50 protein-coding genes and 1 tRNA gene (1 of these 51 only partly in view) are annotated in these 56601 nt (G+C 65.5%); 25 read left to right on the top strand and 26 right to left on the bottom strand.

All coding sequences use genetic code 11. The features are described 5' to 3' along the window. Positions 1-256 precede the first annotated feature (256 nt). The 6 genes from AB4Y40_RS39385 to nagE all read left to right on the top strand — a co-directional run bounded on the left by AB4Y40_RS39385 (position 257) and on the right by nagE (position 8933). A complete protein-coding gene (locus tag AB4Y40_RS39385; RefSeq protein ID WP_368692460.1) occupies positions 257-1069 on the top strand; it encodes a MetQ/NlpA family ABC transporter substrate-binding protein in 813 nt (270 codons plus the stop codon). 461 nt (positions 1070-1530) lie between these two features. Then, complete coding sequence (locus AB4Y40_RS39390) at positions 1531-2265, top strand: GntR family transcriptional regulator (RefSeq protein ID WP_324148451.1); 735 nt, start codon at positions 1531-1533, stop codon at positions 2263-2265. Between the two features lie 76 nt (positions 2266-2341). Next, entirely contained in the window at positions 2342-3445 is a 1104-nt protein-coding gene (nagA, locus tag AB4Y40_RS39395) for an N-acetylglucosamine-6-phosphate deacetylase (RefSeq protein ID WP_368692461.1), read from the top strand. Next, positions 3438-4445, top strand: coding sequence for an SIS domain-containing protein (locus tag AB4Y40_RS39400; protein WP_368692507.1), 1008 nt, complete (start codon positions 3438-3440; stop codon positions 4443-4445). Before nagA ends, AB4Y40_RS39400 begins: the two co-directional genes overlap by 8 nt. 12 nt (positions 4446-4457) lie before the next feature. Further along, positions 4458-7052, top strand: a complete 2595-nt coding sequence (ptsP, locus tag AB4Y40_RS39405) for a phosphoenolpyruvate--protein phosphotransferase (RefSeq protein ID WP_368692462.1) — start codon at positions 4458-4460, stop codon at positions 7050-7052. Positions 7053-7172: 120 nt separating this feature from the next. Then, the gene (gene nagE, locus AB4Y40_RS39410) at positions 7173-8933 is read left to right on the top strand and encodes an N-acetylglucosamine-specific PTS transporter subunit IIBC (protein ID WP_368692463.1); all 1761 of its coding nucleotides are present in this window, start codon (positions 7173-7175) and stop codon (positions 8931-8933) included. 83 nt (positions 8934-9016) lie between these two features. On the opposite strand, the gene cydB is transcribed toward nagE, so the two are convergent. The 4 genes from cydB to rpoH all read right to left on the bottom strand — a co-directional run bounded on the left by cydB (position 9017) and on the right by rpoH (position 13190). Beyond that, positions 9017-10153 (bottom strand): cytochrome d ubiquinol oxidase subunit II, encoded by a 1137-nt coding sequence (gene cydB, locus AB4Y40_RS39415; RefSeq protein ID WP_368692464.1) that lies wholly within the window; start codon positions 10151-10153, stop codon positions 9017-9019. Between the two features lie 37 nt (positions 10154-10190). Continuing rightward, positions 10191-11777: a cytochrome ubiquinol oxidase subunit I gene (locus tag AB4Y40_RS39420; RefSeq protein ID WP_368692465.1), complete on the bottom strand. Its 1587-nt coding sequence runs from the start codon at positions 11775-11777 to the stop codon at positions 10191-10193. After that, the gene (gene cydP, locus AB4Y40_RS39425) at positions 11764-12066 is read right to left on the bottom strand and encodes a cytochrome oxidase putative small subunit CydP (RefSeq protein ID WP_368692466.1); all 303 of its coding nucleotides are present in this window, start codon (positions 12064-12066) and stop codon (positions 11764-11766) included. The genes AB4Y40_RS39420 and cydP overlap by 14 nt, the downstream gene beginning before the upstream one ends. Positions 12067-12254: 188 nt before the next feature. Further along, the gene (gene rpoH, locus AB4Y40_RS39430) at positions 12255-13190 is read right to left on the bottom strand and encodes an RNA polymerase sigma factor RpoH (protein ID WP_069264904.1); all 936 of its coding nucleotides are present in this window, start codon (positions 13188-13190) and stop codon (positions 12255-12257) included. 576 nt (positions 13191-13766) lie between these two features. Between rpoH and AB4Y40_RS39435 the strand changes: the two genes are divergently transcribed. Continuing rightward, positions 13767-14150 carry a nuclear transport factor 2 family protein gene (locus AB4Y40_RS39435; RefSeq protein ID WP_042270104.1) on the top strand — a complete coding sequence of 128 codons (384 nt, stop codon included), beginning with the start codon at positions 13767-13769 and terminating at the stop codon, positions 14148-14150. A 141-nt stretch (positions 14151-14291) separates the two neighbouring features. Here the strand turns inward: AB4Y40_RS39435 and leuA are convergent, their stop codons facing one another. Both leuA and ybiB read right to left on the bottom strand, forming a co-directional pair. Continuing rightward, the gene (gene leuA, locus AB4Y40_RS39440) at positions 14292-15938 is read right to left on the bottom strand and encodes a 2-isopropylmalate synthase (protein ID WP_368692467.1); all 1647 of its coding nucleotides are present in this window, start codon (positions 15936-15938) and stop codon (positions 14292-14294) included. Positions 15939-16523: 585 nt separating this feature from the next. Continuing rightward, entirely contained in the window at positions 16524-17486 is a 963-nt protein-coding gene (gene ybiB, locus AB4Y40_RS39445) for a DNA-binding protein YbiB (protein ID WP_368692468.1), read from the bottom strand. 271 nt (positions 17487-17757) lie between these two features. Between ybiB and AB4Y40_RS39450 the strand changes: the two genes are divergently transcribed. Both AB4Y40_RS39450 and maiA read left to right on the top strand, forming a co-directional pair. Then, positions 17758-18456 (top strand): fumarylacetoacetate hydrolase family protein, encoded by a 699-nt coding sequence (locus AB4Y40_RS39450; RefSeq protein ID WP_368692469.1) that lies wholly within the window; start codon positions 17758-17760, stop codon positions 18454-18456. Between the two features lie 42 nt (positions 18457-18498). Then, positions 18499-19146: a maleylacetoacetate isomerase gene (gene maiA, locus AB4Y40_RS39455; RefSeq protein ID WP_368692470.1), complete on the top strand. Its 648-nt coding sequence runs from the start codon at positions 18499-18501 to the stop codon at positions 19144-19146. Between the two features lie 96 nt (positions 19147-19242). Here the strand turns inward: maiA and ftsY are convergent, their stop codons facing one another. Continuing rightward, entirely contained in the window at positions 19243-20397 is a 1155-nt protein-coding gene (ftsY, locus tag AB4Y40_RS39460; protein ID WP_368692471.1) for a signal recognition particle-docking protein FtsY, read from the bottom strand. A 284-nt stretch (positions 20398-20681) separates the two neighbouring features. Between ftsY and rsmD the strand changes: the two genes are divergently transcribed. The 3 genes from rsmD to AB4Y40_RS39475 all read left to right on the top strand — a co-directional run bounded on the left by rsmD (position 20682) and on the right by AB4Y40_RS39475 (position 22276). Continuing rightward, positions 20682-21323 (top strand): 16S rRNA (guanine(966)-N(2))-methyltransferase RsmD, encoded by a 642-nt coding sequence (gene rsmD, locus AB4Y40_RS39465; protein WP_368692472.1) that lies wholly within the window; start codon positions 20682-20684, stop codon positions 21321-21323. A gap of 108 nt (positions 21324-21431) precedes the next feature. Next, positions 21432-21926 (top strand): pantetheine-phosphate adenylyltransferase, encoded by a 495-nt coding sequence (coaD, locus tag AB4Y40_RS39470; RefSeq protein WP_133185293.1) that lies wholly within the window; start codon positions 21432-21434, stop codon positions 21924-21926. An 89-nt stretch (positions 21927-22015) separates the two neighbouring features. After that, complete coding sequence (locus AB4Y40_RS39475; RefSeq protein WP_069264882.1) at positions 22016-22276, top strand: YfhL family 4Fe-4S dicluster ferredoxin; 261 nt, start codon at positions 22016-22018, stop codon at positions 22274-22276. A 68-nt stretch (positions 22277-22344) separates the two neighbouring features. On the opposite strand, the gene hisC is transcribed toward AB4Y40_RS39475, so the two are convergent. From hisC to AB4Y40_RS39515, 8 genes are all read right to left on the bottom strand, one after another. Beyond that, positions 22345-23412 (bottom strand): histidinol-phosphate transaminase, encoded by a 1068-nt coding sequence (gene hisC / locus AB4Y40_RS39480; protein ID WP_368692473.1) that lies wholly within the window; start codon positions 23410-23412, stop codon positions 22345-22347. 15 nt (positions 23413-23427) lie between these two features. Then, the gene (gene pth, locus AB4Y40_RS39485; protein WP_069264878.1) at positions 23428-24030 is read right to left on the bottom strand and encodes an aminoacyl-tRNA hydrolase; all 603 of its coding nucleotides are present in this window, start codon (positions 24028-24030) and stop codon (positions 23428-23430) included. A 149-nt stretch (positions 24031-24179) separates the two neighbouring features. After that, positions 24180-24788 (bottom strand): 50S ribosomal protein L25/general stress protein Ctc, encoded by a 609-nt coding sequence (locus tag AB4Y40_RS39490; RefSeq protein ID WP_368692474.1) that lies wholly within the window; start codon positions 24786-24788, stop codon positions 24180-24182. 170 nt (positions 24789-24958) lie between these two features. Next, the gene (locus AB4Y40_RS39495) at positions 24959-25915 is read right to left on the bottom strand and encodes a ribose-phosphate pyrophosphokinase (RefSeq protein ID WP_069265235.1); all 957 of its coding nucleotides are present in this window, start codon (positions 25913-25915) and stop codon (positions 24959-24961) included. A gap of 90 nt (positions 25916-26005) precedes the next feature. After that, positions 26006-26082: transfer RNA gene (locus tag AB4Y40_RS39500), tRNA-Gln, on the bottom strand. Between the two features lie 50 nt (positions 26083-26132). Further along, the gene (ispE, locus tag AB4Y40_RS39505; RefSeq protein WP_368692475.1) at positions 26133-27035 is read right to left on the bottom strand and encodes a 4-(cytidine 5'-diphospho)-2-C-methyl-D-erythritol kinase; all 903 of its coding nucleotides are present in this window, start codon (positions 27033-27035) and stop codon (positions 26133-26135) included. Positions 27036-27115: 80 nt separating this feature from the next. Next, positions 27116-27778 (bottom strand): lipoprotein insertase outer membrane protein LolB, encoded by a 663-nt coding sequence (lolB, locus tag AB4Y40_RS39510; RefSeq protein WP_368692476.1) that lies wholly within the window; start codon positions 27776-27778, stop codon positions 27116-27118. Next, positions 27778-29613, bottom strand: coding sequence for a tetratricopeptide repeat protein (locus AB4Y40_RS39515; RefSeq protein WP_368692477.1), 1836 nt, complete (start codon positions 29611-29613; stop codon positions 27778-27780). The genes lolB and AB4Y40_RS39515 overlap by 1 nt, the downstream gene beginning before the upstream one ends. Positions 29614-29735: 122 nt before the next feature. Here AB4Y40_RS39515 and mutM point away from each other — a divergent pair, with 122 nt between their 5' ends. Then, positions 29736-30566: a bifunctional DNA-formamidopyrimidine glycosylase/DNA-(apurinic or apyrimidinic site) lyase gene (gene mutM / locus AB4Y40_RS39520; RefSeq protein ID WP_368692478.1), complete on the top strand. Its 831-nt coding sequence runs from the start codon at positions 29736-29738 to the stop codon at positions 30564-30566. 15 nt (positions 30567-30581) lie between these two features. After that, positions 30582-31715: an A/G-specific adenine glycosylase gene (gene mutY / locus AB4Y40_RS39525; RefSeq protein ID WP_368692479.1), complete on the top strand. Its 1134-nt coding sequence runs from the start codon at positions 30582-30584 to the stop codon at positions 31713-31715. Positions 31716-31741: 26 nt separating this feature from the next. On the opposite strand, the gene AB4Y40_RS39530 is transcribed toward mutY, so the two are convergent. From AB4Y40_RS39530 to kdsD, 11 genes are all read right to left on the bottom strand, one after another. Next, complete coding sequence (locus tag AB4Y40_RS39530) at positions 31742-32380, bottom strand: LON peptidase substrate-binding domain-containing protein (protein ID WP_368692480.1); 639 nt, start codon at positions 32378-32380, stop codon at positions 31742-31744. Between the two features lie 42 nt (positions 32381-32422). Then, positions 32423-33316, bottom strand: coding sequence for an RNase adapter RapZ (rapZ, locus tag AB4Y40_RS39535; protein WP_368692481.1), 894 nt, complete (start codon positions 33314-33316; stop codon positions 32423-32425). Positions 33317-33452: 136 nt separating this feature from the next. After that, on the bottom strand, positions 33453-34421 hold the full coding sequence (hprK, locus tag AB4Y40_RS39540; RefSeq protein ID WP_028201859.1) for an HPr(Ser) kinase/phosphatase: 969 nt from the start codon (positions 34419-34421) through the stop codon (positions 33453-33455). A 196-nt stretch (positions 34422-34617) separates the two neighbouring features. After that, a complete protein-coding gene (gene ptsN / locus AB4Y40_RS39545; protein WP_028201860.1) occupies positions 34618-35073 on the bottom strand; it encodes a PTS IIA-like nitrogen regulatory protein PtsN in 456 nt (151 codons plus the stop codon). Between the two features lie 353 nt (positions 35074-35426). Continuing rightward, complete coding sequence (gene raiA, locus AB4Y40_RS39550) at positions 35427-35783, bottom strand: ribosome-associated translation inhibitor RaiA (RefSeq protein ID WP_028201861.1); 357 nt, start codon at positions 35781-35783, stop codon at positions 35427-35429. Positions 35784-35956: 173 nt separating this feature from the next. Further along, the gene (locus AB4Y40_RS39555) at positions 35957-37474 is read right to left on the bottom strand and encodes an RNA polymerase factor sigma-54 (RefSeq protein ID WP_368692482.1); all 1518 of its coding nucleotides are present in this window, start codon (positions 37472-37474) and stop codon (positions 35957-35959) included. Positions 37475-37755: 281 nt separating this feature from the next. Then, positions 37756-38547: an LPS export ABC transporter ATP-binding protein gene (gene lptB, locus AB4Y40_RS39560; protein WP_324153760.1), complete on the bottom strand. Its 792-nt coding sequence runs from the start codon at positions 38545-38547 to the stop codon at positions 37756-37758. Beyond that, entirely contained in the window at positions 38544-39236 is a 693-nt protein-coding gene (lptA, locus tag AB4Y40_RS39565) for a lipopolysaccharide transport periplasmic protein LptA (RefSeq protein WP_368692483.1), read from the bottom strand. Before lptA ends, lptB begins: the two co-directional genes overlap by 4 nt. A gap of 31 nt (positions 39237-39267) precedes the next feature. Further along, complete coding sequence (gene lptC, locus AB4Y40_RS39570) at positions 39268-39867, bottom strand: LPS export ABC transporter periplasmic protein LptC (protein ID WP_324153764.1); 600 nt, start codon at positions 39865-39867, stop codon at positions 39268-39270. After that, a complete protein-coding gene (locus AB4Y40_RS39575) occupies positions 39864-40418 on the bottom strand; it encodes a KdsC family phosphatase (RefSeq protein WP_368692484.1) in 555 nt (184 codons plus the stop codon). Before AB4Y40_RS39575 ends, lptC begins: the two co-directional genes overlap by 4 nt. Beyond that, the gene (kdsD, locus tag AB4Y40_RS39580) at positions 40418-41404 is read right to left on the bottom strand and encodes an arabinose 5-phosphate isomerase KdsD (protein WP_254314581.1); all 987 of its coding nucleotides are present in this window, start codon (positions 41402-41404) and stop codon (positions 40418-40420) included. Before kdsD ends, AB4Y40_RS39575 begins: the two co-directional genes overlap by 1 nt. Before the next feature lie 225 nt (positions 41405-41629). On the opposite strand from kdsD, the gene AB4Y40_RS39585 reads away from it, so the two are divergent. The 11 genes from AB4Y40_RS39585 to narI all read left to right on the top strand — a co-directional run. Further along, the gene (locus tag AB4Y40_RS39585; RefSeq protein ID WP_368692485.1) at positions 41630-43645 is read left to right on the top strand and encodes a cation:proton antiporter; all 2016 of its coding nucleotides are present in this window, start codon (positions 41630-41632) and stop codon (positions 43643-43645) included. A gap of 97 nt (positions 43646-43742) precedes the next feature. Next, a complete protein-coding gene (locus tag AB4Y40_RS39590; protein ID WP_368692486.1) occupies positions 43743-44309 on the top strand; it encodes an adenine phosphoribosyltransferase in 567 nt (188 codons plus the stop codon). A gap of 35 nt (positions 44310-44344) precedes the next feature. Next, positions 44345-44959 (top strand): LysE family translocator, encoded by a 615-nt coding sequence (locus AB4Y40_RS39595; protein ID WP_368692487.1) that lies wholly within the window; start codon positions 44345-44347, stop codon positions 44957-44959. Positions 44960-44977: 18 nt separating this feature from the next. Next, positions 44978-45862 (top strand): DUF4743 domain-containing protein, encoded by an 885-nt coding sequence (locus AB4Y40_RS39600; RefSeq protein ID WP_368692488.1) that lies wholly within the window; start codon positions 44978-44980, stop codon positions 45860-45862. A gap of 75 nt (positions 45863-45937) precedes the next feature. Next, positions 45938-46807 (top strand): formyltetrahydrofolate deformylase, encoded by an 870-nt coding sequence (gene purU / locus AB4Y40_RS39605; protein WP_368692489.1) that lies wholly within the window; start codon positions 45938-45940, stop codon positions 46805-46807. Positions 46808-47054: 247 nt separating this feature from the next. Next, positions 47055-48380, top strand: coding sequence for a nitrate/nitrite transporter (locus AB4Y40_RS39610; RefSeq protein WP_368692490.1), 1326 nt, complete (start codon positions 47055-47057; stop codon positions 48378-48380). Between the two features lie 45 nt (positions 48381-48425). Beyond that, positions 48426-49820 (top strand): NarK family nitrate/nitrite MFS transporter, encoded by a 1395-nt coding sequence (locus AB4Y40_RS39615; protein WP_368692491.1) that lies wholly within the window; start codon positions 48426-48428, stop codon positions 49818-49820. Between the two features lie 169 nt (positions 49821-49989). Further along, positions 49990-53715: a nitrate reductase subunit alpha gene (locus AB4Y40_RS39620; protein ID WP_368692492.1), complete on the top strand. Its 3726-nt coding sequence runs from the start codon at positions 49990-49992 to the stop codon at positions 53713-53715. Further along, positions 53712-55265: a nitrate reductase subunit beta gene (narH, locus tag AB4Y40_RS39625; RefSeq protein ID WP_368692493.1), complete on the top strand. Its 1554-nt coding sequence runs from the start codon at positions 53712-53714 to the stop codon at positions 55263-55265. The genes AB4Y40_RS39620 and narH overlap by 4 nt, the downstream gene beginning before the upstream one ends. A 16-nt stretch (positions 55266-55281) precedes the next feature. Continuing rightward, positions 55282-55983, top strand: coding sequence for a nitrate reductase molybdenum cofactor assembly chaperone (narJ, locus tag AB4Y40_RS39630; protein WP_368692494.1), 702 nt, complete (start codon positions 55282-55284; stop codon positions 55981-55983). After that, a protein-coding gene (gene narI, locus AB4Y40_RS39635) for a respiratory nitrate reductase subunit gamma (RefSeq protein WP_368692495.1) crosses the window boundary here: on the top strand, positions 55980-56601 show its 5' portion. The gene runs 62 nt beyond the window's last position; the window shows 622 of its 684 coding nt (coding positions 1-622); the start codon lies at positions 55980-55982; the stop codon falls past the right edge of the window. The genes narJ and narI overlap by 4 nt, the downstream gene beginning before the upstream one ends.

Below are 56601 nucleotides of genomic sequence, written 5' to 3' on the forward strand. Positions count from 1 at the left end.
GCGCAGGCGCGCCTGCAGCGTCTTCGGCGTGCACGAGCGCGGGCAGCGCCGTCCACGGCAGCGTCGGATGCAGATGATGCTGGCGATGCAGATGGTGGTTCATCAGCAGCACGCCCAAAGCGCGCGGGCATACCAGTATGCGAATTCATTATTTCCCGCAACCGGTTCCATATGAGACGATTTATATCGTCCGGCAGATGGCGCACAACGCCGCGGAACCGGAGCAATACCAAAACCACGCAGGAACATCATATCCATGCAGCGCAGAAATCTGATTAAAGCACTCCTCGCCGGCGTCGCCGCCACCACGCTCGCAGCCAGCTTCGGCGCACGCGCCGACGACCAGGTCATCAAGGTCGGCACCGTTTCGGGTCCGGACGCGCAAGTCTGGGCCGTCGTCCAGAAGGTCGCCAAGCGCGAAGGCCTGAACGTCAAGGTCGTCGAATTCAACGACTACGTGCAGCCGAACGCCGCGCTCGACGCCGGCGACCTCGACGCCAACAGTTTCCAGACCGGCCCGTATCTCGACAGCCAGATCAAGCAGCGCGGCTACAAGCTCGTGAACGCCGGCCTCACGTACATCTCGCCCATCGGCGTGTACTCGAAGAAGCTCAAATCGCTGAACGATCTGCCGCAAGGCGCGAAGGTCGCCGTGCCGAATGACCCGTCGAACGAAAACCGCGCGCTGCTGCTCCTGCAAAGCAAGGGCCTGATCAAGCTGCGCGCTGGCGCGGGCGTCAACGGCAACAACGCGACGCCGCTCGACCTCGCCGAAAACTCGAAGAAGATCAAGCTCGTCGAACTCGACGCTGCGCAGCTTCCGCGCGCGCTCGGCGACGTGGACGCCGCCGTGATCAACACGAACTACGCACTCGCAGCCGGCCTGCAGCCGACCAAAGACGCGATCGCCATCGAGGACATCCATAGCCCGTACGCGAACCTGATCGCCGTTCGCACCCAGGACAAGGACAAGCCGTGGGTGAAGAAGCTGGTGGCCGCCTACCAGTCGGAAGACGTGCGCCAGTTCATCAAGAACGAGTTCAAGGGCTCGATGGTTCCGTCGTTCTAAGGGACCTTCGAGAAGCGGCTGTCTGCGTCCAATTGACGCGGGAGCCCGGCAGGACCCGAACGCCGTGGCGATCGCCACGGCGTTTTTTTATTGCGCGTGCACTCTCGGAGCCGCGCGCTCTTCCTGCCGAAGTCGCGAGCTGGTCCTACGGCGGTACTACGGTGGGCTATGTCAGATAACCTGTTGATGCCACTCTGGTCCCATTGTGGGGCCCCCGGATACCGCGCCAGGGTAAATCCTGATGCCAGGCTGCGCCCCGTTTGAGCCTTATGTGTTTGTGCAATGCATTGATTTTTAACGATAATTTTCGATGTGCCGGGGCGAGGCTGCATCTGTTGACTGGTCTTATTGTGGTTATATAATGGGCTCGCTTTCGCACCGGACCAGTCTGCACCACCGGCACTGCCACGCAGCATGCCCGTCCGGCCCCCCACGATCGTCCAACCGCTGGCGCCAAGTCCATGGAAACCCGTTGGTCTGCCCTGATGCCCGATGCGCGCAATGTGACGCCGCTCTATCTGCAGCTGGCGCGCAACCTTGCCACGGCCATCCACTGCGGCGTGTGGTCGGCCGGCGAGGCGCTGCCTTCGGAGCGCACGCTGTCGGACGCCATCGGCGTGTCGCGCATCACCGCGCGCAAGGCGATCGAGCTGCTCGTGGAGCAGGGGCTGATCCGGCGCGCACGCGGCGCGGGCAGCTTCATCACGCCGCGCGTGGAAGATCCGCTTTCGCGCCTCACGGGTTTCACGAAGAAAATGGAGCAGCGCGGCTTCACGCCCGACTCGGTGTGGCTCGCGCGCGAGGTCCGGCCGGCGCACCGCGAGGAGATCGTGCAGCTCGGCCTGTCGCCGGGCGCCTCGGTCGCGAGCCTGCGCCGCCTGCGCCGCGCCGACGGTACCGTGATGGCCGTCGAGCATTCGGCGCTGCCCGTGTCGATCGTGCCGGACCCGGAAGCCATCGAGGGCTCGTTGTATGCGTATCTGGAGCAGCACCGCGTGCCTGTGGTACGCGCCCTGCAGCACTTTCGCGCGGTCAACGCGACGGGCGAGATCGCCGCGCTGATGGGCGTCGAGCCGCGCGCGGCGCTGCTCGTCATCACGCGGGTGGGCTTTTCCGCCGATCAGCGCGCCATCGAGCTGACCGACACCTATTGCCGCGACGGCTATTACGACTTCGTTGCGGAGCTGCGCCAGTGAACGCCGCCGCAGTCTCTCTCATGCACGTCACCGAAACGTCCTACCGCGCTTCGATGCGCCTCATCGGAAAACTCTCATGCTGAGCGGAAACATACTCACCCCTGAAGGCTGGATCCACGGCACGCTGTCGTTCGAGAACGGACGCATCACCGCGATCACGGGCGAGGCCACCGATCCGGCGAACAACGACGCGCCCTACATCCTGCCGGGCTTCATCGACCTGCACGTGCACGGCGGCGGCGGCGCCGACGTGATGGAAGCCGGCGACGCGATCGAAACCATCGCGCGCACCCACGCCCGCTACGGCACCACGAGCCTGCTGGCCACCACCATGACCGCCCCGCGCGAGGAGCTGATGAACGTCGTCGCGGGCCTCGGCAACGTCACGCGCAATCGCACGGCGGGCGGCGCGCGCGTGCTGGGCGTGCACCTCGAAGGCCCGTACATCAACCCGGGCAAGCTCGGCGCGCAGCCCGACGCCGCCGTTTCGGCCGTGCTCGACGAAGTGCTCAAGTACCTCTCGATCGCGCCGATTCGCGTGGTGACGGTGGCGCCCGAGATCGCGGGCCATATCGAGATCATCGGCGAGATGGCGGCGCGCGGCGTGCGCGTGCAGATCGGCCACTCGCTCGCGACCTACGACGACGCCGTGGCCGCGCTCAAGCACGGCGCCTGCGGCTTCACGCACCTCTTCAACGCGATGTCGCCGCTGCATCATCGCAACCCGGGCGTGGTCGGCGCGGCGCTCGCGCATGCCGAGTACGCGGAGATCATTCCCGACCTGCTGCACGTGCATCCCGGCGCGATCCGCGCCGCGCTGCGCGCCATTCCGCGCCTCTATGTGGTGACCGACAGCACCTCGGCCACCGGCATGCCCGACGGCGAATACCGCCTCGGCAGCCAGCACGTGACGAAGTGCCTTGGCGGCGTGCGTCTCGCCGACGGCACGCTCGCGGGCAGTACCCTCACCATGGACCAGGCGCTGCGCAACCTCGTCTCGATCGGCCTGCCGATCGCGGACGTGTCCGCGCGCCTGTCGCGCTATGCCGCCGATTACCTCGGCATCGAAGACCGTGGCCGCCTCGCGCGCGGCGCATGGGCCGATGTCAACGTGTTCGATCGCGAGCTGGCGCTCACCGCGACCTACGTCGAAGGAGAATCGATTGTCGAATATGCTTAAGGAAGCGCTGGCCTCGGCCAGCGTCGTCGCCGCGCAGCTCGCGGACACCTCGCGCGTCGAGGTGCTCGCCCGCGCGCTGGAGGCCGAACCGCGCCACGTCGCGCTCACCGTCGCGCGCGGCAGTTCGGACCACGCGGCGAGCTACTTCGCTGCGCTCACCATGAGCCGCATCGGCATCCCGGTGGCCACGCTGCCGATGTCGATCGCGACGCTCCAGCAGGCGCCCTTACGTGTACGTGGCCAGTTTGCCCTTGCTTTCTCCCAATCGGGTAGGAGTCCTGATCTGGTCGCGACGATCAAGGCGCTGCGCGAAGCCGGCGCGCTGACGGCGGCGATGGTCAACGTCGCGGGCTCGCCGCTCGCCGAGGCCGCCGGCACGGAGCTGCCGCTCCTCGCCGGTCCCGAGTTGAGCGTGGCGGCCACCAAGAGCTATATCGCGATGCTCGCGATGTCGGCGCAGCTCGTCGGCTTCTGGCAGCGCGACGCCGCGTTCCTCGACGCCGTGCGCGCGCTACCCGACGCGCTCGATCGCGCAGGCACGCTCGACTGGTCGAAGGCCGTCGAAGAATTGCGCGACGTGAAACAGATGATTGTGATCGGCCGCGGTCCGGGCCTCGCCGTTGCGCAGGAGGCCGCGCTCAAGCTCAAGGAAACCTCGGGCATTCAGGCCGAAGCGTTTTCGAGCGCCGAAGTGCGCCATGGCCCGATGGAGCTGATCGACCGCGATTACCCGCTGCTCGTGTTCGCCCCGCGCGGGCCGGAGCAGGCAGGCCTGATCGAGTTCGCCCGCGACATGGAAAAGCGCGGTGCGCGCGTGCTGCTCGCGGCGCCCGCCGACGTGGCCGGCGCGGCGCTGCCGCTCGAAACGGCTGCCGATGCGGCACTCGATCCCATCGCGGCCATTTTGTCGTTCTACGTGATGGCGGCGGGCCTTGCCGCCGCGCGCGGCCGCAATCCTGACGAGCCGCGTTACCTGAACAAAGTCACCGAAACCCACTAGATTGGAAAGCGAATGGAACGCATCGAGGAGTCTCGCCTGATGGATCCGCATACTCGCGTCGAGGGGCACATCGTACTGGTCTCTCCGCTCACCGGGCCGGTCGTGCCGCTCGCGTCGGTGCCCGATCCGGTGTTCTCGGAAGGGTTGTTCGGCGACGGCATCGGCGTCGATCCGCTCGTCGGCCGCGTCGTCGCGCCGTGCGACGGCATCGTCGTGCATCTCGCGCGCACCGGCCACGCGGTCACGCTGCAATCGGCCGAAGGCGCACAGGTGCTCGTGCACGTCGGCATCGACACCGTCGAGCTCAACGGCAAGGGCTTCACGCCGAAGGTTGCGCAGGGCGCCCAGGTGCGGCTCGGCGAGACGTTGATCGAGTTCGATCTCGACGTGGTGGCGTGCAATGCACCGAGCCTCGTTTCGGTCGTCGCGATCGCCAATTCGGATGCCTTCGAAGTGATCGAGCGCGCGGGCGCGGGTCACGTCGAAGCGGGCAAGTCCGCGCTGCTCGTGCTGCGCGTGCGCGACGGCGCGGAGATCGCGGCCGCCCACGAATTGATTGCGAACGAAGTGCGCCGCAACGTCACGCTCACGCATGCGGGCGGTCTGCATGCGCGGCCCGCGGCGCGGGCGCGCGAAGCGGTGCGCGGCGTCGACGCGCGCGTCGAGGTCCGCTTTGGCGAGCGCAAGTCCGCCATCGAGAGCGTCGTCGGCCTGCTCGCCCTCGGCGCGGGCGAGGGCGCGACCATCGAACTCGTCGGCATCGGCCTTGAGGCGCAGCGCGCCGTGGACGCCGTCGCGAACGAGCTCCTGCGCGAAGCGCCCGGCGAGGGCGGCGAAGCGCCGGCGCGGCAGCAATCGCCCGCGCCCGTGATGCAGGAAGCCGCAGCCGCCGTGGCGTCGTCCGCCGAGCCGGGCGTGCTCGCGGGCGTGTGCGCGGCGCCGGGCGTCGCGGTCGGCAAGCTGGTGCGCTGGGACGAAGCCGAACTGACGCCGCCAGAACTCGCGAGCGGCCCGTCGGCCGCGGAAAGCCGCGCGCTCGACAAGGCGATCGCCGCTGTCGACGCCGAGCTGAACCAGAGCGTGCGCACGGCTTCGCAGCGCGGCGCGATCGGCGAGGCGGGCATCTTCACGATGCACCGCGTGCTGCTCGAAGACCCGACGCTCGTCGACGCCGCGCGCGACGCGATCAGCCTCGGCAAGAGCGCGGGCTACGCGTGGCGCGAAGCGATCCGCGCGCAGATCGTGGTGCTCGGCAAGGTGGACGATCCGCTGCTCGCGGAGCGCGCCGCCGACCTGCGCGACCTCGAAAAGCGCGTGCTGCGCGCGCTCGGTCTGTCGAACGCGGCCGCGCGCACGCTGCCCGAAGAAGCCGTGCTCGCCGCCGACGAATTCACGCCTTCCGATCTCGCCTCGCTCGACCGCAAGCGCGTGATGGCGCTCGTGATGGCGCGCGGCGGTGCGACCTCGCACGCTTCGATCATCGCGCGCCAGGCCGGCATTCCCGCGCTCGTCGCGCTCGGCGACGCGCTGCATGCGGTGCCGGAGGGCACCGAAGTCGTCATCGATGCGAGCGCCGGCCGCTTTGCGTACACGCCGAGCGCGCTCGACATCGAACGCGCGCGCAGCGAAAAGCAGCGCCAGGCCGGCGTGCGCGAAGCGAACCGCCGCACCTCGCACGAAGCTGCAGCCACGCGCGACGGCCACGCGGTGGAAGTCGCCGCGAACATCGCGACGCTGGAGGACGCCAACACGGCCGTGGATAACGGCGCGGACGCCGTGGGCCTGCTGCGCACGGAGCTGCTCTTCATCCATCGCCAGGCCGCGCCGACGGTGGAAGAACATCTTCAGAGCTACCAGGCCATCACGGACGCCCTCGCGGGCCGCACGGCGATTATCCGCACGCTCGACGTCGGCGCGGACAAGGAAGTCGACTATCTCACGCTGCCGCCCGAGCCGAATCCGGCGCTGGGTCTGCGCGGCATCCGCCTCGCGCAGGTGCGGCCCGATCTGCTGGACGACCAGCTGCGCGGACTCGTTGCCGTGAAGCCGGCGGGCAAGGTGCGCATTCTGCTGCCGATGGTGACCGACGTGGGCGAACTCGTGCGTCTGCGCGAGCGCATCGACACGTTCGCACGCGAAGCGGGCCGCACGGAGCCGATCGAGGTGGGCGTGATGATCGAGGTGCCCTCGGCGGCGCTGCTCGCGGACCAGCTCGCGCGCCACGCCGATTTCCTCTCGATCGGCACCAACGACCTCACGCAGTACACGCTCGCAATGGACCGTTGCCAGCCCGACCTCGCGGCGCAGGCCGACGGTCTGCACCCGGCCGTGCTGCGTCTCGTGGCGGCGACGGTCGAGGGCGCGAACAAGCACGGCAAGTGGGTCGGCGTGTGTGGCGCGCTGGCGGGCGATCCGCTCGCGGTGCCGCTGCTCGTCGGCCTCGGCGTGACGGAGCTTTCCGTCGATCCGGTTTCGGTGCCGTCGATCAAGGCGCGCGTGCGCAAGCTCGATTACAACGACTGTTGCCAGCGCGCGCAGAACGCCCTCGCACTCGAATCGGCGCAAGCCGTGCGTGCGGCGAGCCGCGAAAGCTGGCCACTCGATTGATGATTTCTGTTTCACCCACCCTGAGTAATCCTTAGAAACACGCCGGCGTGCGCAGCGATCGCGCGCCGGCTTCTCTCACCCACACACGTCAAGCAAGAGATAGAGACTGGAGGCAGTTCAATGGATGGCAATCCGTTTCTCAAGATTCAAAGCCTCGGCCGCGCGCTGATGCTTCCCATCGCAGTGCTGCCGGTCGCCGGCATCCTGCTTCGTTTCGGCCAGGCCGACATGCTCAACATCAAGATCATCGCCGACGCGGGCGGCGCGATCTTCGATAACCTGCCGTTGCTGTTCGCGATCGGCATTGCGGTGGGCTTCGCGAAAGACAACAACGGCGTCGCCGGCCTCGCGGGCGCGCTGGGCTATCTGGTCCAGATCGCCGTGATGAAGGACATCAACGACAAGCTCAACATGGGCGTGCTGTCGGGCGTGGTGGCCGGTGTCGTCGCGGGCATGCTGTACAACCGCTTCAAGGACATCAAGCTGCCCGAGTTCCTCGCTTTCTTCGGCGGCAAACGCTTCGTGCCGATCGTCACGGGGCTCACGTGTCTCGTGCTGGGCATCGTATTCGGCTACGTCTGGGGGCCGGTGCAGGGCGTGATCGACACCGCCGGCCACTGGCTCACCACGGCGGGCGCGATCGGCACCTTCGTGTACGGCTTGCTCAACCGGCTCCTGCTCGTCACGGGTCTGCACCACATCCTCAACTCGCTCGTGTGGTTCGTGTTCGGCTCGTTCACGCCGGCAGCCGGCGGCGCGGCCGTCACGGGCGACCTGCACCGCTTCTTCGCGGGCGACCCCACGGCAGGCAGCTTCATGGCCGGCTTCTTCCCGGTGATGATGTTCGGCCTGCCGGCAGCGTGTCTCGCGATGCTGCACGAAGCCCCGAAGGACAAGCGCGCGATGGTGGGCGGCCTGCTGTTTTCGATGGCGCTCACCTCGTTCCTCACGGGCGTGACCGAGCCGATCGAGTTCACGTTCATGTTCCTCGCGCCCGTGCTCTACGCGATCCACGCGGTGCTCACGGGGCTGTCGCTCGCGATCTGCTCGCTGCTCGGCATCAAGCTCGGCTTCACCTTCTCGGCGGGCGCGATCGACTACGTGCTGAACTACGGGCTCTCCACGCACGGCTGGTATGCGATTCCGCTCGGCGCGGTCTATGCGGTCGTGTACTACGGGCTGTTCCGCTTCTTCATCCGCCGTTTCAATCTGCCCACGCCGGGCCGTGAAGCCTCGGCGGGCGATACGGCAATCGCCTCGTCGATGTCGGGCGTTGCGGTGGCGGCCGGCGGCGCGGCCGCGGCATCGCTCTCGCGTGCTGCGCGTTACATCGATGCACTGGGCGGCGCGGCCAACCTCAAGGTGGTCGATGCCTGCACGACGCGTCTGCGTCTCACGGTGGCCGACCCGGCGCATGTTTCCGAGCCGGCCTTGAAGGCGATCGGCGCGCGCGGCGTGCTCAAGCGCGGCGGCGAAAGCGTGCAGGTGGTCATCGGGCCGGAGGCGGACATCATCGCCGATGAGATTCGCGGTGAGATCGCACGCGGCGGCGCGGCGGCTGGCAAGGCGACACCCGCGGCGCAGCCTGCGGTTCAGGCCGTCCAGGCTGCTCAGGCGAGCGCGAGCGCGGATGTCGCGCAGGGCCCGCTCGATCCGAATCCGTCGCGCTGGCTCGCGGTGTTCGGCGGCGTTGCCAACATCGTCTCGCTCGACGCGGTGGCGGCCACGCGCCTGCGCGTGATCGTGCGCGACCCGGCGGCCGTTGATCGCGAGAAGCTCGGCGCGCTCGACGTGGTGTGGACTTCGGCGGATACGCTGCACATCGTGGTCGGCGACGCCGCGCCGCGCTATGCACGCGAGCTGGCGCTCCAGCCGGCCTAACCGATTCGCTTTATGCCTGTGAAAAACGCCGCGGCATTTGCCGCGGTGTTTTTGTTTCCAGCGCCGCTAAATCGCCTGGGCGCTCAGTACAGCGTATGGTGGTTGTCCTGTATCGCGCTGGCGGTGATCTTGCCGCGCATCACGCGATAGACCCACGCGGTGTAGCCGAGCACGATCGGCAGAAAAATGATGACGGCCACCAGCATGATCTCGAGCGTCATCTTGCTCGAGGTCGCGTCCCAGACCGTGAGGCTCGAACGCGGGTCGAGCGAGGAGGGCATGATGAATGGGAACATCGAAAAGCCCGCAGTCAGAATCACGCCGACGATCTGCAGCCCCGTGCTCAAGAACGCGAGCCGCTCGAAGCGCGAGCCCGCAAGTGCGAACGCGAGCACGCCGCCGAGCACGCCCAGGGCGGGGGCGAGCGCCATCCACGGATACAGCCCGTAATTCGCGAGCCAGAGCCCGGGCCCCGAATCGACGCTTTTCAGGAGTGGATTGGCCACCGTGTCCAAAGGCGCCGGCGACGTGATCGTATAGCCGCCGATGAGTGTCGCCACGAGCGCGCCCGCCACGAGGAACAACACGATCGTGAGCGCCGAGAAAAGCCGTAGCGCCTTCGAAGCGCGCATGGCGACGACGCCATCGGTCTTCCTCTTCAGGAACGCCGCGCCGTGGGCGGTGAGCATGCACAGGCTCACCAGTCCGCAGATCAGCGCGAACGGATTGAGGAGTGCGAAGAAGCTGCCGTGATACGTCACGCGCAGATCCGTGTCGTAGGCGAACGGCACGCCCTGGAGCAGATTGCCGAACGCCACGCCGAACACGAGCGCGGGCACGAAGCCGCCGATGAAAAGACCGCAGTCCCACCCCTGGCGCCATCGCACGTCCACGCGCTTGCCGCGATAGTCAAAGCCCACGGGGCGGAAAAACAGCGAGAACAGCACGAGCAGCATGGCGAAGTAGAAGCCCGAGAACGAAGCCGCATAGGCGAGCGGCCACGCGGCGAACATCGCGCCGCCCGCCGTGATGAACCAGACCTGGTTGCCTTCCCACGTCGCGCCGACCGCGTTGATGACGATGCGGCGCTCCTCGTCGGTCTTGCCGACGAAGGGCAGCAGCACGGCCGCACCCATGTCGAAGCCGTCGGTGAGCGCAAAGCCGATCAGCAGCACGCCGATCAGCACCCACCAGATCAACTTGAGCGTTGCGTAGTCCATGGCCTGTTTCCTCGCGTCTTTCGGTGTCGTGCAGCGATCACGAGACCTTGCCGCCGGTGGCCAGCGCGGCCGTCTGCTCGTGGAAGTAGCGGCCGGTATGCAGCGACGAGGGCCCGAGGCGCGCGTACTTGAACATCAGCGTGATCTCGATGATGAAGAGCAGCGTGTAGAAGATCACGAAGCCCGCGATGCTCAGCATCACGTCGCCGGGTGCGAGGCTCGAAGCCGAAAGACGCGTGGGCAGCACTTCCGCGATGGTCCACGGCTGGCGGCCGGTTTCCGCGACGACCCAGCCGAACTCGGCGGCGAGCCACGGCAGCGGGATCGCCACCAGCGCCCAGCCGAGGAACCAGCGGCGGCTGTCCTTGAGCAGCGAGCGCTGCGCACAGAACCAGAAGGCGAGTACGAAGGTCACGAGAAAGAGGATGCCGAGACCCACCATCACGCGGAACGACCAGAACACCGGCGCGACGGCCGGAATCGCCGTTCGCGACGCAGCCCTGATCTGCTCGGAAGTCGCGTCGACCACGTTCGGCGTGAACCGCTTCAAGAGCAGGCCGTAGCCGAGATCGGCCTTGTGTGCCTCGAACACGTCGCGCGTTTCGGTGTCGGCGGTGCCCTCCTTCATCTTTTGCAGCGCGGCGTAGGCGAGCATGCCATTGCGGATGCGCACTTCGGCGCGGCTCATCAGGTCTTTCAGGCCGATCACGGGCGTGTCGATCGAGCGCGTGGCGATGATGCCCATCAGCCAGGGAATGCGGATCGCGTAGTCGGTGCGTTCTTCCTTCTGGTTAGGCAGACCGAATAGCGTGAAGGGCGCGGGGGCGGGCGCGGTCTCCCATTCAGACTCGATGGCGGCGAGCTTGACCTGCTGCACCACGCCGTCGGTGTAGCCCGATTCGTCGCCGAGGATCAGCACGCATAGCGTGGACGCAAGGCCGAAGCCCGCGGCGATCGCGTACGAGCGCAGGGCGAACTCGACGTCGCGCCGGCGCAGCAGGTACCACGACGAAATGCCGAGCACGAACATCGACGCCGTCACATAGCCGGCCGAAACCGTGTGCACGAACTTCACCTGCGCGACGGGGTTGAAGATCACCGCGAACAGGCTGGTGAGTTCCATGCGCATGGTTTCGTAGTTGAACGACGCGCCCACGGGGTTCTGCATCCAGCCGTTGGCAATGAGAATCCACAGCGCCGAGAGGTTCGAGCCGAGCGCGACGAGAAACGTGGTGAAGAGGTGCGCGCCTTTCGACAGCCGATTCCAGCCGAAGAAGAACACCCCGACAAAGGTCGATTCGAGGAAGAACGCCGCGAGCCCTTCCACGGCGAGCGGCACGCCGAAAATGTCGCCCACGTAGTGCGAGTAGTACGACCAGTTGGTGCCGAACTGGAACTCCATCGTGAGGCCGGTGGTGACGCCCATCGCGAAATTGATGGCGAAGAGCTTGCCCCAGAACTGCGTCATGTCCTTGTAGATCTCCTTGCCGGTCATCACATAGACCGACTCCATGATGACGAGCAGCCACGAGAGGCCGAGCGTGAGGGGCACGAACAGGAAGTGGTAGAGCGCGGTGATGGCGAACTGAAGACGCGAGAGTTCCACCGATTCAATCGTGGGCATGACGGTCTCCTCGCGGGGGCGACATGGTCTGGGATTGGGACGCGGACGGCTTGAGCGCCGTAGACTCGGGCACGGCCAGAATGGCCTGCGCGACAGCGGCAGGCGGCATGTGCATGTCTTCTGCCTGCGGGTGATTGAAGAACGCGTATTTGAGCGCCATCAAGAGGACGAGCTTGACGGCGAGAACGAGGGCAATATCGCGCGCGAAGGTGGGGCCGCGCATCCACTGCAGGATGCGCGTGCGCAGCAGCGACGGTGCGCGCTGGCGTTGACCGGATGCCGGGATCATGACGACGGGTGCCCTCGAACGCGTTACGAGGCCAGACCGCGGCGCGGCGTCTGGCTCACCACCTCGAAATCATCTTAGGGTGGAATCAGCGAGGCCGGTACGAAGGTGCGCAGCTTGCGGGGCGCGCAAAAGAAAAACCCCGTTCGCGGGAACGGGGTTTTCGGTGTGGCGTGAAGACCTGGCGACGCTTACGCGTAGTCGGCGAGCGCGGTGCGCATCTTCTTCATGGCGCTCGCCTCGATCTGGCGAATGCGCTCGGCCGAAACGCCGAACTCGTCGGCCAGTTCGTGCAGGGTCGAGCCGCCCGAACCGTCGTCGTCCACGTTGAGCCAGCGCGCCTCGATGATGCGGCGGCTGCGTGCGTCGAGCGCTTCCAGCGCGCTCGCAATGCCGTCCGACTGCAGGCGGTCGCGCGAACGTGCGGCGAGCACGGCGCTCGGCTCGCTGTGCGAGTCGGCGAGCCAGGCGATCGGGGCGAACGACTCCTCGCCGTCTTCGGTCTGGCCTTCGAGCGCGATGTCGGCGCCCGAGAGGCGCGTTTCCATTTCCACGACCTCTTCGCGCTTCACGTTCAGTTCCTGCGCGAGGCCGTCGATTTCTTCCGGCGTGAACGACTGCAGGCCCTGCTTGTGGCTGCGCAGGTTGAAGAACAGCTTGCGCTGCGCCTTGGTCGTGGCGACCTTCACCATGCGCCAGTTGCGCAGGATGTACTCGTGGATCTCGGCCTTGATCCAGTGCATGGCGTACGACACGAGACGCACGTTCTGCTCGGGGTCGAAGCGCTTCACGGCCTTCATCAGGCCGATGTTGCCTTCCTGGATCAGGTCGGCGTGCGGCAGGCCGTAACCGAGATAATTGCGCGCGATCGACACCACGAGGCGCAGGTGCGACAGCACCAGGCGGCGCGCGCCTTCAAGATTGTTCTGCTCGCGAAACTCGGTCGCGAACTGACGCTCTTCTTGTGGCGTCAGCATCGGGATCCGGTTCACGGCCTGAATATAGGCGTCGATGTTGCCCAGCTGGCCGGGCAACAGGGAAGCATTCGCGAGCGCCAATGAGCCCCCGGCCTTGGCCGACGACGGGCTCAGCGTACTCGGAAGGGTCATGGTCATTGCGTTGCTCACGTAGCGAACTCCTCAGGAATCTTGCAAAAGTCAGACACCGACTCCACGGTGGATGTTAGCACTCTGAATCCCCGAGTGCTAATACTTGGAGTCTGTAGGGGCTTCAAGGTTCCTTGATCCCTATCGAAATGGTTGTATCGATAGATTACACTAAACGCCGGCCGTCAAGCAGGGCGGGGCCTGGCGCCCGGCGCAGGCCCGCACAGGGGGCAGGCCGAAGGAACACTCTAGAACAGGGCAGTAGTCCAGCGCGAGGGCGCAGGAAATAAAGGGTGGAATCAGCGACGCTCGAAGGACCGCGGAGCGCCTGGACCTTGCCACGGAATCTGACAAATAGACATCGGACAAAGACGAAAGTGCTGCGCTGCGACATCCGGGCGCGGCCGCCGGGATGTCGCTGTCGCCACGCGCGGTTTTCACCGGGCGCGTGGCGTATGCCCCATACATGGAGGCGATGTCTTTGATCGCAAGTATCCTTGCGCCAAAACCTGGTATAAATTTCAGCCAGACGTATGCAGAAAATCTTCGGCGTAGATCTGCGCTCAGGCGCGGACCGACGCGCAAGGGGCTCGAGCGATGGCGGCAAAACTAATCGATGCGATTCGCGGACTTGAGCGCGAGCGTTTTCGCGCGATGGTCGACGGCGACGGCACGTCGCTGGACCAGTTGCTGTCCGATCACGCGACCTTCGTGCACACCAACGGCAAACGCGAGACCAAGCAGCAGTTCATCGAGGCGATCACGGCGGGCCGCCGCCGCTACCGCCAGATCGAGATCCAGTCGCAGGACGTGCTGCACGCGGGCAACGAGGCCTGCGTGGTCTCCGGCCGCGTGCTCATCGAGATGGAAGCGAACAACGGTGCGCTGCTCTTTCCGATTGCCTATACGGCGATCCAGACGCAGGAAGGGGGCCACTGGCGTCTGCTCGCATGGCAGGCGACGCGTTGCGCGATCGAGTGACGACCGGTAAGTCCACTCGCTGAAAGGCCGCGTAGGCGCTTCAGGCGCACGCCGGCGGCCCGTTTTGCCGCCGGCGCTCAACAATGCCGCCGATTTCCCTGCTCAAACTCAAACTGCTTCGCGCACCGCGCGCGGAAGGTGTCAGGCCGCTGCGCGCCGATCCACTTGCGGCCAGACTGCGCGATTCACCGCGCTGACGACTGCCGCGACGCACGCGTGGACCGCGTCTTCGCCCACGCCAACACCGTGGCGCAGCGGCTGGCCGCCTACGCGTGCGCCGACGAACACTGCTGTGCCGCCCTGCGACGTGCGCTCGGTCTCGAACGACGTGATTTCAATGTGCTCACTGGCCATTGCCGCGATGGCGGCGGCGACGGCTTGCGCATGCGCCTCGTCGATGCTCGCGGCAGCCGGCATGGCCACTTCACGGCCTTCCCAGCGCACACGACCCGAACCGGCGTTGACAGCCGGCCCGCGCGTTTCGAAGTACTCACGCGCGAAGAGTGCGCAGACCGCGTCGCCCGTGATCTCTTCACCCGACGTATCGGCGACGGTCTGCACGGCGTGGCTGAACTCGATCTGCACGCGGCGCGGCGGCGTGAAGCCCATGCCGCGCTCGAGCAGATAGGTCGCACCACCCTTGCCCGACTGGCTGTTCACGCGGATCACCGCGTCATAGCTGCGGCCAAGATCGGCGGGATCGATCGGGAGATAGGGCACTTCCCAGACGGCGTCGGGCTGCTGCTGCGCGAAGCCCTTGCGGATCGCGTCCTGGTGGGAGCCCGAAAACGCGGTGAACACGAGGTCGCCCGCGTACGGATGGCGCGGATGCACGGGCAACTGGTTGCAGCGCTCGACCACGCGGCGCACGGCGTCGATGTCGGAGAAGTCGAGGCCCGGGTCGATGCCCTGGGTGTAGAGGTTCATCGCGAGCGTGACGAGATCGACGTTGCCGGTGCGCTCGCCGTTGCCGAAGAGGCAGCCTTCGATCCGGTCCGCGCCCGCGAGCAGCGCCATTTCGGCGGCGGCCACCGCCGTGCCGCGGTCGTTGTGCGGATGCACCGACAGCACGATGCTGTCGCGGTACGCGAGATTGCGGGTCATCCACTCGATCTGGTCGGCGTAGACGTTGGGCATCGCCGCTTCGACGGTCGCCGGAAGATTCACGATCATCTTGTGGTCGCGCGTCGGGCGCCACGTCTGGGCCACCGCGTCGCAGACTTCGCGCGCGAAAGTCAGCTCGGTCATGCTGAAGGTTTCGGGCGAATACTGGTAAGTCCAGTGCGTTTGCGGGTTTTTATCGGCATGTTCGCGGATAATGCGCGTGCCTTCGACTGCGAGCGCTTTTACTTCCTCCCTCGACTGGCCGAACACGATCTTGCGGAACGACGGGCAGATCGCGTTGTAGAGGTGGACGATGGCGCGCGGCACGCCTTCGAGCGCTTCGAACGTGCGCGCGATCAATTCTTCGCGCGACTGCACGAGCACTTCGATCGTCACGTCGTCGGGAATGCGCTTTTCGTCGATCAGCTTGCGCACGAAATCGAAGTCGGTCTGCGAAGCGGACGGAAAGCCGACTTCGATTTCCTTGAAGCCGATCGCGACGAGCATTTCGAAGAATTCGGTCTTCTGCTCGATGCTCATCGGCTCGATCAACGACTGGTTGCCATCGCGCAGGTCGGTGCTCATCCAGATCGGCGCGCGCTCGACGGTGCGCGTCGGCCATTTGCGGCCGTTCAAACGGATGGCGGGGAAGGGGCGGTACTTCTCGGCGGGATTACGCAACATGACGAGCCTCGTTCTTCATGGTGTCGTTTGCGATGGCGGTCGGCAGCGGGCGGTTGGCGGGCTGGCGACGGAGCACGATGGGCGAAACTTCACGCGTACGGGCGGCAACCTCGGACGCGAAGAAGACGGCCACGGTGACGGCGGTAACCGGCGCGGCGAAAGCGGACGTGAACGATGCCCATGCAACGTGCATTTTGACCTCGCGACTCGTCCGAACGGTAAGCGGACGAATGCAGACGACAAGTTGTAGAGATACAGCGGATTTGGGGTACTGCGAGAACTGCTTTGGGAGGACCGCGGTGACCGGAGGAGGAGGTCGTTGCGGCGCTACACCAGCTTTAGGCCAGGCGTAGCGATAGGGCCGATAGTCGGCCGAGGGTAATTCGGAGGGTGTTCGGGTAGGAACGCATTCGTTCAATGTAAATCAGGGCGGATGCGTGTGTCAACAGCGAATTTGCAGATTGACCGCGTGAAGATGCGTGGAGATGGCCGACGAAGCGTGACGATGCGCTTGTGGCGCAGCGCGCGGGTCGCCCGCCCTGCATGGCTTTCAGCGGTTTGGGCGACGTGTTTCGGGTTCGATCGTCAGCGCTTCGCGATGCGTTTGATCGTCTCGATCTGGCGCGTGATCGCATCCGGCACCGGCGCTTCGCCGCGCTGCACGGCATCGATCCAGGCGGCTGTAGTCGGTGCATCGCGGCCTTCGGGGAGATCGATTTCGGGCGCGCCGGGCGACGATCGCTCCGGTTCGACCAGCGTTTCGCAGATGCCGTCGTGCAGCCAGTCGACCTGCACCTGGCGGCGGGTATCGGCGACGGCTTCGCCCTCGGTGCCGCGCGCGAGCAACGCGCCGCCCACTGCCGCTTCCGGATGTGCCGCGAAGAGGGCGCTCAGGCTTTCGCGGTACGGCGGGTGCGTGTAGTTCACGAGACGCAGGCCGGGCTCGGCGAACGGCTGCAGCAGCTTCACGAGCGTATGCGTGGAGTTGCGCACGCCCATGCGCCGGCGCATCGAGAGCAGGCGCGCGAGTTTGGGCGCGAGCGTTTCGATCGACGAAAACGCCACGCAGCCCGACGCCAGTTGCGCTTCGATTTCGGCGTGATCGCGTGCCTCGGGTCGATTCAGCGCCGCGAAGATTTCCGCGCTCGTGACGCGGCCCGGATCGGTGACAACGCCGTGCACGAGCGTCGGCACGCCTTCGCGCGCGAGCAGCAGCGCGAGCAGCGGCACGAGATTCGGCTGCTTGCGCGCGCCGTTGTAGCTTGGGATCGACACAGGCCGAAAGTCGCCTCGCGGCACCGCGAGCGGCGCGAACGAGGCGTGCGCAGCGGTGAGCATGGCGGCCAGTTCATCCGCGGTTTCGCCCTTGAGGCGGTAGGCGAGCAGCACCGCGCCTAGCTCCAGCTCGGGCACGCGGCCGTCGAGCATGGCGGCGTAAAGGGCGTGCGTGTCTTCGGACGAGAGCGAGCGGGCGCCGTGCGGTCCGCGGCCGATCTCCTTGATGAAGCGGGCGCACGGGAAGATGTCGGTGGAGTCGGCGGTGGTCATGGGCGGGCGCGGTTCGTTCGACGGCGTGCGGCGGGCCGCCGTCGTATTGAAATGGGGATGCGGGAAGTATCGCACGAGCACGCGGTGCCTCGCCGGGCACGCATCGCCGGCCGGCCGCGCCTCGCCGGCCACGCCTTGCCGGCCGCGTGAAGGCGCCGCCGCGCACGCCCACCGCCGCGCGTTACACTCGCGATTGTTCCGGCGGCGCAAGCCGCGCGATCGACAGGCCCGCGTGCTTCGTGCACGCCCCATCACAAAGACGGAGAACTCCATGACGTACGTATTCGAACCGGCGGCGCTCGCCTCGGTGCCGGTGGCCGGCAGCGACACGCGTTTCCCGGTGCGGCGCATCTACTGCGTTGGCCGCAACTACGAAGCGCATGCGCGCGAGATGGGCCACGATCCGAACCGCGAACCGCCGTTCTTCTTCTCCAAGCCAGCCGACGCCGTGCTCTACGTTGCGCCCGGCTCGACCGCCGAATTTCCGTATCCCGCGCAATCGCAGAACGTGCACTTCGAGATGGAACTCGTCGCGGCCATCGGCAAGGGCGGCAAGGACATTCCGGTCGCGAGCGCGCTCGACCACGTGTATGGCTACGCGCTGGGCCTCGACATGACGCGCCGCGACTTGCAGGGCGAGGCGAAGAAGCTCGGTCGTCCGTGGGATACGGCCAAGGGCTTCGACCATTCGGCGCCGATCGGCCCGATCCATCCGGTGTCGAAGATCGGCCAGCTCGAGAAGGGCGAAATCTGGCTCGCGGTCAACGGCGAGGACAAGCAGCGCTCCGATATCTCGCAGATGATCTGGCCGGTTGCCGACACGATCGCGTTCCTTTCGACGCTGTTCGAGCTCAAGGCCGGCGACCTGATCTACACGGGCACGCCCGAAGGCGTGGGCGCCGTGGTCAAGGGCGACCTGATGACGGGCGGTGTGGCAGGAATCGGCGAATTCGCCGTGCGGGTCGTCTGAGGGGCGCGGCCCGCATCAGGATAAGAGGAGCAAGAGAGGAGCATGAAGCTTTACAGCTATTTCCGCAGTTCGGCGTCGTATCGGGTGCGCATTGCGCTGAATCTTAAGAACCTGTCGTACGAGTACGTGCCGGTTCACCTCGTGCGCGACGGCGGCGAGCAGCTCAAGCCCGCCTACCGCCAGGTGAATCCCGACGCGATCGTGCCGTCGTTCGTCGATGACCAAGGGCACACGCTCCAGCAGTCGCTCGCGATCATCGAGTATCTCGAAGAGACGCATCCCGAGCCGCCGCTGCTGCCGAAGTCGCCCATCGATCGCGCTCACGTGCGCTCGCTCGCGCTGCAGGTGGCGTGCGAGATCCATCCAGTGGACAACCTGCGCGTGCTCAAGTACCTGAAGCACACCGTGGGCGCGGACGACGCGACGAAAGACGCGTGGTACCGCCACTGGATCGAGGCGGGTTTCGCGACGCTCGAACAGCGGCTCGCCAGCGATCCGCGCACCGGCAAGCTTGCTTTCGGCGACACGCCGACCGTCGCCGATCTTTGCATCGTGCCGCAGGTCTACAACGCGAACCGCTTCAAGATCGACACGACGCGTTACCCGACCATTCAGCGCATCAACGACTACGCGCTCACGCTCGACGCGTTCGCGCGCGCCGCGCCGGGCGTGCAGCCGGATACGGAGTGAGTGTTTGACCGGCTAACGCCGGCCACACCAATGAAAAAGGGCGTCGTTTGCGAGAACGACGCCCTTCGTGCATCTAAATTCGGGTAAGGCGCGCTTTCAGCTGCCAAGCAGCGCGTCGGCGAATTCTTCGGCCACGAACGGCTGCAGGTCTTCGACCTTTTCGCCCACGCCGATGAAATACACGGGAATCGGCCGCTGCCGCGCGATCGCGGCGAGAATGCCGCCCTTGGCGGTGCCGTCGAGCTTCGTGACGATCAGTCCGGTGAGGCCGAGCGCGTCGTCGAAGGCCTTGACCTGGGCGAGCGCGTTCTGGCCCGTGTTCGCGTCGATCACGAGCAGCACCTCGTGCGGCGCGCCGTCGAACGCCTTGCCGATCACGCGCTTGACCTTCTTCAGCTCGTCCATCAGGTGCAATTGCGTGGGCAGGCGGCCCGCGGTGTCGGCCATCACCACGTCGATGCGGCGTGCGCGCGCGGCGCTCACGGCGTCGAAGATCACCGCCGCCGGGTCGCCGCTTTCCTGCTGCACGACCGTCACGTTGTTGCGCTGGCCCCAGATGGCGAGTTGTTCGCGCGCGGCGGCGCGGAACGTGTCGCCGGCGGCGAGCAGCACGCTCTGGTCGAAGCTTTGCAGATGCTTGGCGAGCTTGCCGATGCTCGTGGTCTTGCCCGCGCCGTTCACGCCCGCGATCATCATGACGAGCGGCTGGGCGCGGCCGAGCATGAGCGACTTTTCGAGCGGCTTGAGCAGGCCGATGAGCAGCTCGCGCAGGGCGTTCTTGACCTGCTGCGCGTCGGTCAGGCGCTCGGCGCGCACCTTCTGGCGCAGCGTTTCGAGCAGATATTCGGTCGCGTCGACGCCCGCATCCGACATCAGCAGCGCGGTTTCGAGCTCTTCGTAGAGATCGTCGTCGATCTTCGCGTTGACGAAGATGCTCTGGATGTTCGAGCCGGTTTTCGAGAGCCCCGACCTCAGGCGCTTGAGCCACGATTGCCTGGCTTCGGGCTCGAGCGCGGGTGGCGGGACGATTTCGACGGCTTCCGGTTCGTCGTCGTTGTCGGCTTGCTGCGGCGTGATCGGAGCGGTCACGGCCGGTCGAGCGGACGGCGCAGGCGGCATTTCGCGCACCGTGCTGGTGGGCTCATCAACGGCCTCGTCCGGCGCCTCGAGGGTGGCTTCGTCCTGCGCGTTCTCGGCCGGCGCGTTCTCGGCGTCCTTCGAGCCGCGGAATCGTTTGAAGAAACTGAACATGGTCTGGGGTGGGTCAGGCGCGCTGCGGGTCGGACCGAGGGGCGGTCAGCGACGGCATGGGAAGAGGTAACGCGCGGAAAACATGGCATTTTATCAGGCGCGTTAGCCGGAGTCGCTGCGGCATTGCCGTGGGAGCGTTGCGGCGCGCACGCGGCACCTGCGCGCCCCTGTGGTAACGTGCGCGCATTGGAGGGCGCGATGCGAACGCGTCGAACCCCACAGTCGAGTTCCGCCGGCAAGTTGACTGCCGGCGGTCAAATGCACGCAGAAGTACGACCCAACGCATGAGCCGTTCCTCACCTTCACGTGGCCAAGGCGGCCGCACCCATCAGCCCGATCCCCGCGCACGTGGCGGCGGTGGCGCGCACACGATCCGCATCATCGGCGGCGACTGGAAGCGCACGCCGCTGCCGGTGCTCGACCTCGATGGTCTGCGCCCGACGCCCGACCGCGTGCGCGAAACGCTCTTCAACTGGCTCGGCCAGCGTCTCGACGGCCTGCGTTGCCTCGACCTGTTCGCAGGCAGCGGCGGCCTCGGCTTCGAGGCGGCCTCGCGCGGCGCCGCACGCGTCGTGATGGTGGAGCGCAGCGCGCGCGCCGCCGCGCAACTGCGCTCGAACCAGGCGCGCCTTGGTGCGCGCACGATCGAAATCGCGGAAGCCGATGCATTGCGCCTCGCGGCTAATCTGGCGCCAGGCTCGTTCGATGTGGTGTTCCTCGATCCGCCGTTCGGCGACACCGCGCTGCTCGAGCGCTCGCTCGAGCTGGCTGCGCCGCTCGTCGCTCCGGACGGCTGGCTTTACGTCGAATCGGGCGAGCGCATCGAGCCGGCTGCGCGGCCCGCGTTGACGGGCTGGAGCGTCGTGCGCGAGGGCCGGGCGGGTGCGGTTCACTATCATTTGCTGCAGCGCGAAAATGAGGAATAATGCGCGTTCGATAAGAAGCGGCGGGCGGCCTGGCCGTCACGCACGCACGTGTGCATGCGTCGCCACGGCACCGCATTGCGCCCCATTTCTGTTGAGAGGAGAAGCCTCATGGTAGTCGCCGTGTACCCCGGTACCTTCGACCCGCTCACGCGCGGCCACGAAGATCTCGTGCGGCGCGCGTCGAGCATTTTCGACACGCTGGTAGTCGGCGTTGCGGACAGCCGCAACAAGAAGCCTTTCTTCTCGCTCGACGAGCGGCTCGAGATTGCCCACGAGGTGCTCGGCCACTATCCGAACGTGCAGGTCATGAGCTTCAAGGGGCTGCTGAAGGACTTCGTGCGCACCAACAACGCACGCGTGATCGTGCGCGGGCTGCGCGCGGTGTCGGACTTCGAGTACGAATTTCAGATGGCGGGCATGAACCGCTACCTGCTGCCTGACGTCGAGACGATGTTCATGACGCCTTCGGACCAGTATCAGTTCATTTCGGGCACGATTGTGCGCGAAATCGCCCAGTTGGGCGGCGATGTGAGCAAATTCGTGTTTCCGTCCGTGGAAAAGCGCTTGCAGGACAAGGTGGCCTCGATGGGCGGCCCGGTTTAGAAGGCGTGAACGCGCGGCGAAAGCAGCGTAAACTATAGGGCTAAGCAACGTGTGAGCCGGCCCTCGTGCCGGCAGGAAGTGAGACCAGCATGGCCCTGATGATTACCGACGAGTGCATCAATTGCGACGTGTGCGAGCCCGAGTGCCCGAACGACGCGATCTCGATGGGCCCGGAAATCTACGTGATCGACCCGAAGAAATGCACCGAGTGCGTCGGCCATTTCGATGAGCCGCAATGCATCCAGGTGTGTCCGGTGGAGTGCATTCCCAAAAATCCGGAGCACGTCGAGTCGCCCGAGCAATTGATGCAGAAGTACCACGCGCTGACCGCGGCGAAGAACAACGCCTGAATCGTGCAATCCTCCGGCAATAAAAAACGCGCCAACTGGCGCGTTTTTTATTTCATCTCGCCGCCTTCTTACGCGACGATGGCCTTCAACGCATCGACGAGCGTGTCGCACTCGGCATCGGTACCGATCGAGATGCGCAGATGCTGGTTCACGCGCGGCGCGTTGAAATGGCGCACGAAGATCTCTTTTTCGCGCAGCTTGGCCGCAATTGCCGCCGCGTCGTGCGCAGGATGCTTCGTGAACACGAAATTCGCCGCCGAGGGCACCACTTCGAAGCCGAGCGCCGTGAGCGCGGCCGTCAGGCGCTCGCGGCTGGCGATCACGCGCGCGCTCGTCGTCTTGAGCCACTCGCCGTCTTCGTAAGCGGCGGTCGCCGCGGCTTGCGCCAGGCGGTCGAGCGGGTACGAGTTGAAGCTGTCCTTCACGCGGTTGAGCGCGTCGATGAGATCGGGGTGACCGAACGCGAAGCCCACGCGCATGCCCGCGAGCGAGCGCGATTTCGAAGTCGTGTGCACGACCAGCAGGTTCGGGTAGCGGTCGATCAGCGCGATCGCCGATTCGGCGCCGAAATCCACATACGCTTCGTCGATCACCACCACGGATTCCGTGTTCGCCGCGACGAGCCGCTCGATTTCCGCGAGCGGCAGCGCGTGACCCGTGGGCGCATTCGGATTCGGGAAGATCACGCCGCCATTGGGCTGGCGGTAGTCATCGATACGAATCGTGAACTGCTCCGTGAGCGGCACGGTGCGGTACTCGACCTCGTAAAGCCGCGCGTAGGTCGGGTAGAAGCTATAGGTGATGTCGGGAAAGAGGATCGGCTGGTCGTGCTTGAGCAGCGCCTGGAATGCGTGAGCGAGCACCTCGTCCGAGCCGTTGCCGACGAACACCTGCTCCGCGCGAATGCTGTGATGCGCGGCCACGGCGGCGCGCAGACGCTTCGCGACGGGGTCGGGATAGCGGCGCAGCGATTCGCCCGTCTCGCCCAGCTCGTGGCGGATCGCCTCGAGCACGCGCGGGGAGGGCGCATACGGATTCTCGTTGGTGTTGAGCTTGACCGGCTTCGCGAGCGCGGGCTGTTCGCCCGGCACGTAGGGCACGAGCCGGTTGACGATGTCACTCCAGTAACGACTCAAGACGCTCTCCTTGTTTCAACCGTTGCGATGCAGCTGCATCACCGCGCGTTCGGCCTCGCCCTTCACGAACGTCGGCATCACGGCGAGCGCGCGTTCGATCGAGGCGTCGATCACTTCCTGCTCCTCGCGGCGCGGCGGCTTGAGCACGAAGTTCGCGACGTCGGGCTTCGCACCGGCGCGCGCGCCTTCGGGAATCAGGTCGCGTGGATGGCCGATGCCGATGCGCAAACGCCAGTACTGCTGCGTCGACAGATGCGCGGAGATGTCCTTCAGGCCGTTGTGGCCGCCGCTGCCGCCGCCGAGCTTGAGCTTGACGGCGCCGGGCGGCAGATCGAGCTCGTCGTGCGCGACGAGGATCTGGTCGGGCAGGATCTTGAAGAACGCCGCGAGGGCGACGACCGATTGCCCCGAGCGGTTCATATAGGTCTGCGGTTCGAGCAGATGCACTTCCTCGCCGTAGAGGCGCGCCTTCGCATAGTGGCCATGGAAGCGCCGCTCGTCGCGCAGCGTCGTGCCGGCTTCGCGCGCGAGCTGGTCCACGAGCCAGAAGCCCGCGTTGTGGCGCGTCGCCGTGTATTCGGCGCCCGGATTGCCGAGCCCGACGATCAACCTGATCATTGTGGTGTTCCGCCTGCGTAAATCGATGAACTGACCCGCAAGTGTACGAAAAAGTGCGAAAAAAAACCCGCCGGGGCGAACCGCGGCGGGTCACGTCGTCCGTTTCAGGGAAACGGATCGAGAGGATCGGCTCTTTGAAGCCGCTGCGATTACTCTGCAGCCGGTGCTTCTTCGCCTTCAGCTGCCGCCTGGGCGCCAGCCGGCACGGGTGCCGACACGATGACCGGGTTTTCCGTTTCAACGTGCTGAACCAGCGTCACGCCTGCGGGCAGGGTGATGTCCTTGGCATGCAGCGATTGACCGGCTTCGATCTTCGCGAGGTCGACTTCGAGGAATTCCGGCAGTTGACCCGGCAGGCACTGGACTTCGATTTCAGCCAGAACGTGCGAGATGATCGCGCCACCCGTCTTCACAGCCGGGTTGGTTTCCTGGTTCATGAAGTGCAGCGGCACCTTCGTGTGGATCTTCTTGTTCGGATCCACGCGCTGGAAGTCCACGTGCAGCACGAGCTGACGGAACGGGTGGTATTGCACGTCGCGCAGCAGCACTTGCTGCGACTTGCCGGCCACTTCGAGGTCGAGGATCGACGAGTGGAAGGCTTCCTTCTTGAGGGCGTGCCACAGCGCGTTGTGATCGACTTCGATCAGTTGCGGCTCGGCGCCGACACCGTAAACGATGCCAGGGGTCTTGCCAGCAATGCGCAGGCGGCGGCTCGCACCCGTACCTTGCAGGTTACGCTCGAAAGCGATGACTTTCATTTGATTCTCCAATGCACTGCCCGCGACCAGGCAGTAAAACGGGGCCTTTTCAGCACTATGCCTGCCTTCGGGGCCCCCAGCGATGCAGCGCGAACCATCGTCCGTTCGCGCCGATTACGTGCAAAAGCGCGGCGTCCTTGCGAACACCGCGCCTTGCGCGTCAATTCTTGTTAGCTTTCCGCGAACAGCGACATGACCGAGTCGCCGCGACGGATACGCGAGAACGTTTCGGCGAGAAGGCCTGCGCTCGTGAGCGAGCGGATCTTCGCGCACGAACGCGCTTCGGCGCCCAGCGGAATCGTGTCGGTCACGACGAGTTCGTCCAGAGCCGAAGCGGCGATACGCTCGCCTGCGCCACCCGAGAGAACCGGGTGCGTGGCGTAAGCGAACACCTTCTTCGCGCCGCGTTCCTTCAGCACTTGCGCTGCCTTGCAGAGCGTGCCGGCGGTGTCGACCATGTCGTCCATGATCACGCAGGTGCGGCCTTCGACTTCACCGATGATGTTCATCACTTCGGCGACGTTCGCCTTCGGACGACGCTTGTCGATGATGGCGAGATCGCAGTTCAGCTGCTTGGCGAGCGCACGGGCGCGCACCACGCCGCCGACGTCCGGCGAAACGACCAGCAGGTTCTCGTGATTCTGCTTGCGCAGATCGCCGAGCAGCACGGGCGTTGCGTAGATGTTGTCGACGGGAATATCGAAGAAGCCCTGAATCTGGTCGGCGTGCAGATCCATCGTGATGATCCGCTCGACACCGGCGATTTCCAGCATGTTCGCCACGACCTTCGCCGAGATGGCGACGCGCGCCGAACGGGGGCGGCGGTCTTGACGGGCATAGCCGAAGTAGGGGATAGCTGCGGTGATCCGGCCTGCGGATGCGCGCTTGAGCGCATCGACCATGATCATCAGTTCCATCAGGTTGTCGTTGGTCGGCGCGCAAGTCGACTGAAGGACGAAGACGTCCTTGCCGCGCACGTTTTCCTGGATTTCGACCTGGATTTCACCGTCGGAAAAGCGGCTAACCATAGCCTTACCGAGGGGAATACCGAGGATCTTGACGACTTCCTGGGCAAGCGCGGGATTTGCGTTGCCAGTAAAAACCATCAGGCCGTCATGGCTGCTCATCATGCACCTGCTGCGGACTTTGAGGGGGCGAGAGGAACTACTTAGGCGAACTGCCCTGGGTAACCCACAGAGCGAACTGCCTGGAATTTTTGGCAGGGGAGGAAGGACTCGAACCCTCGCATGCCGGAATCAAAATCCGGTGCCTTAACCAACTTGGCGACTCCCCTACACTCAACTTTGAGCCTGACTGACCGGTAGGACGATCAGCCACGCAAAACTATGCCGCGAAAGCGAAGAGTGGATGCTTGTTCAGACTCGAGGCTACCGCGCTTCTCCAGTCCGGTTGTTCCGCAAGCAGTCTGGCGCGTGCCGATTCTGCTTCGGACCGACTGGCGAATGCTGCAAAAACGCTGGCACCCGATCCGGTCATCCGCGCTGGTGCGATGCTGTTCGAAACACTTTCAAACCATCGAAGCACCTGCGCTACTTCCGCGTATTTTCCTGCGACAACCGCTTGCATATCGTTATGACCGAAGCTGTCTGGCCATCCCTGCTGCGTTGCTTGCTGTGCAAGAAAGACTGCTATTGTGCAGGTCTTTGTGTCCCTTGTCAATGACTTTTCCGAAAAAATCTCGGCAGTAGGAACATGAACCCGCGGCGTCACGACCAAAAAATGACGCGGGGGCAATTGTACAGCCTCGAGAGCTTCGCCAACACCCTCCGCGAACGCATTTTTTCCGAACACGAAGAAGGGCACGTCCGCGCCCAGCTTGAGTGCGAGCGCCTGCAATTCCTCGCGCTGCAGGTTGAGCTTCCAGAGGCGGTTGAGCGCGAGCAGCGTCGTGGCGGCGTCGGAACTGCCGCCGCCGAGACCCGCGCCCATCGGTAGACGCTTTTCGATATCGATCTCGACACCCTCGCTCGTGCCCGTGTGTTCCTTGAGCAGCGTCGCGGCGCGCACGGTGAGGTCGTGCTCGGCAGGTACGCCTTCCACCTCTACGGTGCGCGTGATGCGGCCATCGTGGCGGCGCGTGAAATGCAGCGTGTCGCCCCAGTCGAGCAACTGGAACACGGTCTGCAGATCGTGATAGCCATTGGGACGGCGGCCCGTGATGTGCAGGAAGAGATTGAGTTTCGCGGGCGCGGGGCAGTCGCGCAGCGAGGCCTGGGTTTCGATCATGATGCTCTTGGGATGATGCCTGGCTTCTGGCCGGCGCGTGCCGGCCAGATATTGCTGATGTGGGACCGCAACCGGCCCGCTTACTGGTCGAGCACGAGCTTGATCTGAAGCGGCGGGACATCGCGCGTGAGATTGACGCGCTTCACGCCATTGGCCGGCGCGTCCGCGTAGGCGACGTAATCGATGGTCCAGCCGTCCTGCTCGATCTGCGAAAGCCGCTGCGGATTCTGCGCGTCGGGCGTGGTGCGCGCGTGCGAGGTGGGCGCAACCGATGGCTGCAGCCAGTAGCGCAGCCCTTCCACGGGCAGTGCGAAGCCGAGCGCCTGCTGCATGAGCGTACTCACGTTGTCGGCCGTGAGCGGCTGGCGGTTGGGCAGTTCCAGCGTGGCTTGCGACGGTGCGGAGGTGACGAGCGCGAGCGTCTGGCCGAGCGGATTGAGCAGTTGCAGCGTCACCGTCGAATCGGTCTCGTGCCAGTCGAAGTTGCCGTACGCATTGCGCTGCTGGCCATTCTGGTCGACGTACTGCACGGCGAAGCGGCCATGATAGGCGCGGTTCGTCTGCGTACTGAGCGAGGTCGTGGCGTTCGAGGTGGAAGGCTGGCGCGGCGGCTGTTGCGTCGCACAGCCCGCGAGCACGAGGAGCGCGGCCGCCGCTGCGCCAAGCGACGCGCGCCGTACAAGGCGGGCGGCGCGCGCAACGGGGAGGGCCTTGGGGGAAACCGAAGTGAAAAAATCTGCCATCAGAGATCGTTGACCTGGAGGCGCTTGAGCGTCTTCAGGAGCGTGTCGTTGTCGGGTTCGAGCTTGCGGGCCTCGCGCCAGGCAGCGCGTGCGCCGTCCTGGTCGCCGTTTTTCCAGAGCACTTCGCCGAGGTGCGCGCCAATTTCCGCGTTCGGCTGGAGGCTGTAGGCCTTGCGCAAGAGCTTGATCGCGTCGGCATTGTCGCCCATGCGGTACTTCACCCAGCCCACGCTGTCCATGATGAACGCGTCGTCCGGTGCGAGTGACGAGGCTTTTTCGACCAGTTTGTCGGCTTCCTGCAGGCGCTGGTTGCGGTCCGCGAGCGAGTATCCGAGCGCGTTGTAGGCCTGCGGATTATCGGGCTGCGTCTTGATCAGCTTGCGCAACTGCGCTTCCATGACGTCGTAATGGCCGGTTTTCTCCGCTGCCATTGCGTAGTCATAGGTGAGATCCGGGTCGTCCGGGAAGTCGGTGGTCGCCTTCGCAAGGCGTGCCTCGGCTTCCGGGTAACGCTTCGCGTCGAACAGGATCGCGGCGTCGGTGCGCGCGATCAGCGCCTGGTCGCGCGGATCGTCGGCCTGGATGCTCGCGAGCTGGCGGCGCGCGTCGTCGGTCTTGCCTTCCTTGTCGAGGATCTGCGCGCGCGTGATCTGGGCCGGCACGTACTGCTGGCTGCTGGGCTGGATCTTGTCGAGCCACTTCTGCGCACCGGCGTCGTCCTTCTGCTCGACCGACAGTTGCGCGAGGTAGATATAGGCCTGACCGGGGTCGGCGGCCGGATTCTTCTCGGCAATCTGCGCGTATTGCGTCAGATACTTCTGCGCCGCGTCGAGCTTCTTCTGCTGCACGCTGATGAGCGCGAGCGCCATGAGCGGCATCAGGTCGGTCGCGTTGTCCTTGTGCAAGGTCTCGAACTGCTTCTGCGCGTCGTCGAGGCGGTCGGCAGCGAGATAGGTCTGTGCGAGCGCAAGCCGGCCTTCGCGCGACTTGGGGTTCTGCTGGACGTACTTTTCGATCGATGCAATGCCTTCGGCGCGCTCCTCCGGGCCCATCTGCGCGAGCATCAGCGCGGCGGGAAGGTAGTCGGGCTTGAGCGCGAGCGCCTGCTCGAACGACTTGCGCGCGCCGGGCGCGTCGTCGGCGAGCAGCTGCTGGCGGCCGATCGCGAGCTGCGCCTCGGGACGGTTCATGTCGTCCTTGAGCAGCGCTTTGAGCACATTCAGTCCGCCCACGCGATTGGGGCCGCGCGAAAGCAGAAGCTGCAGCGAGAGGATGGCCTGACCGCGGCTGTCGGCCGGTACCTTCGCCAGTTCGCGCGCGAGCAGCGGCTGGGCGTCGTCGGGCTTGCCGGCGAGCACGAGCAGCGACGCGTCGAGTTGCGCGGCGCGCTCGGAATCGGGTGCGTACTGCTGCCAGAGCTGGACCGCAGTCAGGGCGTCGGACGGGCTTTGCGCCGAGAGCGCGATTTCGGTCGCGCGTTGCGCCATGCGCGGGTCGTGCGTGTCGCGCGCGAGCGCGAGATACGTTTGAAAGGCCGGTGCTGGCTGGTCGCGCTGCAGCGCGATCTCCGCGGCGAGCACCTGGAAGACGATCTGGCTCGACAGCGGAACGCCCGGCAGAGCCTTCTTCTCGTCGGGCGAGGCGGGACCGAAAGCGTCCGGCATGGTGACGGAAGTGTCGTCCGTGTCGGGGGACGGATCCTGCGCATACGCGCTCGACGTGGTCAATGCCCAGGCGGCGAGAACCGCGGCGCCAACGAGGCGACGCGCGAAGGCTGCAGGCACGCGGGGCGTCGCGGGACGCTTCGCGAACAGCTTAACGAAAGACAGTTCCATGGAATTCCGTCGAATGTTTCGGTCGATTGTAACGCGCTGGCTACAATACGCGCACAACGCGCACACACGTTTACGCAAGTTGCAGACCAACCCGGACCAGCATCCGAATCAGGCCGTCAGATATGCCAGAGTTGCCAGAAGTTGAGGTTACCCGAAGGGGGATCGAACCGTGGGTCGCCGGCCGCCGCGTCGAGCGTGTGGAGGTGCGCAACCCCGCATTGCGCTGGCCCGTGCCGGCTACGCTCGCCCGTACGCTGCGCGGCCGCACGATACGTTCGGTCGGGCGGCGCGGCAAATATTTGCTGTTCGAGGTCGACGAGGGCTGGTTCATCGTGCATCTCGGCATGACCGGCACGCTGCGCGTGCTGCGCAATCTGCCGAAGCCGCCGGCCGCGGAAAAGCATGATCACGTCGACTGGTTCTTCGACGACTTCACGCTGCGCTTTCGCGACCCGCGCCGTTTCGGCGCCGTGCTCTGGCACCCGCGCGAGGCCGGCGACGTGCTCGGCCATCCGCTGCTGGCGGCCCTCGGCATCGAGCCGTTCACGCCGGCCTTCGACGGCGCGCTGCTGTTTCGAGAGACCCGCGGCCGCAAGGTCGCCGTCAAGCAGGCGCTGCTCGCGGGCGATATCGTGGTGGGCGTTGGCAATATCTACGCGTCGGAAAGCTTGTTCCGCGCCGGCATCCGGCCGACGACCCCGGCGGGCCGCGTTTCGCTTGCGCGCTACGAACTGCTCGCGGACGCCGTGCGCGCCGTGCTCGCCTCGGCCATCGAGAAGGGCGGCAGCACGCTGCGCGACTTCGTCGGCAGCAACGGCCAAAGCGGCTATTTCCAGCTCGAATACTTCGTTTATGACCGCGCGGGCCAACCCTGCCGCGTGTGCGGCACGCCGATCAAGCAGATCGTGCAGGGCCAGCGTTCCACTTATTTCTGTCCGCGCTGCCAGCGCTGAGCGCCAAGTATTTCCATGTACCGAACTTCGTTTACTTCCGCGCCGCTACCGGCTGGCGCGTATCCCGCTGAACTGCTCACCGGTTTCGCGCCGCGCCTGATCGCCTGGCAGCGCGAGCATGGCCGTCACGACCTGCCGTGGCAGAACACGCGCGACCCGTACCGCATCTGGCTCTCTGAAATCATGCTGCAGCAGACCCAGGTCTCGACCGTGATTCCGTACTACGCGCGTTTTCTCGAGCGCTTTCCCACGGTCGAAGCGCTTGCCGCGGCGCCCGACGACGACGTGATGGCGCTCTGGGCCGGCCTCGGCTATTACTCGCGCGCGCGCAATCTGCACCGCTGTGCGCAGGTCGTGGCCGATACCCACGGCGGCAAGTTTCCGTCGACGGTCGAGGCGCTCGCGGAGTTGCCCGGCATCGGCCGTTCGACGGCGGCGGCGATCGCGTCGTTCGCGTTCGGCGCGCGCGAGACGATCCTGGACGGCAACGTGAAGCGCGTGCTCGCGCGCGTGTTCGGCGTGGAAGGCTTTCCTGGCGAAAAGCGCGTGGAGAACGCGATGTGGACGCTCGCCGAAACGCTCGTGCCGGGTGCCGAAGCGAGCGACGCCGACGTGAGCGCGTACACGCAGGGTTTGATGGATCTTGGCGCGACGCTGTGCGGGCGCGGCAAGCCCGACTGCGCGCGCTGCCCGTTCGCGGACGACTGCGTGGCGAAGACGACGGGACGTCAGCGCGAACTGCCGGCCGCGCGTCCGAAGAAGGCCGTGCCCACGCGGCGCACATGGATGCTCGTGCTGCTCGACGGCGATGCGGTCATGCTGGAGAAGCGTCCGCCATCGGGTATCTGGGGCGGCTTGTGGAGCTTGCCCGAAGCCGCGGACGAACCCGCGCTCGCCGAGCGCGCGAGAGATTTCGGCGTGACGCCGGAGGGCGCGGCGTCGAGCTTCGCACTCATGCCGCTCGCGCATACGTTCACGCATTTCAAGCTCGACATCGAGCCGCGCGTGATCGAACTCAAGCGCGATGCCGCGCCGCTCGAAGCCAACGATGGACAGACCGCGTGGGTGTCGCTCGGCAATATCGACGCGTATGGCGTGCCCGCGCCGGTACGCAAGCTGCTCGACGGTTTGCGTGGACCGCTGGTCTGAGTCAGCAAGAGAGCCGCATCAGCGCCTCAAAGCAACTGATGCTGCTGCATGTAGTGATGGACGATTTCGATACGTGCGCCCGCGTCGTTCAACTCCATGAGCTTCTGACGCGCGCGCAGCGCGATCGGCAGCACCTCGGCCAGACGGTTCGATACCCACGAGGGATCGTCGAAGCGGAACGGCTCCGCAAACGGCAGGCTCGCGGGGTCGCGCTCGCGGATCGTCGCGATGATGCGCTCGAGTACTTCCGCACACGCGCCGAATTGCGCGAGCTGTTTACCGCCTTCCAGCGGAATATCTTCGGGGATCAGTTCGGCCATGCCCACGAGCAGGCCGTCGGCTTCCACGCGATGCGAGAGTAGATGAAAGCGCTGCGTGCCGTGAGCCTGGATGTGCAGCATGCCGACGGTCTCGACATCGCATTGCTCGATGAGCGCGAGGCAGCCCACGGGTTCGGGCACGGCAGTCGTCTCGTCGGGCTGCGCGACTTCCGCGCCGCTTTTGAGCAGACACACGCCGAACGGCGTGTGCTCGCGCAGGCACTCGCTCGCCATGTCCAGGTATCGCGCTTCGAAGATCTTGAGCGGCAGCAGGCCGCCGGGGAACAGCACCGTATGCAGCGGGAACAACGGCAAATCGGCAAGCACGGCAGGAGACGAGGACATGGCGCAACGCTTTCGGTTAAGGGCCGCGCGATGCGCAGCCGGTTAGGCGATCAGCCGTGACGACTCTCCGACATCGAGAGGCGCGTCGCGGTGACGCACGATAACGTTCGACTCGCCCGCAAAGCGCGTGGCGAGCGTCTGGGCGATATACACCGATCGATGTTGTCCGCCCGTGCAGCCGATCGCAACGGTGAGATAGCTGCGGTTGTCGGCGCGAAAATGCGGCAGCCACTTCGCGACGAACGCGTAGACATCGTCGATCATTTCGTGGACGGCCGACTGCGCATTCAGAAAGTCGATCACGGGCTGATCGAGCCCGGTGAGCGGCCGCAGGCGCGCGTCGTAATGCGGGTTCGGCAGCGTGCGCACGTCGAACACGAGGTCCGCGTCGAGCGGCACGCCGCGCTTGAAGCCGAACGATTCGAACGTGAGCATGAGCGAGCCTCGCTCGCCTTCGACGAACACCTTCACCCACTGGCGCAGCGCGTTGGAACTCAGGTTGCTCGTGTCGACCTGATGGCCGAACTCGGCGAGGTTCGAAACGAGTTCACGCTCGTGCTCGATCGCTTCTTCGAGTGACTTGAGCATGCCCACGTTCGCGTCGTGCGCGGCGGAGCCCGACAGTGGATGGCGGCGCCGCGTTTCCGAGAAGCGCTGGATCAGCGACTGCGTACTCGCGTTGAGGAAGAGCACGCGCACGTCGTGGCGAAGAGCCAGGTCGCGGATCATCTCCGGCATGTCGTCGAACGACGAACTCGAGCGCGCATCGATAGCGACGGCGAGGCGTTCGTAGCCGTCGTCGCTGAGATATTGGGCGAGTTGCGGTAGAAAGCGCGGCGGCAGATTGTCGACGCAATAGTAGCCGACGTCTTCGAGCGCGTTGAGCGCCACTGACTTGCCGGAACCCGAAATGCCGGTGATCAGGATGATACGCATGGGAGAGTCGATGAACCCGATTGGGTCATCATAGCATCCGATCCGCGCGCCTGTATTGGCTCTCCGGGCCGCAGGCGCCCGTTTCGAAGCCGCGCGCCTCGCCGGCCGCGCCTCGCCGGCCGCGCGGCTACGAGCGTCAGATCAGCTTGCCGGGAAACTGGCTGTCGGGGTCCTGCATGGCGAGACGCTGGCGGTCCATGAAGTCGCGCAGGGTGTCGATACCGCGCAATTGCAGGATCGTGTTGCGCACGGCGGCCTCGACCAGCACGGCGAGGTTGCGGCCCGCGGCCACCTGGATCGTGACCTTGCTGATGGGCAGGCCGAGCACGTCGACGGTCTGGCTCTCCAGCGGCAGACGCTGGAACTCGCCGTCCGGGCGGCGCACGAGCTGCACGATGAGCTTGAGCTTCATCTTCCGGCGCACGGCCGTTTCACCGAAGATCGTCTTGATGTCGAGCAGACCGAGGCCGCGCACTTCGAGCAGGTTCTGCAGCAGCGGCGGGCAGCGGCCCTCGACGAAATCGGGGCCGAGGCGCACGAAGTCCACGGCGTCGTCGGCCACGAGGCCATGGCCGCGGCTGATCAGCTCCAGACCCAGCTCGCTCTTGCCGAGACCCGAGTCGCCCGTGAGCAGCACGCCCATGCCGAGAATGTCGAGAAACACGCCGTGCAGCGTCGCGCGCGGCGCGAGAATGCGCGACATGTAGAGGCGCAGGCTGTCGATGACGGTGGCCGCCGACATCGGCGTGGTGAAGAGCGGCGTGGAAGAGCGCGTGCAACGCAGCACCAGTTCCGGCGGCGCGGTCATGCCGTCGGCGACCACGAGGAACGGCGGTTCGAGTGCGATCAGCTCGGCCATGTGGCGCGAGCGGTCTTCGTCGGTCTGGCGCTGGTAGTAGTGGATTTCGGCGTCGCCGAGCACCTGGATGCGGTTCGGGTGGATCAGGTTCAGGTGGCCGACGAGGTCCGCGCTCGCCGTGGCCGTGGCCACCGTTTCGGTCGAAAAGCCGCGTTCCCAGCCTTCGTGCCCCGTCAGCCAGCTGAGCTTCAGCGTGGTGGCGTTGTCGTCGAAGATGCTTTGGGCGTTGATGCTGGAAGTGTCCATGAGTCGGTGACTCCGCGAGATGACTCGCTTAACGGCTGACTGAATTGCTGGCTAAATGAACCGCGCGACCTGGGTGCGCTACCTGGGTAGTTAACGGCTGCCGGCGCCTTACGCTTCACCCCTGCAACGAGCGTCGAGCGCGCGCTGTTCGGCCGCGCGTACCGCGGCCGGGCAACGCAAGACGCCGCACATTACATCAAGGTTGCCACTGGGTGAGCAGGCGATGCAACGTTTCGCGGTCTTCTTCCGTATGGAGCCGCTCACGCGTTTCGCGATCCGACAACAGTTGTGCGATCTCCGACAGGATTTCAAGGTGCTGCTGCGTGGCCTGTTCGGGCACGAGCAGGAAGATCAGGAGCGAGACGGGCTGACCGTCTGGCGCTTCGAAGGCGATCGGCTCGGCGAGGCGCACGAAGGCGGCCTGCGGCTGCTTCAGGCCCTTGATGCGGCCGTGCGGGATCGCGACGCCTTCGCCGAGGCCCGTGGAGCCGAGACGCTCGCGTGCGAAAAGATTGTCGGTAACCGTGCTGCGGGCGATGCCGTTCTGGTTTTCGAAGATCAGGCCAGCCTGCTCGAAGACGCGTTTCTTGCTGGTGACGGACAGGCCGACGACGACGTTCTCGATGGGAAGTATTTTGGCTAAACGATTCATGTTGGCAGGCGAAAACGTGGCCTGAATGCTCCACACCCCGACAGCTGACCGCTTTGGCGGAAGCTTTGGATCTGGCGACGAAGCCCGGTGCCGGGACCGTGGGGACCTGTTGGCGCGTTAGACCCCGTAATACGACTGGACCATTATAGAACAAGCGTCCACGCCGATGGTGCGATGCGCCGCGCATGAGCGCAACCCTCGTTGCCCGGTTGCACCCAGCGGTAAAACCCTGCATTGCGCGTACTCACGAAAAAGCCGCCCGGTTCGGGCGGCTTCGCTTCGAGGGGTGGAGGATGAACTATCGACTCCAGCCCCGGTTCATGGCGTGAATCGCCACACAGGACACTGTGGGATCACTGCGGCGGGATTTCGATGATGGGCGCAGGCTGGTGCTTGATCGCCTCATGTTGATGTCCCTGCACGCGGTCCTTGTGACGTACGACCTGGCGGTCCAGCTTGTCGACCACGAGATCGATGGCGGCGTACATGTCGCCGTTCGCGCTCTCCACAAATATGTCCTTGCCTTTCAGATGAAGGTTCACTTCGACCTTCTGTCTCTTATCCTTTTCCTTATGGTTGTCGACCGAGAGGACCACATTGCCATCGATTACCTGATCGAAATGTCTTAGCACCCTGTCCAGTTTGGTGATCACGTATTCTCGCAACGCTGGCGTTACTTCGAGATGGTGTCCACTGATCTTCAGATTCATAGTGCTTCTCCAGGCTAATGGCCGCGTGACGCGTGAAGTGCGGCAATGCCGGTCGACTGTCTGCCTGTGCGCGGCTCCCCGAAAGGCCTGCGACGGCGGGCTAACTCGGCCGGCCATGTCCGCCAACGGGCGTAGCGGCCGGAAAACGCCTGCTCCGAAAAAGCCGGAACAGGCTAAAGAGACTTGCGCAGATTGACCGCTGGAATCTTCAGTGCCTCGCGATACTTCGCAACGGTTCGTCGCGCGACCACGAAGCCCTGTTCCGCCAGCAGTTCAGCGATGCGGCTGTCTGAAAGAGGAGATTTGGTGTTCTCGGCTCCTATGAGTTGCTTGATGAGGGCGCGGATGGCGGTGGACGATGCAGCGCCCCCGGTGTCCGTCGATACATGCGATCCGAAGAAGTACTTAAATTCAAGTGTCCCGAATGGAGTCAGCATGTATTTACCGGTTGTCACACGCGAGACAGTAGATTCGTGTAGGCCCAGCGTATCAGCAATCTCCCTCAAAACCAAGGGGCGCATGGCGATTTCGCCGTGCACGAAAAAGTTCTTCTGACGCTCGACGATAGCCTGCGCGACACGCAGGATCGTCTCGAAGCGCTGCTGGATATTCTTGATGAGCCAGCGCGCTTCCTGCAGCTGCTGGCGCAGCGAACCGCTGCCCGGATCGCCACGGTTGTTGCGCAGGATATTCGCGTACAGGTGGTTGATGCGCAGCTTCGGCACCACCTCGGGGTTCAGTTCCGCATGCCAGTTCTGGCCGGCCTTCTTCACGATGATGTCGGGCACCACGTAATCGGCTTCGGCCTTGCCATACGACGCACCCGGGAACGGTTCGAGCGAACGGATCAGCGCATGCGCATCGCGCAGCTCGTCATCGCCCGTCTTCAGTTGCTTGCGCAACCGCGTGAAGTCGCGCGCCGCGAGCAATTCGAGATAGTTCGACACGATCTCGAGCGCGAGCGTGCGCGTGGGCGACGCATTGACGCGCAGCAACTGCAGCTTGAGGCACTCGGAGGCCGAGCGCGCGCCTACGCCCGCAGGGTCGAAGCTGTGCAGCAGCGCGAGCGCCGCATTGAATTCGTCGGCGTCGACTTCGAGTTCTTCGGGAATATCGGCAAGAATTTCCTCGCAGGTCGCGCTGAGGTAGCCGTCTTCGTCGAGCGATTCGATCAGGAAGGTGATGAGCGCGCGGTCGCGCTGGCTCGCGTTCGTTTCGCGCAGCTGCGCCATCAGATGGTCGCGCAGCGTGGTGGTCGATTCGTGGATCTGCAGCGGCGGCAGGTCGTCGTCGTCGGAGGCGTTGCCCGAGCGGCCGTAGTCGTCCAGGTTCCACTGGCTCGCGTCGCCGTTCGCGTCGCCGCCAAGGCCGTCGTATTCGTCCACGCCGCGCGGCTCGCTCTCGCTGTTCTCGCCGCTGCCGTTGGACGCCGAGGTGGAGCTGTTCGCGCCCTGCATCGGCTCGGCGCCGGAGGGCGTGGGCGGCTGCGCGATGACCGAGCCGTCCGCGGCCACGCGCAGCGGGCTCGCGATCCAGTCGTCCTCGTTCTCGAGCAGCGGGTTCTGCGAGATCGCCGTCGCGACCTCTTGCTGCAGTTCGAGCGTCGACAGCTGCAGCAGCCGGATGGACTGTTGCAGTTGTGGCGTGAGCGCAAGATGCTGCGAGAGGCGGAGTTGGAGGCTGGCTTTCATGGCGGTGTGCGAACCATTGTAAAGAGTTTGCCACGCGGACGAAACCACGGGGCATTCGCAAAAACGAGCGTGCGCCACGCCGGTGCGTGCCCGGAATTTGGTGCGCAAACAGGGACGCTGCCCGGCCTGCCATGCACCGTTTTGGGGGCACGGTCGATACCGCGGAGTTACACGGGGAAATGCGAAGGATGAGGCCGGAAAAACGCGACAGCGGATCGCGCGCGCCCGGGTGGGCGCTGCGGGACGGCGGTGAGCGGGCACGCGCGAGGCGCGCCCGGGGCTTACATGCGGAAGTGCTCGCCGAGATAAACGCGGCGTACGTTCTCGTTCTCGATGATCTCGCCGGGTGCGCCGGCCGCGAGCACGCTACCGTCGCTGATGATGTACGCGTGATCGCAGATGCCGAGCGTCTCGCGCACGTTGTGGTCGGTGATCAGCACGCCGATGTTGCGCTGCTTGAGGAACTTCACGATCTTTTGGATTTCCAGCACGGCGATCGGGTCGACGCCCGCGAACGGCTCGTCGAGCAGGATGAAGCTCGGGTCGGTAGCGAGCGCGCGCGCGATTTCGACGCGCCGGCGTTCGCCGCCCGACAGCGACAGGGCAGGATTCTCGCGCAGATGCGCGATTTGCAGCTCGTCGAGCAGCGCTTCGGTGCGCTCGGTGATGACGTCTTTCGACAGACGTTTGCCGTTGCCGTCGACCTGCAGTTCGAGCACCGCGCGGATGTTTTCCTCGACGGTGAGCTTGCGGAACACCGAGGCTTCCTGCGGCAGGTACGAAAGACCGAGCGCCGCGCGCTTGTGGATCGGCAGAAGGCTGATGGAGCGGCCGTCGAGGTCGATCTCGCCGGCGTCGAGCGGCACGAGACCCACGATCATGTAGAACGAGGTGGTCTTGCCGGCGCCGTTGGGGCCGAGCAGCCCGACCACTTCGCCGCTTTTCACATCGAGCGAAACGTCCTTGACGACGGTGCGCGAGCCATAGCGCTTCTTCAGGTTGCGCACGACGAGCGTGCTCGTCTTGCCGGCCAGCTGGCGGCCGTAGCTTTGGGTGGCGGTGGCGGTATTCACTGTGGCGGCGCTTCCTGCAGCTTGGTGGACGGCGTGAGGGCGGCCGGGGCGCCGGCAGACGGCTGTGCGCCGGTCGTGGTGTTGCGCGGCGAGAGCATGGCGCGAACGCGGCCACCCGGGTTGCCGGGGCCTGCGACGTCCTTGCCGGAGCGTGCCGTATAGAAGTCGTTCTGGCCGTCGTACGTGACGACGCTGCCGTGGACCTGATCCATCACGGTCGAGAGGCCTTGCAGGCGGCGCACCGTGGCGCGCGTCGTGAGCGTGGTGAGGTCCTGCTTGCCGTCGTAGTCGATGCGCTCGGCCGTGCCGTCGACGTATTCGTCGAGGCCTTCGCGCTTCTGGCGGAAGTAGGCGAGCTTGTCGGCGGGCGTGCCCGGCGCGACGGTGCCGGTCGCGAACTGGTAGCCCTGCGGATCCTGCGTGACGACGAGCTTGTCGGCCTTGATGAGGATCGTGCCCTTGGTGGCGACCACGTGGCCCGTGAAGACGGTCTGCTGCTTCAGATCGTCATAGGTCATGTTGTCCGCTTCGATATTGAGCGGCTTGTCCTTGTCGGCGCGCTCGGCGTGGGCCGCGGGCGCGAGGCCGGCGAACAGCAGCGCGCTGGCGAGCGCCATCAGCGCCGCGAAGCGTGCGCGGCGGGCTTCAGGCGAACGGCCGTTCAGTGGACGGGGGAGCGAATCGTTCATGCAATCGTGCCTTGCGTGGACGGCCCGGCGTTCAGGACGAGCCGCCGGAGTCTGCCGGGGCGATGGCTCCACGGACGTTGCCGAAGAGCTGGATGACCCGGGAGACATTGTTGTAGTTCATGCCGCTGGTGGCCGTCATGACCGACTGGCCGCGTCGAAGTTTAACCGGCTTTTCGGTCAGGATCACATCGTCGTTCACGAGCACTTTGAAATGCTCGGAATCAGCCTGCATTTCGGGGTCGCCGGCGCCGGCCGCGCGCAGAATGCGCGCGTTGTCGTACAGATTGACGATCGAGGCGTCGGCGTTGACCGTGCCGCGCAGCCCGGTGGCCGTGACGATCGGCTTGCCGGGCTGGAATGCGCGCACAGCCGGGTTCGTGAGGTCGCTGTTCTCGTCGTCCTCGTAGTGAACCATGTGCGTGGCCGTGAGCCGGTACTGCGTGGCGCCCGACTGGTCGAGCTCGGACACCGAGAAGTCGTCGGCGAAGTAGTCGGGCGTATGCGTGAGCGGACGCGGCGCCGCCTCCTTCTCGCGCGGCTGGACGGCCTGCAGCAGCCACCACGTGAAGCCGGCGAGCGCGGCGACGCATACGAGCGGCACGAGCGAAGTGAGGCGGAACTTCTGGTTCATCGCGGCATCCCGGCGAGCGGCGCGCAGGCCTCGGCGAGCAGCGCGTCGTAACGGTTCTGCGCGCGCAGGATCAGATCGGTGACTTCGCGCACGGCGCCGTGGCCGCCCACCTTGTCGGACACCCAGTGGGCGCGCGAGAGCACGTCCGGATGGGCGTTCGCGGGCGCGGCCGCGAAGCCGCACTGGAGCATCACGCCGAGGTCGGGCCAGTCATCGCCCATGTAGCCGCACGCCTCGGGCGCAATGCCCGTTTGCGAGAGCAGCTCGGCGAACGCGACGCGCTTGTCTTCCACGCCTTGCCACAGGTGCGTGATCTTGAGTTCCTTCGCGCGCACGGCGACGATCTCCGAACGGCGCCCGGTGATGATGGCCGTGTCGATGCCGGCTTCGCGCAGGAGCTTCGCGCCGTGGCCGTCGAGCGAGTTGAACGCCTTCATCGTGTCGCCCGCGCCGGTGAACAGCAGGCCGCCGTCGGTGAGCACACCGTCGATGTCGAAAATCATGAGGCGCACACGCGCGGCGCGCGCGGTTGCGTCGAGTGGGCTAGCCATCAGATCACCTTCTTGGAGAACAGGTCGTGCATGTTGAGGGCGCCGATCAGCGTGCCCTCGGCATCGACGACCAGCATCTGATTGATGCGATGGCGCTCCATCAGTTCCACGGCTTCGACAGCAAGTTGGTCCGGACCGATCGTGCGCGGGCCTTTCGTCATGACCTGCGCGATCGGCAGGTCGCGGAAATCGCCCACGCGCTCGAGCACGCGGCGCAGGTCGCCGTCGGTGAAGATGCCCTGCACATGGTCGTCGGCGTTGACGACCGCCGTCATGCCCATGCGCTTGGCCGTGAGTTGGAAGAGGGCGTCGCGCACGGTGACGTCGTCGCGCACCTTCGGAATTTCGTCGCCCGTGCGCATCACGTCGCGCACGTAGGTGAGCAGGCGCCGGCCGAGCGCGCCGCCCGGATGCGAGCGCGCGAAGTCGTCGGCGCCGAAGCCGCGCGCGTCGAGCACCGCGACTGCGAGCGCGTCGGAGAGCGCGAGCGCCGCCGTCGTGCTGGCGGTGGGCGCGAGGTTCAGCGGGCAGGCCTCCTTCTCCACGCCGGCGTCCAGATGCACGTCGGAGAGCTGGCCGAGCGTCGACTGCGGCCGATTGCCCGTCATGCCGATGAGCTTCGCGCCAATGCGCTTGACGAGCGGCAGGATCGCCACGAGTTCTTCGGATTCGCCGGAGTTCGACAGGCCGATGAAGACGTCGTCGGCGGTGACCATGCCGAGGTCGCCGTGGCTCGCTTCGGCCGGATGCACGAAGAACGCGGGGGTGCCCGTGGAGGCCAGCGTGGCCGCGAGCTTGCGGGCAATGTGGCCCGATTTGCCGATGCCGGATACGACCACGCGTCCGCGGCAGCTGAGGATAAGGTCGACCGCGCCGACGAAGTTGTCGTCGAGCCGGTCGCGAAGCCCGCGCACGGCGTCCGCTTCGATGTCGAGCACGTTGCGAGCGAGCTTCAGCGCCCGGTCGCCATTGATTTTCGCTATCATCCGCGGAGTATAGCAAAGGCGTCTGCGCGCCGCGCCAGCGCCCCCAGCGTCCAAACCCCGTGCGCGAGCCGCCTGGCTTGTCCAGCCGTTTCTCCGTAGCCCTTCCCAATTAGCCCGTTATTAATGTAAACAGGCCCTAGCCGCCCCTGCGTCGATGATCGACCCGGCGCGGGGCAGAATTTGCATCGCCGGTAACGACGCAGACGAACGAGGACGCTTCACACGATGATCTCCCCGCTGGAAATGACGCTGTTCCTGCTGCTCGCCTCGGTGGTTGGCGTCGTGCTGTTTCGTTATCTGAATCTGCCGCCGATGCTCGGCTACCTCACGGTGGGCATTCTGGTGGGCCCGCGCTCGCTCGGCATCGTGCCGGACACGCATGGCGCGCAGAACCTGGCCGAGTTCGGCGTCGTGTTCCTGATGTTCTCCATCGGCCTCGAGTTCTCGCTCTCGAAGCTGCGCGCCATGCGCCACGCCGTGTTCGGCCTCGGGCTTTCGCAGGTGCTGGGCACGATCGTGGTGGCGCTCCTGCTCGGGCTCGTGCTGGAGCCGTGGGTGCATATCACGTGGCAGGCCTGCGTGGCGCTGGGCGGCGCGCTCGCCATGTCGTCCACGGCCATCGTCAGCAAGATGCTTTCCGAGCGGCTCGAGATCGAATCGGAGCACGGCCGCAACATTCTCGGCGTGCTGCTGTTCCAGGATCTGGCCGTGGTGCCGCTTCTGATCGTGATCGCGGCGTTCGGCGGCTCGTCGGCGTCGCTCGTCGAGTCGCTCGGCACGGCGGCCGTGAAGATCGTGCTTGCGCTCGGCATTCTGCTCATCGTCGGCCAGAAGTTCATGACGCGCTGGTTCACCGTGGTCGCGCGCCGCCGCTCGCAGGAGCTGTTCGTGCTCAACGTGCTGCTCGTCACGCTGGGCGCCGCGTTCATCACCGACAAGTTCGGCCTCTCGCTCGCGCTCGGCGCCTTCATCGCGGGCATGCTGATCGCCGAAACGCCGTACAAGCACCAGGTGGAAGAGGACATCAAGCCGTTTCGCGACGTGCTGCTCGGCCTGTTCTTCGTGACCACGGGCATGCTGCTCAACCCGCACGTGATCTGGCAGCACCCCATCATGGTGGCGGCGTTCTTCCTCGGGCCGGTCGTGCTCAAGGCCGTGCTCATCACCGCGCTCACGCGCATCTTCGGCGCTTCGCCGGGCGTGGCCATGCGCACGGGTCTCGGCCTCGCGCAGGCCGGCGAATTCGGCTTCGTGCTGCTGAACCTCATTCTCGACAAGCATCTGGTCGACGCCACGCTGCTCCAGGCGATCCTCGCGGCCATGCTGCTGTCGATGCTCGCCGCGCCGTTCCTGATCCAGAACGCCGACCGCATCGTGCTGCGCCTTTCCTCGACGGAATGGATGCAGCAATCGCTGATGATGACGCGCATCGCCACGCAAAGCATCAAGCAGAGCGGCCATGTGATCGTGTGCGGCTACGGCCGCGCGGGGCAGAACCTCGCGCGCATGCTCGAATACGAAGGTCTTTCGTACGTCGCGCTCGACCTCGACCCCGACCGCGTTGCAGCGGCTGCGGCGGCGGGCGAGTCGGTGGTGTTCGGCGACGCCGCGCGGCGCGAGTCGCTCGTCGCGGCGGGCATCCACCGCGCGGCCGCGGTGGCGATCACCTATGCCAATACGCAATCGGCGTTTCGCGTGCTCCATCACATTCACGAGCTGGAGCCCACCTTGCCCGTGATCGTGCGCACGGTGGACGACGCCGATCTCGAACGCCTGCTCGCCGCGGGCGCGACCGAGGTGATTCCGGAGATCGTGGAAGGCAGCCTGATGCTCGCCTCGCACATGCTGGTGCTGATGGGCGTGCCGATGCGGCGCGTGGTGCGCCGCGTGGAGGAACTGCGCGACGAGCGCTACAGCCTCCTGCGCGGCTACTTCCACGGCACCGACGATGTGGGCGAGGACGGTCACGAGCAGGTGCGGCTACAATCCGTACCGGTCGACGAGCGCGCCGACGCCGTGGGCCGCACGCTCGCCGAACTGGGCCTGTACGAGCTCGGCGTCGAGGTGACGGCGATCCGCCGCCACGGCATTCGCGGCGTGGAACCGGACCCATCGACCAAGCTGCGCGAGGCCGACATCGTCGTGCTGCGCGGTCTGCCCGAGCAGCTCGCGCAGGCCGAGGAGCGGCTTTCGCGGCATCGCAAGCCCGGTGCGGCGGGCGCGGGTGCGGCGGCGGCCTGATACGCCGTCGTCGGCGCAATCGCGAGACCGCGCCAAAGGTTCCCGCCCCGTTTAAAACACTCTGCCGTTCTTTATCTAGCCACTACCCGGAGAAATCATGTCCAACGCACCTGCGAACCCGAGCGCCGAAGCCGCCCAGTTCGTGAAAAGCCTGATCCGCACGGTGCCCGACTGGCCTCAGCCGGGAGTGCAGTTCCGCGATATCACGCCGCTCATCGGCCATCCGAAGGGCCTGCGGGTGCTGATCGACCTGTTCGTCGAGCGCTATGTCGATGCGAAGCTCGACTACGTGGCGGGGCTCGACGCGCGCGGTTTCATCATCGGGCCGATCGTCGCGTATGAGCTGAACGTGGGCTTCATTCCGATCCGCAAGATCGGCAAGCTGCCGTACAAGACCGTTTCCGAGACCTACAAGCTCGAATACGGCGAAGCGACCGTCGAGATTCACGAGGACGCCTGCGGCACGGGCGACGGCGTGGTGATCGTCGACGACCTGATCGCCACCGGCGGCACCATGATGGCCGGCAAGCTGCTGCTCGAACGCCTCGGCGCGAGCGTGGTGGAGGGCGCCGCGATCATCGACCTGCCGGATCTGGGCGGCTCGAAGCTGCTCACCGATGCCGGCCTGCCGCTCTTCACCGTGACCGCCTTCGGCGGCCACTGAAACAACCCGAACGCCCACCGTCACGAGTCGATCTCATGCCGAATTTCGCGCTCTTTCTCGCCACCTCCATCGCCATCACGTTCGCGCCCGGTCCCGACAATCTCCAGGTGCTCGCGCGCGGCATTTCGCAGGGCCGCGCCGCCGGTCTCGTGGCCGCGCTCGGTTTCGCCGCGGGCGTGACGTTCCACACCACGCTCGCGGCACTCGGCGTGGCCGCCGTGCTGCGCTCTTCGCCGCTCGCGTTCCAGATCCTCAAGCTCGCCGGCGCCGCGTATCTCGTGTGGATCGGCGTGAAGGCGCTGCGCAGCCAGGGCCTCGCCGCCGCCGGCGACAAGCCGCGCCAGCCGCTCTCCGCGATCTTTCGCCAGAGCGTGCTCGGCAACATCATGAACCCGAAGGTGACGCTGTTCTTCGTCGTGTTCCTGCCGCAGTTCGTCGACCCGCATGGCGCGCAGCCCGTCACGCTGCAGATGTTCGAGCTCGGCCTCGTGTTCATGGCGCAGACGGTGGTGGTGTTCTCCCTCTTCGGGCTGTGCGCGGGCACGATCGGCGGCTGGCTGAAGCGCCGCCCGCGCGCGGGCGTGTGGCTCGACCGCCTCGCCGGCGTAACCTTCATCGCCATCGGCATTCGCGTCGCCTTGCGTGACTGATCTACGGAGTCCTGATCGATGACCTTGCCTTGCATTACCGACGCGCGGCGCTTCGATGCCGGCGCGCATCTGCCGTTTCATATCGGTGACGAGCGCGTGGGCTGGATACGCGAGAACGACGTGGCGCTGCTCGCGCGCTGGCCCGACGTGTTCGAAATCGACGGCGATGCGCACAGCGCCCGCGTGACGCTCGCCCCGCACTTCGACAACGTCACGACGCGCAGCGCGGCGCTCGGCTCGGTGATCGGCGCACTCGCGGCGGAAGGGCACATTCCGGGCTGGCGCAACGAAACCTACGCGATCCGCAACGCCTTCGATGCGCCGCCGCTCGCCTTTATCGAGCGCGCGGCCTCGCGCTTTTTCGGCACGATGACGTACGCGGTGCATCTGAACGGCGTCGTAGAATACGCGGATGCCGGTGCGGCCGGCGTAGGTGGGCCCTGCGCGCCGCAATTGTGGATCGCGCGGCGCAGCGACACCAAGGCCACCGACCCCGGCATGCTGGACAACGTCGTGGCGGGCGGCATCGGCTGGGGCCTCGGCATCGAGGCCACGCTCGTGAAGGAATGCTGGGAAGAGGCGGGCATTGCCGAGGAGCTGGCGCGCGCGGCGCGCGCGGGCCGCACCGTGCACGTGCTGCAGTCGCTGCCGGAAGGCACGCAGGCCGAGCAGATCTTCATCTACGATCTCGTGCTCCCGGCCGACTTCGTGCCGCACAACCAGGACGGCGAAGTGGGCGAGCATCGCCTCGCGCGCATCGACGAAGCCGCGCGCTGGATCGAGGAGGGCGCGATGACGGTCGACGCGAGCCTCGCGACGCTCGACTGCCTGCTGCGCCGCCAATGGATCGACGAAGACGCGTGCGAGGGCATTGCCGTGATCTTCGAACCGCCGACGCTGTGAAAGGGCGCCGGTTCTTGTAGCAAGGCCCAAAGCCCTTTTAGCAACAGCAAAGTATTGACGGGAGTTACCAAGGTCATGTCGACCGATCACAGCTTCATCCTCAAACTGTCGTGCGCCGACCGGCCTGGCATCGTGCATGCCGTGTCGGGCTTTCTGTTCGAGCGCGGCAGCAATATCCTCGACTCTGCCCAGTTCGGCGACAGCCACACGGGCGAGTTCTTCATGCGCGTGCACTTCCAGCAAGTGGGCGGCGACCCGGGCCTCGACGGCCTGCGCAGCGCGTTCGAGCCGCTCGCGCAAGAGTTCGGCATGCGCTGGGAGATGCATGACGCGAACGTGAAGCCGCGCGTCGTCATCATGGTCTCGAAGATCGGTCATTGCCTGAACGACCTGTTGTTCCGCTATCGCACCGGCCAGCTGCCTATCGAGATTCCGGCGATCATCTCGAATCACAAGGACTTCTATCAGCTCGCCGCGAGCTACAACATTCCGTTCCATCACTTCCCGCTGCTCGGCGGCACCGAGGCCGACAAGGCCGCGCAGGAAGCGCGCGTGCTCGAAGTGGTGAACCGCGAAGGCGCCGATCTCGTGGTGCTCGCACGCTACATGCAGATCCTCTCGCCGCAGCTTTGCAAGGCGCTCGAAGGCCACGCGATCAACATCCATCATTCGTTCCTGCCGAGCTTCAAGGGTGCGAAGCCGTACTACCAGGCGTTCGATCGCGGCGTGAAGCTGATTGGCGCAACGGCGCACTATGTGACGTCCGATCTAGACGAAGGCCCGATCATCGAGCAGGAAGTCGAACGGGTGGATCACAACATGACGCCGGACCAGCTCACCGCCATTGGCCGTGACGTGGAATGCGTGACGCTCGCGCGCGCGGTGAAGTGGCACGTGGAGCATCGCATCGTGCTCAACGGGCACAAGACGGTCGTGTTCCGCTGATCTTTGGTTGATCACGTGCGACACCATGCCGTAGCGTGTTTCATGACACGCTACGGCTTTTCGAACTAATCTTATTGCTCTCCGGCGCGTTCGCATGCATGCGATTTTTCTTCCGCGCCAACTCGCTCCCGCGGTACTACTCCTTAAGTTCTAGTGGCGCATCGTCGCGCACTCCCTGCGGAGAATAGTCCGCACCTTTCGTCTTTCCTACTCTTGTCACGTCAACTAAACGACAAGAGGGAAATTCATGAAAGCCGCCCTATCCCCGCAGGCGGAACCCGTCGCCGATAGCCGTGCCTGGCGCGTGCTGGGTTCGAGTACCTTTGCGTTCACGATCTGCTTTGCCGTCTGGATGATGTTCGCGATCCTCGGCATTCCGCTCAAAAAACAGCTTCACCTCACCGATACCGAGTTCGGCCTGATTGCCGCGATGCCCGTGCTCACGGGCTCGCTCGCCCGCGTGCCGCTCGGCATCTGGACCGACCGCTTCGGCGGGCGCATCGTCTTCTTCATCACCATGCTCGTGACCGTCGTGCCGATCTGGCTCGTCTCGTACGCGACGCAACTGTGGCAATTCCTCACGCTCGGCCTGTTCGTGGGGTTCGCCGGCGCCTCGTTCTCGGTGGGCACGCCCTATGTCGCGCGCTGGTTCCCGAAGTCGCGCCAGGGGCTCGCCATGGGCATCTTCGGGGCGGGCAATTCGGGCGCCGCGCTCAACAAGTTCGTGGCGCCGGTGCTGATCGTCGCGGCCGGCACGTGGACCATCGTGCCGAAGGTCTACGCCGTCGCGATGCTCGCGACCGCGTTGCTGTTCTGGATGTTCTCCGCGAGCAACCCGGCGCACCGCGTGCCCGGCAAGGAGAGCGTAGCGGACCAGCTGCGCGTGCTCGCCGACCCGCGCGTGCTGCGCTATGCGCAGTACTACTCGGTGGTGTTCGGCGGCTATGTCGGCCTGTCGCTATGGATGCCGCAGTACTACGTGAACCAGTACGGCTTCGACATCGAGCATGCGGCGTTTCTCGCTGCGTGCTTCTCGCTGCCCGGCGGCGTGCTGCGGGCGGTAGGGGGCTGGCTCTCCGACCGCTACGGCGCCTATCGCACGACGTGGGCCGTGATGTGGGTCGCGCTCGCGTGCTTCTTCCTGCTGAGCTATCCGCCGACCGACTTCACGATCCACAGCGCGCATGGCCCGCTCGGTCTGCATATCAGCACGGGACCGGTGTTCTACACCGTGCTGATGTTCGTCGTCGGCATTGCGATGGCGGTGGGCAAGGCCTCGGTCTTCAAGTTCATCGGCGACGAGTACACCGACAACATCGGCGCCGTCTCCGGCATCGTGGGGCTGGCGGGCGGTCTCGCGGGCTTCGTGCTGCCGATCCTGTTCGGCCTGCTCGTCGACCTCACGGGCGTGCGCACCACCTGTTTCATGCTGATGTTCGGCGCCACCCTGGTGAGCCTGCTGTTCATGCACTTTTCGTTCCGCCCCGAAGCGCTCGCCCTGGGCAGCGCGAAGCTCGCGCGCAAGGCTGGCGCCGCGACGCCGGCGCCGCAGGAAACCACGTACTCCGAATGATCCAACTCGCGCCGCGTCTGCGGCGCCTACTGAACGAGCACAACCATGTCCAAGTATCTCCTGACCCAATGGGAGCCCGAGAACCCCCGGTTCTGGCAGGCTTCCGGCGAGCAGATCGCCACCCGTAACCTGTGGATTTCGATTCCCGCGCTGATGCTGGCGTTCGTGGTGTGGTCGCTGTGGAGCGTCACGGTCGTCAATCTCGACAAGGGCGGCTTTCACTTCACCAAGAACGAACTCTTCTGGCTCACGGCGCTGCCTGCGCTTTCGGGCGCCACGCTGCGCATCTTCTATTCGTTCCTCGTGCCGATTTTCGGCGGCCGCCGCTTCACGGCGATCTCCACGGCGAGCCTCCTGATTCCGGCCTTCGGAATGGGCTTCGCGCTGCGCGATCCGTCCACCTCGTATACGACGCTGCTCGTGCTCGCCCTGCTGTGCGGTCTCGGCGGGGCGAACTTCAGCTCGTCGATGGCGAACATCAGCTTCTTCTTTCCGAAGGCGCGCAAGGGTTTTGCCACCGGCCTCAATGCGGGCATCGGCAACCTCGGCGTCTCGCTCGTGCAGTTCGTCACGCCGATCGTCATCTCGACGGCCGTGTTCGCCGGCCTGCTCGGCGACGGCCAGACCTGGGTGAAGGACGGCGCCGAGCACAGCATCTGGCTGCAGAACGCGGGCTTCGTGTGGATTCCGCTCATCGTCGTCTCTTCGTTTGCCGCGTGGTTCGGCATGAACGACATCGCCGATGCGAAGGCCTCGTTCCGCGAGCAGGCCGTGATCTTCCGCCGCGCGCACAACTGGATCATGTGCTTTCTCTATGTCGGCACGTTCGGCTCGTTCATCGGCTTCTCGGCCGGCCTCGCGCTGCTCACGAAGGCGGAGTTTCCCGCCATCAACCCGACTGCATGGGCCTTCCTCGGGCCGCTTGCCGGCGCACTCACGCGCCCCGTCGGCGGCTGGATCTCGGACAAGCTCGGCGGCGCGCGCGTCACGCTCTGGACCTTCCTCGCGATGATCGTCGCGGTGATGGGCGTGATCGCGTTCCTGCCGGGCGGCGCGCTGGGCGGCGCACAGGGCAGCTTTGCCGGTTTCCTCGCGATGTTCGTCGTGCTGTTCGCGCTCACCGGCATCGGCAACGGTTCGACCTTCCGCATGATTCCCGTGATCTTCCTGACGCACCATCAACGCGCCGCGAAGGGCAACGGTGATGACGTGCAGCGCAGCGCGCTCGCCGAAGCGGGCAAGGAGTCGGCGGCGGTGCTCGGCTTCGCGGGCGCAATGGGCGCGTACGGCGGCTTCTTCATTCCGAAGAGCTTTGGCTCGTCGCTCGAAATGACGGGCTCACCGGTCGGCGCGCTCGTGTGCTTCATCGGCTTCTATGTGGTGTGCGCGGTGGTGACGTGGTTCTTCTACGCGCGCCGCAACGCATCCACACCTTGCTGAAGCGAATTAGTCCTTTGGGAGTAGTGCGAACTCTCCCGTTGATGAATGGGCAGGCACGGGCCTGCCCGCCATACTCGGAACGATACGGCTGCCTGTCGCCACGCGTGCCACGCAAGCGGGCGGCGACAGGCGTGATCGATCGATTCCAGCAGCAGTCCCGGAGAACCTGATGAGTTATTTTCTGGACCGGTTGAAGTTCATGTCGCGCGTGAAGTCGACGTTTTCGAAGGGTCACGGCGCGGTGGTGAACGAGGACCGCAAGTGGGAAGACGGGTATCGCAGCCGCTGGCAGCACGACAAGATCGTGCGCTCGACCCACGGCGTGAACTGCACGGGCTCGTGCTCGTGGAAGGTTTACGTGAAGAACGGCCTGATCACGTGGGAAACGCAACAGACCGACTATCCGCGCACGCGCGCCGACCTGCCCAATCACGAACCGCGCGGCTGCCCGCGTGGCGCATCGTATAGCTGGTACGTGTATTCGGCGCAGCGCGTGAAGTACCCGATGATCCGCGGGCGCCTGATCGAAATGTGGCGCGAGGCGCGCAAGACGCTCGACCCGGTCAAGGCATGGGCTTCGATCGTCGAGGACCCGAAGAAGGCGGCGCACTACAAGCGCGCGCGCGGCCAGGGCGGCTTCGTGCGCGCCGGGTGGGACACGGCCACCGAGATGATCGCGGCGGCCAACGCCTACACCATCGGCAAGTACGGTCCCGATCGCGTGGTGGGTTTTTCGCCCATTCCGGCAATGTCGATGGTCTCGTACGCCGCAGGCGCGCGTTATCTGAGCCTGATCGGCGGGGCGTGTCTGTCGTTCTACGACTGGTATTGCGACTTGCCGCCTTCCTCGCCGCAGGTGTGGGGCGAGCAGACCGACGTGCCCGAATCGGCCGACTGGTACAACTCCACGTATCTCATGGTGTGGGGCTCGAACGTGCCGCAAACGCGCACGCCCGACGCCCACTTCTACACCGAGGTCCGCTACAAGGGCACGAAGACGGTGGCGGTGTCGTCCGACTTCGGCGAGATGGTGAAGTTCGGCGATATCTGGCTTGCGCCGAAGCAGGGCACCGACGCGGCGCTCGCGCTCGCGATGGGCCACGTGGTGCTCAAGGAGTTTCACGCAACGGCGAAGTCCGCGTACTTCCGCGACTACGTCAAGCAGTACACCGACATGCCGATGCTCGTCACGCTCGCGAAGCGCGATGGCGCGCTCGTGCCGGACCAGTTCCTGCGCGCGTCGCAACTCGCCGCGAATCTCGACGAAGCGAACAACCCGCAGTGGAAGACGCTCGCCATCGATTCGACCACGGGTGACATCGTCGCGCCGAACGGCTCGATCGGTTTCCGCTGGGGCGAAGGCGAGCACGACGGCGGCAAGAAGGTGGGCCGCTGGAACCTCGAAATGAAAGACGGCGGCAGCGGCCGCGAAATCGATCCGCTGTTGTCGCTCATTGACAGGCATGACGAAGTGGTCGAGGTGGGCTTCCCGTACTTCGGCGGCGAACATGGCGCGCTGCTCGCGCGTCGCGTGCCCGTGAAGCGCGTGGCGCTGGCCGACGGCACGAGCGCTTTGGTCGCGACCGTCTTCGACCTGCAGATGGCCAACTACGGCGTCGACCAGGGGCTTGGCGGACCGAACGTCGCGTCCTCGTATGACGACGACGTGCCCTGCACGCCCGCCTGGCAGGAGAAGCACACCACGGTGCCCCGCAAGCTCGTGATCCAGGTGGCGCGCGAGTTTGCCGACAATGCCGACCGCACGCGCGGCAAGAGCATGGTGATCGTCGGCGCGGCGCTCAATCACTGGTACCACAACGACATGATCTACCGCGGCATCATCAATCTGCTGATGATGTGCGGCTGTATCGGCCAGAGCGGCGGCGGCTGGGCGCACTACGTGGGCCAGGAAAAGCTGCGTCCGCAATTCGGCTGGGCGCCGCTCGCGTTCGCGCTCGACTGGTCGCGCCCGCCGCGCCAGATGAACGGCACGTCGTTCTTCTACAACCACACGAGCCAGTGGCGCCACGAGAAGGTCAGCCTCGATGAGATCCTCGGCCCGGGCGCGGACCGCGAACGCTACAAGAACCTGTCGATGCTCGACCTCAACGCGAAGTCCGAGCGCATGGGCTGGCTGCCTTCGGCGCCGCAACTGGGCGCCAATCCGCTCGACGTCGTGGATGCTGCGCAGCGCGCGGGCGTGCAGCCGGTGCAGTACACCGTCGATCAGCTGAAGTCGGGCGCATTGAACTTCGCCTGCGACGACCCCGACAATCCCGCAAACTTCCCGCGCAACATGTTCGTGTGGCGCTCGAACATCCTGGGCAGCTCGGGCAAGGGTCACGAGTACTTCCTCAAGTACCTGCTCGGCACGCAGAACGCGCTGTTCGGCGACGAAGCCGACGCGATCAAGCCTTCCGAAGTGAACGTGCGCGAAGCGGCCGAAGGCAAGCTCGACCTGCTCACGGTGCTCGACTTCCGCATGAGCACCACGTGCCTTTACGGCGACATCGTGCTGCCCTCGGCCACGTGGTACGAGAAGGACGACCTCAACACGTCGGACATGCACCCGTTCATCCATCCGCTTTCGGAGGCGGTGCAGCCGTTGTGGGAGAGCAAGACCGACTGGGAGATCTACAAGGCCATCGCGAAGAAGTTTTCGGAGATCGGCGGCGCGCATCTGGGCAAGCGCACGGACCTCGTGTGCACGCCGCTCATGCACGACACGCCAGGTGAACTCGGTCAGGCGTTCGAGCCGAAGGACTGGCGCCTTGGCGAATGCGATCTGATCCCGGGCAAGACCGCGCCTTCGATGACGCTCGTGGAGCGCGACTATCGCGAGATCTACAACAAGTTCACCTCAGTCGGGCCGCTGCTCGAAAAGCTGGGCAACGGCGGCAAGGGCATCAACTGGAACACCGTGCACGAGGTGGGCGAGTTCGCACAGCTCACGGGCATCCAGCAGAACCGCGGCGCGGCCGAGGGACGCCCGCGTCTGGAAACGGCCATCGACGCCGCCGAGATGATTCTCACCTTCGCGCCGGAAACCAACGGCCACGTCGCGGTGAAGGCGTGGGACGCGCTCTCGAAGATCACGGGCCGCGATCACACGCACCTGGCCGAAGGCCGCGAGCACGACAAGATCCGCTTTCGCGACGTGCAGGCGCAGCCGCGCAAGATCATCTCCGCGCCCACCTGGTCGGGGCTCGAATCGGAAGAGGTGAGCTACAACGCGGGCTACACCAACGTGCACGAGCTGATCCCCTGGCGCACGCTCACGGGCCGTCAGCAGTTCTATCAGGATCACCGCTGGATGCTCGACTTCGGCGAGGGCCTCTGCAACTACAAGCCCGCCATCGATACGAAGACGACCTCGCCGATGCTCGGCGCGAAACCGAACGGCGAGCACGAACTCGTGCTGAACTGGATCACGCCGCACCAGAAGTGGGGCATCCACTCCACGTACACGGACAACCTGCGCATGCTCACGCTTTCGCGTGGCGGCCCGCACGTCTGGGTCTCGGAAGCCGAGGCGAAGGAAGCGGGGCTCGTCGACAACGACTGGGTCGAAGTGTTCAACGTGAACGGCACGCTCACGGCGCGCGTCGTGGTGAGCCAGCGCGTGCCGCGCGGCATGTGCCTCATGTATCACGCACAGGAAAAGATCATCAACGTGCCGGGCGCGGAAACGAGCGGCATGCGCGGCGGCATTCACAACTCGGTCACGCGCACGGTGCTCAAGCCCACGCACATGATCGGCGGCTACGCGCAACTCGCGTATGGCTTCAACTACTACGGCACCGTCGGCAGCAATCGCGACGAGTACGTGATCGTGCGCAAGATGAAGAAGGTCGAGTGGCTGGAAGGCCCGATGAAGGAAGGAGCAGCATCATGAAAATCCGCGCCCAGGTGGCGATGGTCCTGAACCTCGACAAGTGCATCGGCTGCCATACGTGCTCCGTCACGTGCAAGAACGTGTGGACGTCGCGCGATGGCGTCGAGTACGCGTGGTTCAACAACGTCGAGACGAAGCCCGGCATCGGCTATCCGAAGGAATGGGAGAACCAGGAGAAGTGGAACGGCGGCTGGGTCCGCAACCCGAACGGCAAGATCGAGCCGCGCCAGGGCCCGAAGCTCAAGGTGCTGGCCAACCTGTTCGCGAACCCGAACCTACCCGGCATCGACGACTACTACGAGCCGTTCACGTACGACTACGAGCATTTGCAAAAGGCGCGCCTCTCGCAGACGCCGCCCACCGCGCGCCCCGTGTCGGTCATCACCGGCAAGAAGATGGACAAGATCCATTGGGGTCCCAACTGGGAAGACGACCTGGGCGGCGAGTTCGCCTCGCGCAGCCGCGACAAGCTGTTCGAGAACGTGCAGAAGGAGATGTACTCGACCTTCGAGAACACCTTCATGATGTATCTGCCGCGTCTGTGCGAGCACTGCCTGAATCCGGCGTGCGTGGCGTCGTGCCCCTCGGGCTCGGTGTACAAGCGCGAAGACGACGGCATCGTGCTCGTCGACCAGGACAAGTGCCGCGGCTGGCGCATGTGCATTTCGGGTTGCCCGTACAAGAAGATGTACTTCAACTGGAAGAGCGGCAAGGCCGAGAAGTGCATCTTCTGCTATCCGCGCATCGAGGCGGGGCAGCCCACCGTCTGCTCGGAAACGTGCGTGGGCCGTATCCGCTATCTGGGCGTGATGCTTTACGACGCGGACCGCATCAGCGAGGCGGCCTCGGTTGAATCGACGCAGGATCTGTATCAGTCGCAGCTCGATGTGTTCCTCGATCCGCACGATCCCGCCATTCAGGCCGAGGCGCGCCGCCAGGGCGTGCCGCAGAGCTGGCTCGACGCCGCCGTGCGCTCTCCCGTGTACCGCATGGCGGTCGAGTGGAAGATCGCGTTCCCGCTGCACCCCGAGTACCGCACGCTGCCGATGGTCTGGTACGTGCCGCCGCTTTCGCCGATCCAGTCGGCCGCGGACGCGGGCCATATCGGCATGGACGGCGTGATTCCCGACGTGGCGAGCCTGCGCATTCCCATGCGCTATCTCGCCAACCTGCTGACCGCCGGCGACGAAAAGCCCGTAATCTCGGCGCTCAACCGCATGCTGGCGATGCGCGCCTACAAGCGCACCCAGGCCGTGGACGGCGTGAACGACAACGCGGTTCTTGCGCGCGCGGGCCTCACGCCCGAGCAGGTCGAGGACATGTACCGCACCATGGCGATCGCGAACTACGAGGACCGTTTCGTCGTGCCGTCGTCGCACAAGGAAATGGTCGAGGACTCGTTCAACGAGAAGGGCAGTTGCGGCTTCTCGTTCGGCAACGGCTGTTCGGGCGGCGTTTCCGAGGGCTCGCTGTTCGGCTCGAAGGTCGAAGGCAGCGTGGTGTATGCCGATATGCCGAAGTCGCGTCGCAAGACGCCGTCTGAAGCTTGAGCGGGAGGACGCCATCATGTCGATTTATCCCATTCTCTCCGCGCTGCTCGATTATCCCGAGCAGCCCTTGCTCGACGCGCTCGACGAGATCGAAGCCGCACTCGAAGCCCTGCCGAACGGCGCATTCGCGGTGCACGAACTGGCGCCGCTCATCGCGGCGCTGCGCGAGCGCTCGCTCGTCGAGTCGCAGGAAGCGTACGTGGCCACCTTCGACCGCAATCCGCGCCACTCGCTGCATCTGTTCGAGCACGTGCACGGCGAGAGCCGCGCGCGCGGCCAGGCGATGGTCGATCTGCTCGACGAATACCGCAGCCATGGCCTCGACGTCGCGACGAGCGAACTGCCCGACTACGTGCCGCTCTTTCTCGAAGTGCTCGGTCTGATTGGCGACGAAGAGGCGAGCGCCCTGCTCGGCGAGGCGATTCACGTACTCGCGGCGCTCGGCAATCAGCTCGAGAAGAGTGAAAGCCCCTACGCGGGCATCTTCACGGTGCTGTGCGAGCTGACCGAGGTCGAGCCGCTGCCGCTCGTGGGCGCGCCCGTGCGCGACATGGACGAGGCGCTCGAACGCTTCGGCACCGGCGCGGACGGCGTGGAGCCGCTCATGCACGCGTTCGGCGCGAGCAACTCGCCGCAGGTCGTTCAGTTCCACCCGCGAGCGCAGTTTGCCGCGGCCACCGCGACCACTCTGGCTGCCTGCGCAAAGGAATCGCCATGAACACGCTCAACCAGTTTTTGTTCGGCATCTATCCGTATATTGCCGCCGCCATCTTCCTGTTCGGCAGCCTCGCACGCTTCGAGCGCGAGCAGTACACGTGGAAGGCGGACAGCTCGCAGCTGCTCTATCGCGGGCATTTGCGGCTCGGCAATATCCTCTTTCACGTCGGCGTGCTCGGGCTTTTCTTCGGGCATCTGTTCGGTCTGCTCACGCCCGTCGCGGTGTGGGACTGGCTCGGCGTGCCGCACGCGGTCAAGCAGCTCGTGGCGATGGTCGCGGGCGGCGTGATGGGCTCGATGTGTCTGGTGGGCCTCGCGATCCTGCTGCACCGGCGGCTTTCGAACGCGCGCGTTTCGGCCGTGACGCGCGTGGGCGACAAGGTGCTGCTGTTGTGGCTGCTCGTCACGCTGTTGCTCGGGCTGAGCACCATCGGCGAATCGGCTAGCCACATGGACGGCGCGATGATGGTGCGGCTCATGACCTGGGCGCAGCACATCGTCACGTTCCGCGGCGACGCGGCGAGCTTCGTGACCGACGCGCCGCTCATCTTCCGCATGCACCTCTTCATGGGCATGACGCTGTTCGTGATCTTCCCGTTCACGCGGCTCGTGCACGTGT

This window comes from Paraburkholderia sp. EG287B (assembly GCF_040965595.1).
Classification (GTDB): Bacteria; Pseudomonadota; Gammaproteobacteria; order Burkholderiales; family Burkholderiaceae; genus Paraburkholderia.

Bases quoted from the DNA above. Each gene is read 5' to 3' on its own strand.
- lolB (WP_368692476.1), bottom strand. From the start codon at position 27,778: ATGGCAGATTTTTTCACTTCGGTTTCCCCCAAGGCCCTCCCCGTTGCG.
- ptsN (WP_028201860.1), bottom strand. From the start codon at position 35,073: ATGAATCGTTTAGCCAAAATACTTCCCATCGAGAACGTCGTCGTCGGC.
- AB4Y40_RS39530 (WP_368692480.1), bottom strand. From the start codon at position 32,380: ATGTCCTCGTCTCCTGCCGTGCTTGCCGATTTGCCGTTGTTCCCGCTG.
- leuA (WP_368692467.1), bottom strand. From the start codon at position 15,938: ATGTTGCGTAATCCCGCCGAGAAGTACCGCCCCTTCCCCGCCATCCGT.
- ptsP (WP_368692462.1), top strand. From the start codon at position 4,458: ATGGAACGCATCGAGGAGTCTCGCCTGATGGATCCGCATACTCGCGTC.
- nagE (WP_368692463.1), top strand. From the start codon at position 7,173: ATGGATGGCAATCCGTTTCTCAAGATTCAAAGCCTCGGCCGCGCGCTG.
- ftsY (WP_368692471.1), bottom strand. From the start codon at position 20,397: ATGTTCAGTTTCTTCAAACGATTCCGCGGCTCGAAGGACGCCGAGAAC.
- mutY (WP_368692479.1), top strand. From the start codon at position 30,582: ATGTACCGAACTTCGTTTACTTCCGCGCCGCTACCGGCTGGCGCGTAT.
- AB4Y40_RS39615 (WP_368692491.1), top strand. From the start codon at position 48,426: ATGTCCAAGTATCTCCTGACCCAATGGGAGCCCGAGAACCCCCGGTTC.
- AB4Y40_RS39385 (WP_368692460.1), top strand. From the start codon at position 257: ATGCAGCGCAGAAATCTGATTAAAGCACTCCTCGCCGGCGTCGCCGCC.
- AB4Y40_RS39600 (WP_368692488.1), top strand. From the start codon at position 44,978: ATGACCTTGCCTTGCATTACCGACGCGCGGCGCTTCGATGCCGGCGCG.
- cydB (WP_368692464.1), bottom strand. From the start codon at position 10,153: ATGGACTACGCAACGCTCAAGTTGATCTGGTGGGTGCTGATCGGCGTG.
- AB4Y40_RS39610 (WP_368692490.1), top strand. From the start codon at position 47,055: ATGAAAGCCGCCCTATCCCCGCAGGCGGAACCCGTCGCCGATAGCCGT.
- rapZ (WP_368692481.1), bottom strand. From the start codon at position 33,316: ATGCGTATCATCCTGATCACCGGCATTTCGGGTTCCGGCAAGTCAGTG.
- raiA (WP_028201861.1), bottom strand. From the start codon at position 35,783: ATGAATCTGAAGATCAGTGGACACCATCTCGAAGTAACGCCAGCGTTG.
- nagA (WP_368692461.1), top strand. From the start codon at position 2,342: ATGCTGAGCGGAAACATACTCACCCCTGAAGGCTGGATCCACGGCACG.
- AB4Y40_RS39420 (WP_368692465.1), bottom strand. From the start codon at position 11,777: ATGCCCACGATTGAATCGGTGGAACTCTCGCGTCTTCAGTTCGCCATC.
- AB4Y40_RS39590 (WP_368692486.1), top strand. From the start codon at position 43,743: ATGTCCAACGCACCTGCGAACCCGAGCGCCGAAGCCGCCCAGTTCGTG.
- maiA (WP_368692470.1), top strand. From the start codon at position 18,499: ATGAAGCTTTACAGCTATTTCCGCAGTTCGGCGTCGTATCGGGTGCGC.
- AB4Y40_RS39475 (WP_069264882.1), top strand. From the start codon at position 22,016: ATGGCCCTGATGATTACCGACGAGTGCATCAATTGCGACGTGTGCGAG.
- AB4Y40_RS39515 (WP_368692477.1), bottom strand. From the start codon at position 29,613: ATGGAACTGTCTTTCGTTAAGCTGTTCGCGAAGCGTCCCGCGACGCCC.
- AB4Y40_RS39620 (WP_368692492.1), top strand. From the start codon at position 49,990: ATGAGTTATTTTCTGGACCGGTTGAAGTTCATGTCGCGCGTGAAGTCG.
- lptC (WP_324153764.1), bottom strand. From the start codon at position 39,867: ATGAACCAGAAGTTCCGCCTCACTTCGCTCGTGCCGCTCGTATGCGTC.
- AB4Y40_RS39555 (WP_368692482.1), bottom strand. From the start codon at position 37,474: ATGAAAGCCAGCCTCCAACTCCGCCTCTCGCAGCATCTTGCGCTCACG.
- coaD (WP_133185293.1), top strand. From the start codon at position 21,432: ATGGTAGTCGCCGTGTACCCCGGTACCTTCGACCCGCTCACGCGCGGC.
- pth (WP_069264878.1), bottom strand. From the start codon at position 24,030: ATGATCAGGTTGATCGTCGGGCTCGGCAATCCGGGCGCCGAATACACG.
- AB4Y40_RS39585 (WP_368692485.1), top strand. From the start codon at position 41,630: ATGATCTCCCCGCTGGAAATGACGCTGTTCCTGCTGCTCGCCTCGGTG.
- AB4Y40_RS39495 (WP_069265235.1), bottom strand. From the start codon at position 25,915: ATGAGCAGCCATGACGGCCTGATGGTTTTTACTGGCAACGCAAATCCC.
- AB4Y40_RS39390 (WP_324148451.1), top strand. From the start codon at position 1,531: ATGGAAACCCGTTGGTCTGCCCTGATGCCCGATGCGCGCAATGTGACG.
- mutM (WP_368692478.1), top strand. From the start codon at position 29,736: ATGCCAGAGTTGCCAGAAGTTGAGGTTACCCGAAGGGGGATCGAACCG.
- kdsD (WP_254314581.1), bottom strand. From the start codon at position 41,404: ATGATAGCGAAAATCAATGGCGACCGGGCGCTGAAGCTCGCTCGCAAC.
- narJ (WP_368692494.1), top strand. From the start codon at position 55,282: ATGTCGATTTATCCCATTCTCTCCGCGCTGCTCGATTATCCCGAGCAG.
- ybiB (WP_368692468.1), bottom strand. From the start codon at position 17,486: ATGACCACCGCCGACTCCACCGACATCTTCCCGTGCGCCCGCTTCATC.
- rsmD (WP_368692472.1), top strand. From the start codon at position 20,682: ATGAGCCGTTCCTCACCTTCACGTGGCCAAGGCGGCCGCACCCATCAG.
- AB4Y40_RS39575 (WP_368692484.1), bottom strand. From the start codon at position 40,418: ATGGCTAGCCCACTCGACGCAACCGCGCGCGCCGCGCGTGTGCGCCTC.
- cydP (WP_368692466.1), bottom strand. From the start codon at position 12,066: ATGATCCCGGCATCCGGTCAACGCCAGCGCGCACCGTCGCTGCTGCGC.
- ispE (WP_368692475.1), bottom strand. From the start codon at position 27,035: ATGATCGAAACCCAGGCCTCGCTGCGCGACTGCCCCGCGCCCGCGAAA.
- purU (WP_368692489.1), top strand. From the start codon at position 45,938: ATGTCGACCGATCACAGCTTCATCCTCAAACTGTCGTGCGCCGACCGG.
- AB4Y40_RS39450 (WP_368692469.1), top strand. From the start codon at position 17,758: ATGACGTACGTATTCGAACCGGCGGCGCTCGCCTCGGTGCCGGTGGCC.
- AB4Y40_RS39400 (WP_368692507.1), top strand. From the start codon at position 3,438: ATGCTTAAGGAAGCGCTGGCCTCGGCCAGCGTCGTCGCCGCGCAGCTC.
- narH (WP_368692493.1), top strand. From the start codon at position 53,712: ATGAAAATCCGCGCCCAGGTGGCGATGGTCCTGAACCTCGACAAGTGC.
- AB4Y40_RS39595 (WP_368692487.1), top strand. From the start codon at position 44,345: ATGCCGAATTTCGCGCTCTTTCTCGCCACCTCCATCGCCATCACGTTC.
- lptA (WP_368692483.1), bottom strand. From the start codon at position 39,236: ATGAACGATTCGCTCCCCCGTCCACTGAACGGCCGTTCGCCTGAAGCC.
- AB4Y40_RS39435 (WP_042270104.1), top strand. From the start codon at position 13,767: ATGGCGGCAAAACTAATCGATGCGATTCGCGGACTTGAGCGCGAGCGT.
- AB4Y40_RS39490 (WP_368692474.1), bottom strand. From the start codon at position 24,788: ATGAAAGTCATCGCTTTCGAGCGTAACCTGCAAGGTACGGGTGCGAGC.
- hprK (WP_028201859.1), bottom strand. From the start codon at position 34,421: ATGGACACTTCCAGCATCAACGCCCAAAGCATCTTCGACGACAACGCC.